At 61.5% G+C, this 57,671-nt stretch carries 54 protein-coding genes and 1 tRNA gene (1 of these 55 running past the window's edge); 22 read left to right on the top strand and 33 right to left on the bottom strand.

Translation table 11 applies throughout. The features are described 5' to 3' along the window. Positions 1–977 carry the 5' portion of a methyl-accepting chemotaxis protein gene (locus tag AB8A27_RS08005; RefSeq protein WP_441241459.1) on the bottom strand. 715 nt of this gene lie to the left of the window's left edge, so only the first 977 of its 1,692 coding nucleotides appear in the window; the start codon lies at positions 975–977; the stop codon falls past the left edge of the window. Positions 978–1,615: 638 nt separating this feature from the next. Here AB8A27_RS08005 and AB8A27_RS08000 point away from each other — a divergent pair. Genes AB8A27_RS08000 through AB8A27_RS07980 form a run of 5 tightly spaced genes read left to right on the top strand, consistent with a single transcriptional unit; the run spans position 1,616 to position 7,667 of the window. Next, on the top strand, positions 1,616–2,755 hold the full coding sequence (locus tag AB8A27_RS08000) for a thioesterase domain-containing protein (RefSeq protein WP_441241458.1): 1,140 nt from the start codon (positions 1,616–1,618) through the stop codon (positions 2,753–2,755). Next, positions 2,752–3,759, top strand: a complete 1,008-nt coding sequence (nadE, locus tag AB8A27_RS07995; protein ID WP_441241457.1) for an NAD(+) synthase — start codon at positions 2,752–2,754, stop codon at positions 3,757–3,759. The genes AB8A27_RS08000 and nadE overlap by 4 nt, the downstream gene beginning before the upstream one ends. Before the next feature lie 5 nt (positions 3,760–3,764). Next, positions 3,765–5,795, top strand: a complete 2,031-nt coding sequence (asnB, locus tag AB8A27_RS07990) for an asparagine synthase (glutamine-hydrolyzing) (protein ID WP_441241456.1) — start codon at positions 3,765–3,767, stop codon at positions 5,793–5,795. Continuing rightward, complete coding sequence (locus AB8A27_RS07985; protein WP_441241455.1) at positions 5,795–7,363, top strand: class I adenylate-forming enzyme family protein; 1,569 nt, start codon at positions 5,795–5,797, stop codon at positions 7,361–7,363. The genes asnB and AB8A27_RS07985 overlap by 1 nt, the downstream gene beginning before the upstream one ends. 37 nt (positions 7,364–7,400) lie before the next feature. Continuing rightward, positions 7,401–7,667 (top strand): acyl carrier protein, encoded by a 267-nt coding sequence (locus AB8A27_RS07980; RefSeq protein WP_441241454.1) that lies wholly within the window; start codon positions 7,401–7,403, stop codon positions 7,665–7,667. Positions 7,668–7,715: 48 nt separating this feature from the next. On the opposite strand, the gene AB8A27_RS07975 is transcribed toward AB8A27_RS07980, so the two are convergent. Then, the gene (locus AB8A27_RS07975; RefSeq protein ID WP_441241453.1) at positions 7,716–8,411 is read right to left on the bottom strand and encodes a N5-glutamine methyltransferase family protein; all 696 of its coding nucleotides are present in this window, start codon (positions 8,409–8,411) and stop codon (positions 7,716–7,718) included. Between the two features lie 292 nt (positions 8,412–8,703). On the opposite strand from AB8A27_RS07975, the gene AB8A27_RS07970 reads away from it, so the two are divergent. Beyond that, the gene (locus AB8A27_RS07970) at positions 8,704–9,504 is read left to right on the top strand and encodes a YdcF family protein (RefSeq protein WP_441241452.1); all 801 of its coding nucleotides are present in this window, start codon (positions 8,704–8,706) and stop codon (positions 9,502–9,504) included. A 193-nt stretch (positions 9,505–9,697) separates the two neighbouring features. Here AB8A27_RS07970 and AB8A27_RS07965 read toward each other — a convergent pair. From AB8A27_RS07965 to AB8A27_RS07925, 9 genes are all read right to left on the bottom strand, one after another. Continuing rightward, positions 9,698–9,771: transfer RNA gene (locus AB8A27_RS07965), tRNA-Gln, on the bottom strand. A 188-nt stretch (positions 9,772–9,959) separates the two neighbouring features. Next, on the bottom strand, positions 9,960–11,381 hold the full coding sequence (locus AB8A27_RS07960) for a cytosine permease (RefSeq protein ID WP_441241451.1): 1,422 nt from the start codon (positions 11,379–11,381) through the stop codon (positions 9,960–9,962). A gap of 72 nt (positions 11,382–11,453) precedes the next feature. Beyond that, the gene (locus AB8A27_RS07955) at positions 11,454–12,413 is read right to left on the bottom strand and encodes a catechol 2,3-dioxygenase (RefSeq protein WP_441241450.1); all 960 of its coding nucleotides are present in this window, start codon (positions 12,411–12,413) and stop codon (positions 11,454–11,456) included. Between the two features lie 34 nt (positions 12,414–12,447). Next, positions 12,448–13,296: an ABC transporter substrate-binding protein gene (locus AB8A27_RS07950; RefSeq protein ID WP_441241449.1), complete on the bottom strand. Its 849-nt coding sequence runs from the start codon at positions 13,294–13,296 to the stop codon at positions 12,448–12,450. A gap of 17 nt (positions 13,297–13,313) precedes the next feature. Next, positions 13,314–14,006, bottom strand: coding sequence for a 4-carboxy-4-hydroxy-2-oxoadipate aldolase/oxaloacetate decarboxylase (locus tag AB8A27_RS07945; protein WP_441241448.1), 693 nt, complete (start codon positions 14,004–14,006; stop codon positions 13,314–13,316). Beyond that, positions 14,003–14,725, bottom strand: coding sequence for a PIG-L deacetylase family protein (locus tag AB8A27_RS07940; RefSeq protein WP_089267177.1), 723 nt, complete (start codon positions 14,723–14,725; stop codon positions 14,003–14,005). Before AB8A27_RS07940 ends, AB8A27_RS07945 begins: the two co-directional genes overlap by 4 nt. A 17-nt stretch (positions 14,726–14,742) precedes the next feature. Then, positions 14,743–15,612, bottom strand: coding sequence for an amidohydrolase family protein (locus AB8A27_RS07935; RefSeq protein ID WP_441241447.1), 870 nt, complete (start codon positions 15,610–15,612; stop codon positions 14,743–14,745). Further along, positions 15,609–16,613 (bottom strand): Bug family tripartite tricarboxylate transporter substrate binding protein, encoded by a 1,005-nt coding sequence (locus AB8A27_RS07930; protein WP_441241446.1) that lies wholly within the window; start codon positions 16,611–16,613, stop codon positions 15,609–15,611. The genes AB8A27_RS07935 and AB8A27_RS07930 overlap by 4 nt, the downstream gene beginning before the upstream one ends. A 179-nt stretch (positions 16,614–16,792) precedes the next feature. After that, the gene (locus AB8A27_RS07925; protein ID WP_068730595.1) at positions 16,793–17,689 is read right to left on the bottom strand and encodes a LysR family transcriptional regulator; all 897 of its coding nucleotides are present in this window, start codon (positions 17,687–17,689) and stop codon (positions 16,793–16,795) included. Positions 17,690–17,994: 305 nt separating this feature from the next. On the opposite strand from AB8A27_RS07925, the gene AB8A27_RS07920 reads away from it, so the two are divergent. The 3 genes from AB8A27_RS07920 (at position 17,995) to AB8A27_RS07910 (ending at position 20,960) form a co-directional block, all read left to right on the top strand. After that, positions 17,995–19,755 carry an ATP-binding protein gene (locus AB8A27_RS07920; RefSeq protein WP_441241445.1) on the top strand — a complete coding sequence of 587 codons (1,761 nt, stop codon included), beginning with the start codon at positions 17,995–17,997 and terminating at the stop codon, positions 19,753–19,755. 90 nt (positions 19,756–19,845) lie between these two features. Beyond that, entirely contained in the window at positions 19,846–20,424 is a 579-nt protein-coding gene (locus AB8A27_RS07915) for a peroxidase-related enzyme (protein ID WP_116661008.1), read from the top strand. A gap of 26 nt (positions 20,425–20,450) precedes the next feature. Further along, positions 20,451–20,960, top strand: a complete 510-nt coding sequence (locus AB8A27_RS07910) for an MgtC/SapB family protein (protein ID WP_441241444.1) — start codon at positions 20,451–20,453, stop codon at positions 20,958–20,960. On the opposite strand, the gene AB8A27_RS07905 is transcribed toward AB8A27_RS07910, so the two are convergent. Further along, a complete protein-coding gene (locus AB8A27_RS07905; protein WP_441241443.1) occupies positions 20,921–21,547 on the bottom strand; it encodes a ParB-like protein in 627 nt (208 codons plus the stop codon). The genes AB8A27_RS07910 and AB8A27_RS07905 overlap by 40 nt on opposite strands. A gap of 177 nt (positions 21,548–21,724) precedes the next feature. On the opposite strand from AB8A27_RS07905, the gene AB8A27_RS07900 reads away from it, so the two are divergent. The 7 genes from AB8A27_RS07900 (at position 21,725) to AB8A27_RS07870 (ending at position 27,641) form a co-directional block, all read left to right on the top strand. Further along, the gene (locus AB8A27_RS07900) at positions 21,725–22,072 is read left to right on the top strand and encodes a hypothetical protein (protein ID WP_441241442.1); all 348 of its coding nucleotides are present in this window, start codon (positions 21,725–21,727) and stop codon (positions 22,070–22,072) included. A 189-nt stretch (positions 22,073–22,261) separates the two neighbouring features. Next, on the top strand, positions 22,262–22,543 hold the full coding sequence (locus AB8A27_RS07895; RefSeq protein WP_002711294.1) for an acyl carrier protein: 282 nt from the start codon (positions 22,262–22,264) through the stop codon (positions 22,541–22,543). A 9-nt stretch (positions 22,544–22,552) separates the two neighbouring features. After that, positions 22,553–23,026, top strand: coding sequence for a 3-hydroxyacyl-ACP dehydratase FabZ family protein (locus tag AB8A27_RS07890; protein WP_092151387.1), 474 nt, complete (start codon positions 22,553–22,555; stop codon positions 23,024–23,026). Continuing rightward, a complete protein-coding gene (locus AB8A27_RS07885) occupies positions 23,019–24,224 on the top strand; it encodes a beta-ketoacyl-ACP synthase (protein WP_441241441.1) in 1,206 nt (401 codons plus the stop codon). Before AB8A27_RS07890 ends, AB8A27_RS07885 begins: the two co-directional genes overlap by 8 nt. An 86-nt stretch (positions 24,225–24,310) precedes the next feature. Next, positions 24,311–25,591 (top strand): beta-ketoacyl-ACP synthase, encoded by a 1,281-nt coding sequence (locus AB8A27_RS07880; protein WP_441241440.1) that lies wholly within the window; start codon positions 24,311–24,313, stop codon positions 25,589–25,591. 92 nt (positions 25,592–25,683) lie between these two features. Next, positions 25,684–26,706: a zinc-binding dehydrogenase gene (locus AB8A27_RS07875; protein WP_441241439.1), complete on the top strand. Its 1,023-nt coding sequence runs from the start codon at positions 25,684–25,686 to the stop codon at positions 26,704–26,706. Beyond that, positions 26,706–27,641: a lipid A biosynthesis lauroyl acyltransferase gene (locus AB8A27_RS07870; RefSeq protein WP_441241438.1), complete on the top strand. Its 936-nt coding sequence runs from the start codon at positions 26,706–26,708 to the stop codon at positions 27,639–27,641. The genes AB8A27_RS07875 and AB8A27_RS07870 overlap by 1 nt, the downstream gene beginning before the upstream one ends. Before the next feature lie 16 nt (positions 27,642–27,657). On the opposite strand, the gene AB8A27_RS07865 is transcribed toward AB8A27_RS07870, so the two are convergent. From AB8A27_RS07865 to AB8A27_RS07810, 12 genes are all read right to left on the bottom strand, one after another. After that, a complete protein-coding gene (locus AB8A27_RS07865; protein ID WP_441241437.1) occupies positions 27,658–28,767 on the bottom strand; it encodes a polyamine ABC transporter substrate-binding protein in 1,110 nt (369 codons plus the stop codon). Positions 28,768–28,781: 14 nt separating this feature from the next. After that, complete coding sequence (locus tag AB8A27_RS07860) at positions 28,782–29,936, bottom strand: aminotransferase (RefSeq protein WP_092151398.1); 1,155 nt, start codon at positions 29,934–29,936, stop codon at positions 28,782–28,784. Between the two features lie 7 nt (positions 29,937–29,943). After that, entirely contained in the window at positions 29,944–30,276 is a 333-nt protein-coding gene (locus AB8A27_RS07855; RefSeq protein ID WP_441241436.1) for a rhodanese-like domain-containing protein, read from the bottom strand. 168 nt (positions 30,277–30,444) lie between these two features. Then, positions 30,445–32,367 (bottom strand): potassium transporter Kup, encoded by a 1,923-nt coding sequence (locus AB8A27_RS07850; RefSeq protein WP_441241435.1) that lies wholly within the window; start codon positions 32,365–32,367, stop codon positions 30,445–30,447. A 141-nt stretch (positions 32,368–32,508) separates the two neighbouring features. Beyond that, on the bottom strand, positions 32,509–34,410 hold the full coding sequence (locus AB8A27_RS07845; RefSeq protein WP_441241434.1) for a potassium transporter Kup: 1,902 nt from the start codon (positions 34,408–34,410) through the stop codon (positions 32,509–32,511). A gap of 171 nt (positions 34,411–34,581) precedes the next feature. Then, positions 34,582–35,406 (bottom strand): OmpA/MotB family protein, encoded by an 825-nt coding sequence (locus tag AB8A27_RS07840; RefSeq protein WP_092151407.1) that lies wholly within the window; start codon positions 35,404–35,406, stop codon positions 34,582–34,584. 29 nt (positions 35,407–35,435) lie between these two features. Continuing rightward, positions 35,436–36,209, bottom strand: a complete 774-nt coding sequence (locus AB8A27_RS07835; RefSeq protein ID WP_092151409.1) for a motility protein A — start codon at positions 36,207–36,209, stop codon at positions 35,436–35,438. Positions 36,210–36,422: 213 nt separating this feature from the next. Further along, positions 36,423–37,169: a class I SAM-dependent methyltransferase gene (locus tag AB8A27_RS07830; protein ID WP_441241433.1), complete on the bottom strand. Its 747-nt coding sequence runs from the start codon at positions 37,167–37,169 to the stop codon at positions 36,423–36,425. Between the two features lie 132 nt (positions 37,170–37,301). Next, a complete protein-coding gene (locus AB8A27_RS07825) occupies positions 37,302–38,021 on the bottom strand; it encodes an RraA family protein (RefSeq protein ID WP_092151413.1) in 720 nt (239 codons plus the stop codon). A gap of 157 nt (positions 38,022–38,178) precedes the next feature. Further along, the gene (pssA, locus tag AB8A27_RS07820; RefSeq protein ID WP_441244853.1) at positions 38,179–39,054 is read right to left on the bottom strand and encodes a CDP-diacylglycerol--serine O-phosphatidyltransferase; all 876 of its coding nucleotides are present in this window, start codon (positions 39,052–39,054) and stop codon (positions 38,179–38,181) included. Between the two features lie 80 nt (positions 39,055–39,134). Continuing rightward, positions 39,135–39,833, bottom strand: coding sequence for a phosphatidylserine decarboxylase (locus tag AB8A27_RS07815; RefSeq protein ID WP_068730577.1), 699 nt, complete (start codon positions 39,831–39,833; stop codon positions 39,135–39,137). Positions 39,834–39,884: 51 nt separating this feature from the next. Then, on the bottom strand, positions 39,885–41,840 hold the full coding sequence (locus AB8A27_RS07810; RefSeq protein WP_441241432.1) for an ABCB family ABC transporter ATP-binding protein/permease: 1,956 nt from the start codon (positions 41,838–41,840) through the stop codon (positions 39,885–39,887). A gap of 209 nt (positions 41,841–42,049) precedes the next feature. Between AB8A27_RS07810 and AB8A27_RS07805 the strand changes: the two genes are divergently transcribed. Further along, positions 42,050–42,655: a TIGR00730 family Rossman fold protein gene (locus AB8A27_RS07805; protein WP_092151626.1), complete on the top strand. Its 606-nt coding sequence runs from the start codon at positions 42,050–42,052 to the stop codon at positions 42,653–42,655. A gap of 6 nt (positions 42,656–42,661) precedes the next feature. Here the strand turns inward: AB8A27_RS07805 and AB8A27_RS07800 are convergent, their stop codons facing one another. The 3 genes from AB8A27_RS07800 to cysS all read right to left on the bottom strand — a co-directional run bounded on the left by AB8A27_RS07800 (position 42,662) and on the right by cysS (position 45,086). After that, a complete protein-coding gene (locus AB8A27_RS07800; RefSeq protein ID WP_441241431.1) occupies positions 42,662–43,054 on the bottom strand; it encodes a VOC family protein in 393 nt (130 codons plus the stop codon). Between the two features lie 27 nt (positions 43,055–43,081). Next, on the bottom strand, positions 43,082–43,576 hold the full coding sequence (locus AB8A27_RS07795; RefSeq protein WP_441244852.1) for a GNAT family N-acetyltransferase: 495 nt from the start codon (positions 43,574–43,576) through the stop codon (positions 43,082–43,084). 115 nt (positions 43,577–43,691) lie between these two features. Continuing rightward, entirely contained in the window at positions 43,692–45,086 is a 1,395-nt protein-coding gene (gene cysS / locus AB8A27_RS07790) for a cysteine--tRNA ligase (RefSeq protein WP_441241430.1), read from the bottom strand. 286 nt (positions 45,087–45,372) lie between these two features. On the opposite strand from cysS, the gene AB8A27_RS07785 reads away from it, so the two are divergent. The 3 genes from AB8A27_RS07785 to AB8A27_RS07775 all read left to right on the top strand — a co-directional run bounded on the left by AB8A27_RS07785 (position 45,373) and on the right by AB8A27_RS07775 (position 49,262). Next, positions 45,373–45,678, top strand: coding sequence for a hypothetical protein (locus AB8A27_RS07785; RefSeq protein WP_441241429.1), 306 nt, complete (start codon positions 45,373–45,375; stop codon positions 45,676–45,678). Between the two features lie 230 nt (positions 45,679–45,908). Beyond that, positions 45,909–47,096 (top strand): DUF2865 domain-containing protein, encoded by a 1,188-nt coding sequence (locus AB8A27_RS07780; RefSeq protein WP_441241428.1) that lies wholly within the window; start codon positions 45,909–45,911, stop codon positions 47,094–47,096. Between the two features lie 108 nt (positions 47,097–47,204). Then, positions 47,205–49,262, top strand: a complete 2,058-nt coding sequence (locus tag AB8A27_RS07775) for a DUF1217 domain-containing protein (protein WP_441241427.1) — start codon at positions 47,205–47,207, stop codon at positions 49,260–49,262. 55 nt (positions 49,263–49,317) lie between these two features. Here the strand turns inward: AB8A27_RS07775 and AB8A27_RS07770 are convergent, their stop codons facing one another. From AB8A27_RS07770 to AB8A27_RS07760, 3 genes are read right to left on the bottom strand one after another with little or no spacing between them, the layout of a single operon-like run. Then, complete coding sequence (locus AB8A27_RS07770; protein ID WP_441241426.1) at positions 49,318–51,069, bottom strand: NAD+ synthase; 1,752 nt, start codon at positions 51,067–51,069, stop codon at positions 49,318–49,320. 43 nt (positions 51,070–51,112) lie between these two features. Further along, positions 51,113–51,466, bottom strand: a complete 354-nt coding sequence (locus AB8A27_RS07765; RefSeq protein WP_441241425.1) for a diacylglycerol kinase — start codon at positions 51,464–51,466, stop codon at positions 51,113–51,115. A gap of 1 nt (position 51,467) precedes the next feature. Next, positions 51,468–52,856, bottom strand: coding sequence for a class II 3-deoxy-7-phosphoheptulonate synthase (locus AB8A27_RS07760; RefSeq protein WP_441241424.1), 1,389 nt, complete (start codon positions 52,854–52,856; stop codon positions 51,468–51,470). 176 nt (positions 52,857–53,032) lie between these two features. On the opposite strand from AB8A27_RS07760, the gene AB8A27_RS07755 reads away from it, so the two are divergent. After that, the gene (locus AB8A27_RS07755; protein ID WP_441241423.1) at positions 53,033–53,938 is read left to right on the top strand and encodes an alpha/beta hydrolase family protein; all 906 of its coding nucleotides are present in this window, start codon (positions 53,033–53,035) and stop codon (positions 53,936–53,938) included. On the opposite strand, the gene gor is transcribed toward AB8A27_RS07755, so the two are convergent. From gor to rpiA, 3 genes are read right to left on the bottom strand one after another with little or no spacing between them, the layout of a single operon-like run. After that, positions 53,939–55,324, bottom strand: a complete 1,386-nt coding sequence (gor, locus tag AB8A27_RS07750) for a glutathione-disulfide reductase (protein ID WP_441241422.1) — start codon at positions 55,322–55,324, stop codon at positions 53,939–53,941. Positions 55,325–55,377: 53 nt separating this feature from the next. Beyond that, positions 55,378–55,917: a DUF2059 domain-containing protein gene (locus tag AB8A27_RS07745; RefSeq protein WP_441241421.1), complete on the bottom strand. Its 540-nt coding sequence runs from the start codon at positions 55,915–55,917 to the stop codon at positions 55,378–55,380. A 23-nt stretch (positions 55,918–55,940) separates the two neighbouring features. Further along, entirely contained in the window at positions 55,941–56,639 is a 699-nt protein-coding gene (gene rpiA / locus AB8A27_RS07740; RefSeq protein WP_441241420.1) for a ribose-5-phosphate isomerase RpiA, read from the bottom strand. Positions 56,640–56,831: 192 nt separating this feature from the next. Here rpiA and AB8A27_RS07735 point away from each other — a divergent pair, with 192 nt between their 5' ends. Beyond that, on the top strand, positions 56,832–57,524 hold the full coding sequence (locus AB8A27_RS07735) for an HAD-IA family hydrolase (protein WP_441241419.1): 693 nt from the start codon (positions 56,832–56,834) through the stop codon (positions 57,522–57,524). Positions 57,525–57,671 lie beyond the last annotated feature (147 nt).

Raw genomic sequence — 57,671 nt, 5'->3', positions numbered from 1 at the left:
TGCGAACGTTCGGCGGTCGCGGTCAGCGTGCTGGCAGAGGCTTCCAGTTCGGTCGAAGCCGACGATACCGTCTCGACAATCTCGCCGATCATGGATTCGAATTCACGGGTGATGTTATCGACGCGGCGACCGCGCTCGATCTTGGCTTCCGCATCTGCCGCTGCGGCTTCATCGGCCGCGCGCTTATCGATCAGCGCCTGCTTGAAGATCTGCAACGCGTCTCCCATGGTACCGATTTCTGTCTTCATGCCCTGATGCGGCACGATGGCGGTGAGATCGCCCTGGCCCAATGCCTGCATCGGCTTGACGATCGATGCGATGCCGCTGGAGACGTCCCGCACGAGATAGATACCAATGCCGATACCGAGCACGGCCGAGACCACGAGGATCGCGACAACCATCATGAAAGCGGCATCGTAATTGGCGAGTGCGTCCGCACCGGCAGCGTCGGAGCCCTTGAGATTGAGCTCGATGTCCTTGTTGAGAAGCTCGTCGGCTTTCAACCCAATCGGATTCACGGTCTTCGTGTTCAACGCATTGGCTTCCTGCGGCATCTTGCCTGCGCTCTTGCGCGACAGATCCATCACCTCAAGCGTGCCCTTCTTGTAGGCGTCCCAGGCCTTGCCCCACTCCGCGTAGAGAGCGCGTTCTTCCGGCGAGGTGATCAGCTTCTCATATTTTGCGCGGATGGTCGCATTGCTCGTAACTACCGTGTCCAGGGTCTTTTCGTTCGCCAGCTTCTCTTCCAGAGTCTCGGACAGCATGTGCTGACGGATCACATTGCGATAGGTGATGACGCCGGAGCGCAAATCACCGAGCAGGCGAACGCTCGGCAGCCAGCTGGTCTGGATATCCACCGTATTGGCGTTGATCGCCTGCATCTTGCGAACCGCGATCAGGCCGAGACCCGTCATCGCCAGCAGCAGAAATGAAAGAACAATGGTGATCTTGGCGCGAATAGACAGGGTGGCGAGCATGACGAAGGGTCCCTCGGTTTTCGACCGTTGGTCCGCAATGTGCGGGGTGTCGTGGAAATGAAGCAGTCAGCAGAAGTGCAATGGCAGAACGGCGAACACGGGGTTCGATGACTTTCTCGTTATCAAGTCCCGTTCCTTCAATTTGTAGGTATTATGTAAACCGTTGGTAAAGGTGCGACATTCTGGCTGAGCAAAAATGAACCGCAGGTCTCTTTTTTCAATGCCTGTAATATCAGCCAGTTAGCAACAATCATCTGAAGTTGATGGCTGTTATTTCACTACTTGTGGGAGTATACTGACGCAGGGCAACAACGAGTTCGTGCCTCTGGGCAAAGCAGCGAATCATAATAACAATTATTGGTTCCAGCGCCCACATTGCGGACCTATAGTTTGTCCATCGCTCGACGCGAGCGCGACTGACGTGCTGGCTGAGAACTAGAATCTAGCCAATGCTCGCGTCGCTAATCAAAGACGATTGGCCGCAGTGCCTCTCAGTTGTGTCGGCGCACTGTGAACCGCTCAAGCCGCCGCGACATAATGGCACACCTTTGTCCCATCTGTCGGCAACGTCCTTCAAACGCAGGATGTCGAAATTTCCATGGCCGGCGATAACAAGCTTTAGGCTCGGCAGGTGACCTATGGCTCGGACTTATCTCCAACCAGAAGTGGTGGAACGACCGGCCGACCCGTTCGTCGACCAGAAGTTATGGCGCTCATGGGCGCAGGGACGCGAGCCGACGATCTTTCAAATCGTGCAGGATGCCCGGGCCACGAGTTTCAACACCCGCAACATGCCTGGAGCCTCGGAGGAAGCCGACGATTTATCCAGGCTGCGGCGGTGCATCCAGGACATCGAGAGCGCCACCGGGCTTGAGTTATCGATCGCACACTTCACACTCGATATGACAGCCGCGGAGATGGTCAAGGCGATCGTGTCCGGGAAGGCAACCGCCAAAGCCGCGGGCGTGCAAGCCGATATGCGTCCAATCGTGTTCCTGTTGCCGGGGTCCCTCGGTTACGGTCCGAGCATGGCCGCTTTTGCAGCGGGGCTTGGCAAGATCGCCCGGGTCATCCCGATCAAATACCCCGACCTCGCGAGCATCCTCGACGGAAACAGCACGGTCGCCTCCATGGCCGATGCCGCGATCGAGCAAATCCACCGAAGCCAACCTGTCGGACATGTTCGCCTTCTCGGCCATTCCCTTGGTGGTGTGGTGGCGTTCGAAGTTGCGGCGCGGCTGCTGGAGGCACGGCGGTCCATCAAGTTCCTGGGAATTCTCGATACAACGATCGTCAATGAGGGCCGCGATTATCGGGAGACGCTCGCCCGAACGTTGCGGCGGCTCCGCGCCAACCGCGTGAACATGTCGCGGATAGCCTGCCGAGCACTCGCGAAGGTGACGGCTTCAATCGGTCGCGAGGCCCTCCTTGCTCGGATGCTTCATCGCTATACGCGAGGGAAGTTCAACGCCACCAGCTTCCGAATTAGGCTTGAGCTACAAGAGGTGTTGCGGTCGCGAGCTTTCTACCAATGGCTGGCGTCGCCCAAGCCGGCTTTGCCGATCGGGGCTACACTGTTTCGCTGCAACCGGGATGCAGCGCCCCGCGCGCTCGGCTGGGATTGCGCCCTCGCGAGCCTGGACGTAATCCCCATCGCAGGCACGCATATCGAACTCGTCGTCGAGCCCTATCTCGCCACCAACCTCCCCTTGGTCGAGAGCGCCGTCGCGCAAACCTACACACCGGCCGAGTTTTGCAAGCGGGAAGCGCTGTCATGACCCTTGCTGCGCACATTCCGGCTGCGCGAGAGTTCAACAATAGCGTATTGGCGCTCGATCCCGCTGCCGAAGTCGAGAGGATTGTTCAGACGTTACGCCAGCAAGTCCTGGGCGTGTTGGGGCGCCGCGGCGCCGTCGTTGGTCTTTCCGGCGGCATCGACAGCTCCGTCGTCGCGGCATTGTGCGTGCGTGCATTCGGCAGTGACAAGGTCTTGGGCATCTTCATGCCCGAGCACCACTCCTCGGACGATTCACTGAGGCTCGGCCGCAGCTGGGCGGCGCAGCTTGGCATCGACACCGTGTTGGAAGACATATCGCCCGCCCTCGAGGGGCTCGGCGCCTATCGCCGGCAGATCGAGGCAATCCGGACCGTCGTTCCCGAATATGACGACGGCTGGAAATGCAAGCTGGTGCTACAGTCGGTTCTCGCGAGCAACGGTTTGAATATCACCCGTCTCACGGTTCAGAGCCGCGACGGCAGCACCCGCACCGTTCGTCTGTCGTCAAACGCCTATCTCCAGATCGTCGCCGCGACCAACTTCAAGCAGCGCGTCCGCAAGATGACGGAGTACTACCACGCCGACCGCCTCCGATACGCGGTCGCGGGCACACCGAACCGCCTCGAGCACGACCAGGGCTTTTTCGTCAAGCAGGGCGACGGAATCGCGGACGTGATGCCGATCGCCCATCTCTACAAGACGCAAGTCTATCAGCTCTCGGAATATCTCGAGGTCGAGGAGGAGATCCGGCGCAGGCCACCGACCACGGATACGTTCTCCATGCCGCAGAGCCAGGAGGAATTCTATTTTGCGCTGCCCTATCACCAGATGGATCTGTGCCTTTACGCAGTGAATCACGGGGTTCCGTCCGACGAGGTCGCAGACGTTACCGGACTGACAACAGCCCAGGTCGATTTGGTATTCAGGGACATTGACGCCAAGCGTCGTGCGACGCACTACCTCCACGCACGGCCCCTGCTCGTCACTCAAGTATTCGAGGACTGACCTGCATGTGCGGTGTCGCGGGCATAGTGTCAGTAAGCGCCGCGGCAGGGCCCCCCTCACGCCAAGCCTTGATGCGCATGCTCGGCACGCTGGCCCATCGCGGCCCTGACGAGCGAGGCCTGTACCGGGACCAACGCGCGGGACTGGCACATGCCCGCTTGTCCATCATCGACATTTCGAGCGGTCAGCAGCCTCTCGCGGATGCGAGTGGCACGACATGGATCGTGTTCAACGGCGAAATCTTCAACTACGTCGAGTTGCGTGAGAAGCTGGTCAGGCTTGGTTACAGGTTCCGGACCCGCAGCGACACGGAGGTCATCGTCAACGCCTATCGTGCCTGGGGCGTGGACGCCTTCGAACGGATGACCGGACAATGGGCGCTCGCGATCTGGGACTCGGTCGCCCGCCGTCTGGTGTTGGCGCGCGACCGCACCGGCATTTGCCCTTTGCACTTCTGCGAGCGCGACGGTCGACTGTATTTCGCCAGCGAAGTGAAAGCCATCTTCGCGGCGGATGCAGCGATTCCCCGCGCCTTCGATCCAGTCGGCATCGACCAGACATTTACTCTGTGGACCGTTGTGCCGCCGCAGAACGTGTTTCAGGGGATGAAGGAGCTCATCCCGGGACATTTCCGCATTTATGAAAACGGCGATGTTCGCGAGAAAGCGTTCTGGAAGCCGCGATATCCCGAATTGTCCAGTCCGCGCGACGACCAGTTTGCCGGTTCACTCGACGATGCCGTGACGCACGTGCGCAGCGCGCTCGAAGCCGCGACGTCGCTTCGAATGGTGCGCTCCGACGTAAGCGTCGGTAGCTATTTGTCCGGCGGGCTCGACAGTTCGCTTATTGCGGCGATGGGATGCCACTTTGCCGGCGAACGCTTCCAGACTTTCTCACTGCGTTTTGCTGACGCTGAATATGACGAGACCGAGTTCCAGCGATTGGCCGCCCGGGTCGCCGGTAGCGAGCACCATGAAGTGGTGGTTTCGCGCAGTGACATCGCCGAGATTTTTCCGCAGGTCATTTACCACACCGAGCGTCCGATCTTGAGAACGGCGCCGGCGCCGTTGTTCATGCTGTCGCGCCTGGTGCGCGCCTGCGGCGTCAAGGTTGTGCTGTCCGGCGAAGGCGCCGACGAAATGTTTGCCGGCTACGATCTGTTCCGCGAAGGAAAGGTCCGCCGTTTCTGGGGTCGGCAGCCCGCGTCGTCACGCCGCGCGCGACTGCTTGAGCGTCTCTACCCTTATCTCACACGCTCACCGGTCACGCAGCGAGCAATGGCCCGGCAGTTTTTTGGGCGCAATCTGTCGGAGCACGCCGCGCCGGGCTTTGCGCATGACACCCGCTGGCGAACGACCAGCGGCATCAAACGACTGTTTTCCAGCGACATGTGCGCGGAATCGGCGAAGCACGATGCGGTCTCCGACCTGATCGCCGGTCTGCCTCCGGAATTCAGGCAATGGAGCTCCCTTGCGCAGGATCAATATCTTGAAATCCAGACACTACTATCGGGATATCTCCTGTCCTCTCAGGGCGACCGAATGCTCATGGCTCATTCAGTTGAAGGACGCTTTCCCTTCCTCGACGAGGACGTGGTCGCGCTGGCGAATTCGCTGCCGCCCGCCTACAAGCTCCGCGTCCTTGACGAAAAGCACGTTCTGAAGCGCGTCGCACAACCGATCGTGCCGCCGGACATCATCGCCCGCAAGAAGCAGCCGTTCCGCGCGCCCGACGCTCTGTGTTTCGTTGGCCGCGATACGCCCGCCTATATCGACGACGCACTTTCAGAAACGGCTATTCGCGAAGCAAACGTCTTCGATCCCGACGCGGTTGCGCGCCTGCGGAACAAGTGCCGGACACAGGCCGCAACCGGCAACGGCAATCTCTCGAATTCCGACAACATGGCGATGGTCGGCGTTTTATCGACCCAGCTCCTCCACCAGCAATTCGTCGCGAGCCGTCCTGGTGGACGCCACGCTCTGGAGCTGACCGTTGATATCGATCGCGAGCACCGGGTTGAGGGGGCCCTTTCCTGATGCATGGTCCTGTTCCGCTCCTGCATGATTACCTCATTCACTCCGCCCGCCATCTCGGTGGAAAAGTGGCGCTGGTATGTGGCAAGCATCGCGTCACCTATGGCGAGCTTGAGGCGCGCTCCAACGCAATCGCCAACCACCTGGTCGCGAGCGGCGTCGAACGTGGCGATCGGGTGATTATCTTCGCCGACAACACTGTCGAGACCGTCGTCAGTTTCTGGGCCGTGCTGAAGGCGAATGCCGTGGTGTGCATCGTCAATCCGCTCACCAAACGCGACAAGCTTGGCTACCTGCTCAATGATTGCCAACCGGCGGCGCTCATCACCGACAAGCATCTCTTGCCGATATTCAAGGAGCCCACGCAGGCATGCCGATCATTGCGCCGGGTGATCGTTTCCGGGTCGATCGACGATGCCGAGCTGACCGAGCTACCCCATGCAATACGCTGGAGCGAGGCAGGCGCCGCCAGACACGACGCACCTCCGGCGCGCAGCTGCATCGATATCGATCTCGCGGCCATCGTCTACACCTCCGGATCATCGGGAGATCCCAAGGGCGTGATGCTGACGCACCGGAACATGCTGACCGCGTGCACGTCGATCGCCTCATATCTCGCGCTACGCGAAGACGAGGTCATTTTGAATGTCCTGCCGCTCGCCTTCGATTACGGCCTGTATCAAATGATCATGGCGTTTCGCATGGGGGCGCGGCTGGTCCTCGAACGGTCATTCGCTTTCCCCGCACAGATTCTCGGGCTTATCGCCGATGAGCGGGTAACCGGCCTGCCCGGCGTGCCGACGATCTTCTCGACGCTGTCGGGGCTCAAGTCGATCAGGGAGCACGATCTCTCGAGTATCCGCTATGTCACGAACACCGGAGCTGCACTGCCGATGAAGCACATTCGTCTGCTGCAGGATCTGTTCCCGGACGCGCGCATCTATTCCATGTACGGCCTCACTGAATGCAAGCGCTGCACCTTCCTCCCCCCGGGGGATATCGACCGAAAACCGTCGAGCGTAGGGATCGCCATTCCGAATACCGAGATGTGGATTGTCGACGAGCGCGACAGGCGTGTGGGCCCCGACGTGGTTGGCCAGCTTGTCATTCGCGGCGCGACGGTGATGCGAGGCTATTGGGGCAAGCCAGAGGCCACGGCCAGGAAACTCAAACCCGGTCCGCTGCCAGGCGAGCAGGTTCTGTACACCGGTGATTACTGCCGGATGGACGCGGAAGGCTATCTCTACTTCGTTGGCCGCAGCGACGAGATCATAAAGTCGCGAGGAGAGAAGATCGCCCCCAAGGAAGTGGAGAACGTGCTGATGGATATTGCGGGCGTGAGGGAAGCCGCGGTCATTGGCGTTCCCGATGAGCTCCTCGGGCAGGCGGTTAAAGCGTTTGTCGTTATCGAGCAGGATATATCACTGAGCGAGAAGCAGCTTCAGAAAGAGTGCCAGCAACGCCTCGAAAGCTTCATGGTGCCGAAGTGTATTGTGATTGTGCCCAGCCTGCCGCGAACGAACACAGAAAAACTCAACAAGAGAGCGCTGCACGAGTCGATTTCCGAATGACTGATCGTGATTTTTCTTTACGCATTGGAGTTGAAACATGCTGCTAGTCAGGGAACCACTCGAGACCTATCGAAGGCAAGTTCGCGATTTCCTGTTGTCGAACTTCTACGTCGCTGACGCTAACTCGCTTGAGGTCGACACATCGCTGCTCGACCAGGGCATCATCGACTCGACGGGAGTGCTCGAGGTCATCGGATTCATCGAGGAGACATTCGGCGTCACGGTCGAAGACAGCGAGCTCCTGCCTGAGAACCTCGATTCCATCGATGGAATTACACGCTTCGTCATGCTCAAGAAGAGCTGATGTTTTTCTGCAGTATCCGAACCGCCTCGCGAACACCGTCGCAGCGCTTCAGGTTTGTGTGCCCTTGCGGCATCCCTTAACGACGCGGCCTTCGCCCGCTTCATTCGTCACCACCCTGATGTTCTCATAGCTCTTGTTGCGCTCAAGGAGCGTTGTCACCTGCCGCTCTTGACCGGCGCCGACCTCGAACAGGAGGACGCCACCCGGCCGCAAATATCGGACTGCGTCCTTCGTCACCCGCATATGGATGCTAAGTCCGTAAGGACCGGCTGCGAATGCCTCACGTGGTTCGAGTTCGAGCAAAGGGGCCCGATCGCCTTTGAGCCGCGTTTCCGAAATATAGGGTGGGTTGCAGACGATCAGGTCGATGGTCCCATCCAGCGGCAGATCGGCAAAAGCGTCGAACAGATCGCCCTGGAACACCGACATGCGTTGCGTGAGTCCGTGATGGGCGACATTGCGACGTGCAACGGTGACACATCCATCGGTCAGATCGCTCGCCCAGACGCGTGCGTCGGGGATATTGAGAGCGATGGCGCATGCCAGATTGCCTGCGCCGCAGCACATGTCGATCACCCGTGGCTCCGCCACCTTTAGCTGACGCACAGCATCGACAGCGCTGGCGCAAAGCAATTCGGTTTCCGGCCGGGGGACGAGCGCACCGGGTGCGACCAGCAACTCTATTCCCATGAATTGAGTGCGCCCCTCATCGTAAGCTTTGGCGACGTCGATCACTTCGCTCATTGCGGTCACCCTGCCTGGACGTTGCATGATGACTGTTGCATGCGGCGCGATCCTGCGTCGGACAGAATCGCGCCCTGCCCTGTGGCAATGGCGGTAGTCACAACGAGGTAGATGCGCCGATAATGGCAATGCAGTTGTTTTCGGCAGCGCTCCTTACGCATTTCTCGATGCGACAGCCCAACGGCTGCATCGTTATCTGCGGCTATCCGGCGCCCTAACGATTCCTGGCAGTGGCTTCGTTGGCCGTTTGCTGCTATGGCGCTCTTGGTATCAACGAGGCTGAGGCCTTACGTTGTTTTTTATATTGTCCAAAACTCTTGGCAACGCGCTCGCGCCGATCAATTTCCTGATCGGCCTCGGTGTGCTCGGCGCGATCCTTTCGGCAACACGACTTTTTTCGCTCGGCCGCGGGCTTATGATCACAGCCGCCGTGCTGCTTGTGGTGGCCGCGTTTTCCCCGGCTGGAAGATTGCTGCTCTATCCGCTTGAATCGCGCTTCCCGCCCTGGGATCCGGGACAGCGTGCGCCTGACGGCGTCATCGTGCTCGGCGGCTCGATCGATGCCGATGTTTCACTTGCGCGCGACACGCCGGTCGTTCGTCGCTCGCCCGACCGCATCATCGCAGCCGCAGCGCTGGCGCGACAATATCCGAATGCACGCGTGGTGTTCACCGGCGGCAGTCCGAGACTGGTGTCGGATGCCAGGGAGGCCGATTACGCCGCCGCGCTCTTCGAAAGCCTTGGAGTCGACAGATCTCGGTTGATCATGGAGCGGCGATCGCGCAACACGCATGAGAACGCCGAATTCACCAAAGCGCTCGTGGCGCCGAAGCCGGGCGAGCGCTGGGTTCTGGTGACATCGGCGTTCCATATGCCGCGATCGATTGGCTTGTTTCGCAAAGCCGGATTTCCGGTCGAGGCCTATCCGGTCGACTGGCTGGTCGGCGGTCGGCGCAACGCATTTTCCTTCAGCACCCTCGCCCTTGACGGGCTGTCGCGGACCGACATCGCGATACGCGAATGGTTTGGGCTCATTGCCTATCGAGCCACAGGGCGGATCGACGACTTGCTGCCGGGCGCCGATCAACATTGATTCTTTTGGGCCCGAGATATGGCAAGCGGCAAATGCCGCAGGCCATCGGAAGCGAAAAACCAGTATGACCACGCCGCCGCAGGCAGTGACCGGACGCCATTCGAACCTCAAGCGGACCATTGTTGTGGACCAGCGGGGCTTTCGAAAAGGCTGCGGCCTAGAAGTCTTTGATCTGCGAAGGAAAACTCGAGTGTGGCTGGGGAACTAGGATTCGAACCTAGACAAACAGAGTCAGAGTCTGTTGTGCTACCGTTACACCATTCCCCAAAAGATTCAGACACTTAGGGGAAAAACCCGGTCTGGAATCGATTGGAACAGAGATGTCATCTCGTTCGGGCGGGTTCTAGCCCGTCAGCCGGACAAAGCGCAAGGCCTCTGGACGGAAATGACGGCTCATTGACATCACTGGCTATGGGCAGGCCCCGCAGAGCGCGGCCTGCCCGGTCGCCCCCGCCCTATTCACCCGGGCCGCCAACCGGAATGGCCATCGGCTCCGGCGCCAGACGCTTGCCCAGCGCCAGATAGACGCCACCGCCCACGACGATGCCCGCCAGCCAGCTCAGATCCGCGCCGCCGAGAAGGTTGATCGAGATCGGCCCCTGCAACGCAGGCACCAGGCCATCCTGGAACAGCCAGGTGGCGATCAGGCCGGCGAAGAATGCGATCATGCCGCTCCAGTTGATATCGCCATAGATGCTTGTCTCCGGCGACTTGTAGAGCTCGGCGATGTCGATCTGGCTTTTCCGCCTTACAAAGAAGTCGGCCATCACCACCCCGGCATAGGGGCTCATCCACATCAGCAGACTGATCAGCCAGTTGTCGAACGCCTTGGCGAAGGACGGCGCGAAGATGAAATACACCGTCACCGCATAGCCGGCGATGCCGACGATGAGTGCCAGTGCTGTGCGCGAGAAGCGGACACCCATGCTGAGCGCCGCCAGCGCCGACGAATAGACGTTGAGGATGTTGGTGGCGATCGGGCCATGCAGCACCAGCAGCAGCACGAGAATGCTGGCGATGCCGCCGAACACCGCCGACACCATCTTGGCCGGATCGGTGTCGAGCGTCACCGAGGCGATGGTGGCGCCGAGAATGGCCAGCCACACCGACGGCACGAACATGCCGACATAGCTGTACCAGAACACGGCCTTTGACGAGGTCGAACGCGGCACGAAGCGTGAATAGTCCGACGCCCAGGTGACCCACGAAATGCCCCAGCCGACGCCGACGGCGGTCATCAGCAGCGACAGCATCGCCAGATGCGGCCCTGGCGGCAGCGACGTGGTGTGGCTCCAGTTGACGACACCGGGCTGGCTCCAGGCCAGCACACTCATCAGCACCATGATCACCACCGTGACCGGCACGGTGTATTTCTCGAAGGTGCGGATCGCATAGAAACCATAGGTGCCGATCACCACCTGCGTCACCATCACGATGGTGATGACCACGAGATTGGCAAACCAGCTATCGGCGATGCCGAACTGGCCGAGGATGGCCATCGAGATCTTGACGGGAAAATACGTATTCACGCCGATCCAGCCGAGCGTCATCAGGAACATCAGGAGGCTCGGCAGATAGGCACCGCGGCGCCCGAAGGCCGAGCGCGCGAGTACCATCTGGTTGACGCCGGTTTTGTGGCCCATGACCGTGAAGGCGGCGAAGATCGCTGAGCCCGCCGCATTGCCGATGACGATGACCGCTATGGTCTCCCACAGACCAAGTTTGAGAATGATACCAAGCGCGCCAAGCGCCCAGTTCACCGGCGCGATATTGGCGCCGGCCCAGATCCACATCTGCTGCGGCCCGGTGGAATCCCGGTCGGCATCGGGGATCGGTTCGATACTGTGGATGTCTGCCCGCAACTCTGAATTTGTCATGTCGCCCTCGGTGTCAGAAACAGCCTGAGGACAACAAAGCAAGACGCGTACCAATCCGGGCAGAGCGGCTTGCTACTTGTGGGGCACCGGCGGGGTACCGTGGGTGTGGAATGACTCGATAGTCTTCAGCCCCCAGGCCTGCCCCTTCTTGCGCTCCTCCTCGGTCCAGACGATGGGCTTCCAGTCCGGCGCCAGGATCAGCCGTGCGCCGGCATTGGCGACTTCGATGCGGTTGCCGCCGGGCTCATAGACATAGAGGAAGAAGGTCTGCTGGATCGCATGCTTGTGCGGGCCGGTCTCGATGAAGACGCCGTTTTCCAGAAAGATATCGGCCGCGCGCAAAATATCCTCGCGGCTGTCCAGCGCGTAAGTGACGTGGTGGAAACGCCCCTTGGTGCCAGAGTGATCGCGCGAATAAGCGAAGTCGTAGCTCTTGTTGGACATGGTCATCCACATCGCGGCTTCAGTGCCGTCATTGAGCACGATCTGCTCGGTCAGCCGGAGCCCCATATACTGCTCGAAAAACTCGCGGTTGGCCTTGATATCGACAGCAAGGCAATTGAGGTGATCGAGCCGCCGCACATTGATGCCCCGCGCCGGATAGCGCTGCGCCTGATTTTTAAGCGCCGGCTTGAGCTCCGGCGGCGCCTCGTACCATTCGGTCTCGTAATAGAGTTCGACGATGTGACCGTCGGGGTCGCGGCAGCGAAATGCCGGCCCGTGGCCGAGATCGCCGTCCGTCCAGCCGATATCGTAACCTGAGCCCTTCAGCGCTGCGACACGACGCTCCAGCGCCTGCGGACTGCGCGCCCGCAGCGCCATATGCTCCATGCCTGAGGTGTTCGACGCCGTCAGCTTCAGCGAATAGCGCTCATAATCGTCCCAGCCGCGCAGATAGACGGAGTCTCCCTGCCGGCCGGACACCGTCATGCCCATGACGTCGACGAAGAACTTCTCGCTTTCGGCGGGCTTCGGCGTCAGCAATTCGAGATGACCGAGATGCGCGAGATCGAAAATGGGTTCGGGAAGCATGGGTGTCGTCCTTGGGCGAAGCGTTTTGATCAGATTAGCGCAGAGCGCGCGTCACATCATCGAATAGTTCATCGACACTGAACTTGCGCGGGATCAGTCCCTGCTGTGCGGAGTAGTCAATGATCAATTCCAGTGACCGATCCATCTCTTTCCTGCTGAACGCCGGCACCTCGCCCGTTGCAGCCGCCCTGCTCGCCTCCAGCATACGCTGCACTTCGCGCACGATGTCGGGCCGCGTATCGGACAATTGCTTGCTGACGACCACCATGTGGTTGATCGGCACCACGCCATGCCTGGCAAGCCAGGCTTTCTCTTCAGCGGCCACGTCGGGGAAGAGTTGCGCCACCCGTGGATCGTCGCTCTTCTCGCCGAGCACGGCATCCAGCTCGCCATCGAATAGCATCTGCATGATCGCCTTGCCGGCAGGCGCCCTGGTGGTGCTGTCGGCATATTCTGCGACATGCGGCTCCTCGAAGGTGATCCATTCGATCGCATCGAGATTGACGCCGTAGTCATTGGCGAGCATGCCGCGCAACCATGCACCGGTCGTCGTCGTAAACGATCGAATACCGACGCGCTTTCCTTCAAAATCCTTGGGTCCGGCAATGTCCACCGCCGGGTTCGTGACCGCGAAGCCGAATTGATGCCGTGCCATCATCACGCTTGGCAGCAGCACCATCGGCTTGTCGAAGCCCTTCGCCATCAGATAGGTGACAATAGCCATTTCGGCGACGTCGAAAGCCCCGTCGCGTACCATGGGCTTGAAGCCCTTGTTGGTGGGCTTGTAATCCGCGAAGTCCAGTTCGACGAGATCAGACGTGATGGCGCCAGATTTCAGCGCGGCCGTATGCGGGTGATCGCCAAGCAGAATACGGAGCCGCATCACAGCCTCCTTCCCGATCAGGCCTGATCGGGATCGTCGACGTAAACCAGCCCCGCTTTGGCGAGTGGTTCACGCATATTGTACATGTCGAGGCCGAGAATACCGGAAGCCAGCTTCTGCCGCTTGGCGTCTTCTTCGGCAAAACGCTTCTCGCCTTTCGCCGCAACCTCCGCAGCATCCTTGCGCGGGATCACCACGACGCCGTCCTCGTCGGCGACGACGACATCGCCGGGATTGACGAGCGCGCCGGCGCAGACCACCGGCACGTTCACCGCGCCGAGCGTCGCCTTGACCGTACCCTTCGCCGAGATCGCGCGTGACCAGACCGGAAAGCCCATCTCGCGCAGAGTCTTGATATCGCGGCATCCGGCATCGATGATCAGGCCAACGCCGCCACGTGCCTTCAGCGACGTCGCGAGGAGATCGCCGAACATGCCGTCGGTGTTATCAGTCGTGCAGGCCACCACCAGCATATCGCCGGGTTTGCACTGCTCGATGGCCACATGCAGCATCCAGTTATCGCCGGGCTGCGCCAGCACCGTCACCGCTGTGCCGGCGGCCTCCGCGCCGGCCCATACCGACCGCATATAGGTCTTCATCAGACCGAAGCGGCCATAGGCCTCATGCACCGTGGAGACGCCGAGTGCGCCAAGCCGCTGCACGACATCGGCATCCGCACGCTGAATATTCCTGACGACGACGGGTTTCATGCCAGTGTCTCCACAGTCATCGGGAACAGGCGCTGATAGGCTTCGCCATAGGTCATGGCCGCGCCGGTGTTGCGGCCGCCCTGCATGCCGCGCTGCAAGGCCACGCGCTCGTAATAGGCCCAGAGGTGCTTTTGCGCGGCGAGAATTTCGAACGTCTTGCGCTTGATGTCCCAGACCTCATCGATGTTGAGGATCACCTGCGGCTTGAAATTGCACATTTCCGGCTGGTGCGGCTCGAACAGAAACACCGGCGGCGCGGAGTAGCTGTACTCCGCCTCAGGCTTGTGCCCCATCGCCTGCGCGATAATGCGAGCCTCCTGTGCGGCTGCGGTCGCGGCGGGATGATCGACATTGTACGGATCTTCAAGGGAATGCGTCAGCACGAAGCTCGGATTGAGCTCCCGATAGATATCGATCAGACGTTCCTTGTGTGCTTCGGTCAGATGTAACGGATAGTCGCCGGCATCGAAAAACTCGATCTCGGCGCCGAGTGACGCCGCCGCGCGCTCGGCTTCGTCTTTCCGGCCGGCCTTGACCTTGTCGAGGGTCATGCCCGCCTGCTTCCAGGCGAATTGCGACTCGCCGCGCTCGCCATAAGCGAGGCAGACGATCTTGACGCGGTAGCCCTTCTTGGCATGCAGCGCGATAGCGCCGCCGGCGCGCCAGACGAAATCGCCGGGATGGGCGGAGACCACGAGGCCGGTCTTGGCTTTGGACATCGGACGTTTCCTGTCGCTTAGGTGTCGAATTCAAACAATCGTGCGGGATTGTCGACGAGAATCTTCTGCTGAATTTCGGCGTCCGGCGCGAAGAGCGGGATCAGATCGACGAGATCGCCGTCGTTCGGCATCGCCTTGACGTTGGGATGCGGCCAATCGGTGCCCCAGATCACACGATCCGGCGCGGTCTCGCAGATTGTCTTCGCGAACGGCACGGCATCGGTGAAGGGCGGCCCCAGCGAGGTCACGCGCTCGCAGCCGGAGACCTTCACCCAGCATTTTTCGTCGCGCTTCATGAGATCGATCAGCGTCTGGAACGGCTTCTGCTGCAGACCATCTGCCGCCTTCACGCGTCCCATGTGATCGATGGTGTAGATCACCGGCAGCTTTTCCAGCAGGTCGGCATATTCGGGCAGATCGACCGCATCGAAATGCAGATCGACGTGCCAGCCCATCGGCGCGATCATGTCGATGATGCGATGGAACACCTTCATGTCCGGCGTACCGCCGAGATGCCGTACGAAATTGAAGCGACAGCCGCGGAAACCACCTTCATGCAGTTCGCGCAGGTCCTTCTCCGTGATTGTGCCATCGATATTGGCGACCGCACGATAGCGCCCGCCGCTCACCGCAATGGCATCGAGCGCCACGCGGTTGTCGGTCCCATGCACGCTGGCATTGACGATAACGGCGCGACCGATGCCGAGCTTCTTGTGCAGTGCCTGAAAATCTTCCAGCGGCGCATCGGGCGGAATGTAGGAACCGACATAGGGATATTTGGCGCCGGGCCCGAAAATATGCGTATGCGCGTCGCAGGCCAGCGGCGGCAGCTTGAACTTCGGCACCTTGGTATGCGGATCGGGACCGGGGACAGTTGGTTTCGTCATTGTTTCGGAATTCCTGCCTTGTCGATCACGGCGGTCCATTTGGCGATATCGTCAACCAGCCGGACCTTCAGTTCCTCGGGCGAACTGGCTTTCGCCTCGATGCCGAGATCGAGCAGCTTCTGCTTCACATCGGGCATCGCCAGCACCTCGCGCAATCCCGCATTCAACCGCGCAATCGCTTCCGGCGGCGTGCCTGATGGCGCGAACAGCGCATTCCATGACACCACGTCATAGCCCTTCACACCGCCCTCGCTCACTGTCGGCACGTCTTTCAGGATCACCGAGCGAGCTTCGCCCGTGGTCCCGACGGGACGCATCTTGCCATCCTGCAGTGCGGATTTCATGCCGACATAGTTGTCGATCATCACATCGATGTCCTCGCGCAACAGCCCGACGATGACTTCCGGCGTTCCGCGATAGGGCACGATCTGGAAGTTGATCCCGGCGGTGGACTTCAGCAGTTCGGCCGACAGGTTCTGGGTGCTGCCCACACTGATGGTGCCGACATTCAATTTGCCTGGATTGTCGCGCGCAAACTTGATGACGTCGGCCAGCGTCTTGTGTTGCGAATTCGTATTGGTGCCGACGATGAAATCGAAGAAGCCGATGCTGGAGATCGGCGCAAAGTTCTTCACGGGATCGAATGGCAGGCTCTTGAACAGCGGCACGCTGACGGCGGTGCCATTACTGAGCAGCGCCAGCGTATAGCCATCCGGCTGCGACGACAGCACTGCGCGCGCCGCAACGACGCCGCCCGCGCCCGGCATGTTTTCGATCACCAGGCGCTGCCCGAGATTATCGCCGAGTTTCTCGGCCACGATGCGGATGGTGATGTCGGCAACACCGCCAGCCGCAAACGGCACGATCACGCGAATGGGCTTCGTCGGATAGCCGGACCGGGCCTGCGCCACAGGCACCGCGTTGGTGAGGAATATCGCACCGAGCGCAAAATGCGCGGCGCGCAGCAGATGCCTGAGCCTGGTCGGGAAGCGGAGCGTCATGATGGATTGAAGACGCCTGATGCGTCCACCCTTGCCGTTTTATGTCGGTACCCATGGCCGTCACGTCATCGCGACAGGGCTGGACCGTTCTGCTCCCGCAGTAGCCAATTCCGATATATGAAACAAATGAGAAATCTGGGATAATCGTGCAGTTTCCTGCATATATCCTGCCGAGCGGATTATCCCGCAGCCTGGAAGTATTTCCGGGTCAGATCGATCAGCGCCTGCGCCGGCTTGCTCACCGGCTGTCCGCGCTTGACGATGATGCCCACCGTCCGGCTGACACTGGGATTGCGCAGCGGCACGGCGACCAGTCCGGCAGTCCCCTGCGTCGCCACAGCAATGCTGGGCACCACGGCGATGCCGAGCTTTTCGAACACCATACCCACCGCCGTCTGCAGATGCTGCACCTCATAGCGCCAGTTCAGCTTGTCGCGGCGGTGGCCGAGCGCGTCGTCGATCAGGGCCCGGTTGCCGGCCTGCGGACTGATGCGGATCAGCGGCATATCCTCAAGATGCGACCAGGCCACGAACTTGCGTTGCGCAAAAGCATGATCCTTCGTGCACAACAGGACGAAGCGTTCCTTGATCAGCGGGGTGACAGCCAGATCCCATATATTGGTTGCGGTGATCGTGATGCCGAACTCCGCCTGGCCGGACTGCACCAGCGTGGCGATCTCGCTGGCTGAGTTATCGTGGATCTTGATCGAAATCCCCGGATGCACCGCGTTGAACTGCTTCAGCACCCGCGGCAGGTGATAGGCGGCGATGGTCGGCAGGCAGCCGAGCGCGATGTGCTCCTGCCGCTTGCGGCCCCGCGCCCGCAGCAGATCGATGGAATCCGACAGTTCGCCGATCATCCGCCGGGCGGTCGGCAGCAGTTCCAGCCCGGCCGGGGTCAGCGCCACCTGGCGCGTGGTGCGGGCCAGCAGCTGAAAGCCGAGATCCTCTTCCAGTTTCTTGATCCGGTGGCTTAGCGCCGTCTGTGACAGATTGAGGTGTGCGGCGGCGCGCGAAAAGCTGCCCCGCTCCGCGATGCTCAGAAACGCCTGCAGGCCGGGAAAATCGATGCGCATGAGAGGTCCGTGCACGGCCGAAGGCCACCGCGCTGAGATAACGCGGCGGCGACGAGCCGTGCAAGGTCAGAACGCCAGCCTGTGCAGACCTCGCGGGCTGGTTAAAACCGCGTAAAGCCGGGATCGCCAGCCGCGCGCGACAAGGTATCCAGTGCTGGCGTTTTGCGTTCCTGTGCGGAGCTAATTCCGCAATGCAAGTTTGACGAGCAGAGCTCACCAATAGCCCGCGGACGCGCCTTAACAATTTGTCCAGTCCCTGACCTGCATAGTCAGCCCAAACCGGGGCGTGAGACGCGAATTCATCAATGACCAGTTTAAACGCAGCGGCGTCGTTCGGGCGCATTATCTCAGTTCGCGGCTCGCTGGCCCGGGTCGGCCTGCTCGCCGTGAACCCGATGACGCCTTCCGAGATGCGCGGCACCGTCGGCCGCTTCGTCAGCATCCGTTGCGCCTCCTCGACCATCATCGCCATGATCACAGAGGTGTCCGCCGAGCACATGCATGTGTCGGACACGTATATCGCGAGCGCCTCGGTCGATCTGCTCGGCGAAATCATGGGGCACGGAGACAAGGCCAAGTTCCAGCGCGGCGTCACCAACTATCCCACGATCGACGACATCGTCGACCTGATCAGCAATCACGACCTGCGTACGGTCTATGCGCCGTCCGGCTCCGAGCAGATCAACGTGGGCACGCTCCAGCAGGACAAGTCGGTCGCCGCTTATGTCGACGTTGAGGAAATGCTGAGCAAGCACTTCGCGGTGCTCGGCTCCACCGGTGTCGGTAAATCCACTGGCGTGTCGTTGCTGCTCAATGAAATCCTGAAGTCGCGTCCGCATCTGCGCATCTTCCTGCTCGACGTGCATAACGAATATGGCCGCTGCTTCGGCGACAAGGCCTTGGTGCTGAATCCGCGCAATCTGAAACTGCCGTTCTGGCTGTTCAATTTCGAGGAAATCGTCGACGTTCTGTTCGCCGGTCGCCCCGGCGTGCCGGAAGAACTCGAAATCCTCTCGGAAGTGATCCCGATCGCCAAGGGCGTCTATACGCAATACCAGAATGCCGACCGCATTGGCCTCAAGCGCATCGATCCGAAGACCATCGGCTACACCGTCGATACGCCGGTGCCCTATCGCCTGGTCGATTTGATCTCGCTGATCGACGAACGCATGGGCAAGCTCGAGAACCGCTCGTCGCGCATCCAGTATCACAAGCTGATCTCGCGTATCGAAGCGGTGAAGAACGACCCGCGCTACGCCTTCATGTTCGACAATGCCAATGTCGGCGGTGACACCATGGCGGAAGTGATCAGCCATCTGTTCCGCCTGCCCGCCAACGGCAAGCCGATGACCATCATGCAGCTCGCCGGCTTCCCCGCGGAAGTCGTCGATAGCGTGGTGTCGGTGCTCTGTCGTATGGCATTCGATTTCGGCCTGTGGAGCGACGGCGCCTCACCGCTGCTGTTCGTCTGCGAGGAAGCGCATCGCTACGCCGCCGCCGACCGCAATATCGGCTTCGGACCGACCCGCAAGGCAGTGTCGCGCATCGCCAAGGAGGGCCGCAAATACGGCGTCTATCTCGGTCTCGTGACGCAGCGCCCGGCAGAACTCGACGCCACGATCATTTCCCAGTGCAACACGCTGTTTGCGATGCGCCTCGCCAACGAGCGCGATCAGGCCCTGCTGCGCTCCGCGGTGTCGGATGCCGCTGCCAACCTGCTGTCCTTCGTGCCGTCACTCGGCACCCGCGAAGTACTCGCCTTCGGTGAGGGCGTCGCTTTGCCGACCCGCCTTCGCTTCAAGGAAGTGCCGCCACATCAGCTGCCACGCTCCGAAGCGACCATCGCGACGGTGCCGTCGGTGGCTGCCGGTCACGACATGCATTTCGTCAGCGCCGTGCTGGAACGCTGGCGCGGCGCCACATCGCATCGCGATGTGCCGAACGATCCCGGCTTTACCGAGCGCCCGCTGGCGACGCCTGCCCGCAGCGTCGAAGCCCCGATGCTTCAGCCCTCGCTCGGCCTCGATCCGGATCGCTTCTCGCTACTCAAGAAACCGCTGCGCTGATCGCATTGGCTTGCATTGCCGCAAGCGCTTTGCGGTGACCGTATGATCGCCTATGTTTCCGTGAAACAGACACGTTCACGGGAACGCCAGATGACCCAGCCGATTGCGAAACGCTTTCCGACACCCGCCCTCGACAAGCTGCCCGAAGACATCCGCACGCGCATTATGGGCGTGCAGGAAAAGTCCGGCTTCGTGCCGAACGTGTTCCTGTCGCTGGCCTATCGCCCTGACGAATTCCGCGCCTTCTTCGCCTATCACGACGCGCTGATGGAAAAGGACAGCGGGCTGACCAAGGCCGAGCGTGAGATGATCGTGGTCGCGACGTCAGCCGCCAACCAGTGCCATTATTGCGTCATCGCGCATGGTGCGATCCTGCGCATTCGCGCCAAGAACCCGACCATCGCCGACCAGATCGCCGTCAACTACCGCAAGGCCGACATCACCCCGAAGCAGCGTGCGATGCTGGATTTCGCCATGAAAGTGAGCCGGTCCGCCGAGACGATCGGCGAGCAGGATTTTGCCGAGGTCTCCGGCCACGGCTTCAGCGACGACGATATCTGGGACATCACCGCGATCTCGGCCTTCTTCGCGCTGTCGAACCGAATGGCCAATGTCACCAACATGAAGCCGAACGACGAATTCTATATGATGGGCCGGCTGCCAAAGTAATGGCACGGGTTTAGAAGGATCTCGCATTGCTCGACTGGTCGGAGATTATCCTGCGTCTTGGCGTCGCCGCCCTGGTTGGCGGCGCCATCGGCCTCAACCGCGATCTGCACGGCAAGCCCGTCGGCGTGCGCACGCTGGGGCTGGTCAGCCTGGCCACCGCCATGATCGTGGTGCTGGCCGATCCGCTCGGCAAAGGCGGCTTCACGGATGCCGGGAGCCGGGTCGTCCAGGGCATACTCACAGGCGTCGGCTTTCTCGGTGCCGGCGTGATCTTCCATGCCGAGCGCCATTTCCGCGTCCGCGGCCTGACCAGCGCCGCCTGTGTCTGGCTGACCGCCTGTGTCGGCATCATGTGCGGCGCCGGCCACTGGCGCGTTGTCACCGTCTCGGTCGTGATCGCCTTCCTCGTGCTGCTGCTTGGCGGCAAGGTCGAACGCGCCCTGCACCGCGTCTTCGGCGGCAAGGGCGATCCGGACTCGATCCCGATGGATGCGCCTCAGTCGTCCGACGCCGGTCCGCACCAGCCGGGCAAATAGATCGCATCCTTGCTCTTGGCGATCGCCAGCGCCTTCTCCAATGCCTTGGCGAAATCGGCCTCGACCTCCTTGGTGGAGAGCCGGCTGCGAAACAGGTCCGCCCAGAGGAATTCGCTGAACGGCGTGGTGTCCTTGGCATAGCCGCCGGCACGGCGAATTTCGCCGGCCAGGCTGCGGAACGGATCGTTCTTCAGGCCCGTCACCGATTTAGGAATATCCTTGAACTGCCGTCGCTCGCCCTTAGCGTCATAGGGATAGGCCCAGCGGCGGTGATCGAGCACGCCCCAGAAGGCTTTCATATCGACCATCGTGAGATCCGCGATCACGGTGACGAGCACATCCTTCACGCCTTCGTCATGCAACGCACGTGCGAGATGATGGTGATCGACCACGTAGTGACGCTGATCCGGGCCGAGCACCACGGGGATCATGTGTTGGCCAAGCAGTTCTGCCTTTTTGCGCTCGGACTTGTGCGCGCGCCAGCGTTTGCGCTTCTCCTTCACCTCGCGCATGCCCACCGTCATCTGCGTTGGCCGCAGCGACAGGATCGGGACCGGGTGCAGTAACGGCTCACGTGTGTTCGGCATGTGGCCTCCTATCTATCCGACGTTTCATCGGAGCGAACTATGGCATGGCCGCCGCGCCGAGGCGGATCAGTTCCACGTCATTTCTGACGATTGCCGCATCTGTGCCATGCGGACTTTATCTGCGCGAAGCAGCCGCATCGTGCTACACTCCAGCATTGCATGCGCAGACCCACGACCATGAAGACCCAGCAGCCGATTATCAGAGAGGATGACGAGCACCGCGTGCTTCGTTTTGTGCCGCGCACCTCGGCGACGCTGCCACACCATCCCACCACTCCCGCCGACCAACCCCGCCGCCGCCAGACCACCGGCGCCAGCGACCTGTCCCGCTACCAACAGGCACAGGACGACCCCGACGACTTCCGTCACCGAATGCTGGCCAATAGCGCGGCCTTCGGCTTTACGGTGATCCTTGTGGGTGTCGGGATCTGGCTCGCGGTCAGCATCGCCGATCTCCGCAAAACCCAGGATTGCGTGTTGATGGGCCGCCGGGACTGCGCCCACATTGTTGCGCCGCACGGCTGAGGGCCCCCGCCGTCCCTTTCCACAGCCCACAGCGGCTGGTGAGCAGGCGCTCAACTGCATTGAACTGCCGCTCCCGCTCCGATATACGGGCAATCGACTCTATGCGGCGGACCGGGACTGTCCCGGGGCGAAGCCCTGTCTTTGCGCGCGCCGATCGAAAATTGTCTTCAATATATCAAAGGCTTAGTAATGTCCTCCACATTCGATCAGGTCGCTACAATCATCGCCGAGACTTGCGACATCCCCCGCGACACGATCACGCCGGAAAGCCACGCCATCGACGATCTGGGGATCGACAGCCTCGACTTCCTGGATATCGCTTTTGCGATCGACAAGGCGTTCGGGATCAAGCTGCCGCTGGAAAAATGGACCCAGGAGGTCAATGACGGCAAGGCGACCACCGAGCAGTATTTCGTCCTGAAGAACCTCAGCGCGCGCATCGACGAATTGGTCGCGGCCAAGGGCGCGTAACGCCCGGCCATGAACCTCGAATATTTTCACCTGATCGACCGTATCACCGACCTCAATGTGGCCGAACGGACGATCACGGTTGAAGCGAACGTCCCGGAAAAGAGCACCATCTTCGAGGGCCACTTCCCGGGCTACCCCTTGATGCCCGGCGTGCTGCTGATCGAGTCGATGGCGCAGACTTCGGGCTGGCTGCTGATCGCACTGATGAAATTCGAGCGCATGCCGTTCCTGGCTGCGGTGAAGGAAGCCAAGATGCGCACCTTCATCACACCCGGCACGAAGCTGGACATCAATGCCAGCGTGCTGCACGAGGGCGACGGCTTCTTCATGACCACGGTCAAGATCAAGGTCGATGGCAAGCTGACCTGCAACGCGCAGCTCACCTTCAAGACCGTTCCATTCCCTCATCCGGATCTGCGTGGACACATGGACATCGTGGCCAAGCGCATCGGATTTCCGCTACAGGCGATCACCAATGGCTGAAACCCGTCCTGTCGTTACCGAGCCGGTCGAAGCGTGGATCACCGGCATCGGCCTCGCATCCTCACTCGGCGAAGGCCCTGACGCGCATTGGGAAGCCCTCAACGCCAAACGCGTGAATGTCGACGAGACGAGCTTCGCGCCTTACGTCGTGCATCCGCTGTCGCCGCTGACCTATGACGCGCAGATCCCGAAGAAGGGCGATCAGCGCCAGATGGAAGCCTGGCAGCGCATCGGGACCTACGCCGCCGGCCTCGCACTCGACTCTGCCGGCGTGAAGGGCAACAAGGACATCCTGTCGAAGATGGACATGATCGTCGCCGCCGGTGGCGGGGAACGCGATCTGAACGTCGATTCCAGCATCCTGAACGCGGAAGCCTATGGCAGCGCGACGCCGAGCTATTTGAACGAGAAGCTGCTCAACGATCTTCGCCCCACACTCTTTCTCGCGCAGCTTTCCAACCTGCTCGCCGGCAATATCGCCATCGTGCATGGCGTCACCGGCTCGTCCCGAACCTTCATGGGCGAGGAAGCAGCCGGCGTCGATGCTGTCCGCATCGCGCTCGCGCGCATCGCGGACGGACAGAGCGACATCGCCCTTGTCGGCGCCGGTCACAACGGCGAGCGCAAGGACATGTTGCTGCTGTATGAATTCGACAATTTCAATCTGCGCGACAAGCATTCGTCAGTGTGGGACCGCAAGGACCATAGCGGGTTTGCACTGGGCTCCGGCGGTGCCTTCCTCGTCATCGAATCGAAGGCCCATGCGGAAGCGCGGGGCGCCAAGCCGTTCGCGCGGCTGAAGACCGTCATTGCCGATCGCGCCCGCCGCAAGGACGCCGGCGAAGTGACAGCTTCGCTCGACAAACTTTGGACCAATCTCGGTCCGCTGAAGCAGGACACCGCGATCATCACTGGCGCGACTGGTGCGGAGCCAGCGACCTCGGAAGAACTGAGCTTCCTCAAGAAGCACGCCGATGTCGCCGTGCGCGCCACGGGCACGACATTCGGCCATGCGGTCGAGACGCAGTTTCCGCTCGGCATCGGCCTTGCAGCCCTCGCGATCTCGCGCGGTGCGCTCTATCCGCCCAACGATTCTACCGGCGTCGAGATTGAAATGTCGAAGCCGCCTTCCCAGATTGTCGTGATCGGGACGGGTCACTGGCGCGGCGAAGGCATGGCGCTGGTTGAAGCCATTTAAAGTCTGAGCATGATCTTGTCCGAAGGCCGGTACGCTTTTCGGGATCATGCTCAAGTCAAGCGGCCCGCATGGGCGACGGAGAGAGCATGTCAGCAACGCGCGATAAATTCGGCCGACCGATCGTTGTCGTCACCGGCATGGGAGTCGCGACCTCGCTGGGCGCAGGCAAGGCTGACAACTGGGCCAAGCTCACCGCCGGCGAATCCGGCATCCGCACCATCACCCGCTTCCCCGTCGAGGGCATGAAGACCACGATGGCCGGCACCGTGGATTTCGTCGCCGTCGATCCGTTCTCCTCCACCGATCTCTCCGAGAAGCTCGGCGAGATGGTTGCCGAGGAAGCGATCGCGCAGGCCGGCATTGGCCGCAAGGGCGACTTCCCCGGCCCGCTGTTCCTTGCCGTTGCGCCCGTTGAGGTGGAATGGCCGCAGCGCCAGGCACTCGCCAAAGCCGCCGGTGCGAACACCGACATCAATTACGACACGCTGCTGCGCGCCGCCGGCTCCGGCGGTTTCACCGAGTATCACCGTCGCTTCCTGTTCGGCTCGGTCGCCGACAGCCTCGCTGACACATTCGGCACCAAGGGTTCGCCGATCTCGCTATCGACGGCCTGTGCATCGGGCGCGACCGCGATCCAGCTCGGTGTGGAGGCGATCCGCCGCGGCGAAGCGGATGCGGCGCTGTGCGTCGGCACCGACGGCTCGGTCAATCCGGAAGCATTGATCCGTTTCTCGCTGCTCTCGGCGCTGTCGACCAACAACGAGACGCCCGCCAAGGCATCCCGCCCGTTCGCCAAGAACCGCGAAGGCTTTGTGATGGCCGAAGGCGCCGGTGCGCTGGTGCTGGAGAGCCTGGAATCGGCGACCGCGCGTGGTGCGAAGATCCTCGGCGTCGTGGCCGGCTGCGGCGAGCTCGCGGATTCCTTCCACCGCACCCGCTCGAGCCCGGACGGCAAGCCGATCATCGGCTGTGTGAACAACGCGCTGATCGATGCCAGCATGACCGTCGACAAGATCGACTACATCAACGCCCACGGCACCGGCACGCCGGAAAACGACAAGATGGAGTATCTCGGGATTTCCACCGTGTTCGGTGAGCTCGCCAAGACCATTCCTGTCTCGTCCAACAAGTCCATGGTCGGGCACACCCTCTCCGCCGCGGGCGCGGTCGAAGCCGTGTTCTCGCTGCTGACCCTGGAACATCAGCGGATCCCGCCGACGATCAATTACGATGTTCCCGATCCGGCCATTCCGTTCGACGTGGTTCCCAATACCGCCCGCGACGCGAAGGTCACCGCCGTGATGTCGAATTCCTTCGGCTTTGGCGGCCAGAATGCCTCGCTGATCCTCACCGGCGAGCCCGTTTAGGGCTCCCTGCGCCCTTGGCCGGTTGACGCGCCAGCGTTAACCGGCGATAGCAAGCCACACAAATTCAACGCCTTACTCGGAGACACGGTGTCATGCGTGCGCTCAATCTTGCTGCTGAACGCGAGCTCATCACCGCCGACGTTCCCCCGCCCCCGCCCCCCGCAGCCGGCGAAGTGCAGATCCGCGTCAAGGCGGTCGGCCTCAACCATATCGACGTCTGGGGCTATCGCGGCATGGCCTTTGCCAAGCGCAAGCTGCCGATCACCATCGGCGCCGAAGCATCGGGCGAGATCGCCGCGGTCGGCGAAGGCGTGACCAATTTCAAGCCGGGCCAGAAGGTCGCCATGTATGGCGCACTGACCTGCGGCCACTGCAAGGCCTGCGCGGAGGGCCGTGATAATTTCTGCGAGAATGTCGGCGGCCTCTATGGCTTCCATATCGACGGTTTTGCGCGCGAGCTGATGAACATGCCGGCGCGGCTGGTGATCCCCGCGCCCGACAAGCTCTCGTTCCGCGACATTGCCTGCGCACCGATCGCGTTCTCCACCGTGCAGCACATGCTGTTCGATAACGCCAAGCTGCAGCCGGGTGAGACCATTCTCGTCCATGCCGGCGGCTCGGGCATCGGCACAGTCGCCATCATGATGGCGAAGAAGATCGGCTGCACCGTCATCACCACCGTGGGCGATGACAGCAAGTTCGAAGGCGTGAAGAAACTCGGCGCCGATTATGTGATCAATTATCGCAAGGATCGCTTCGAGGGCGAAACACGCAAGATCACCAAGAAGAAGGGCGTTGATGTCGTGTTCGAGCATGTCGGTGCCGACACCTTCAACGGCTCGCTCCTGGTAATGAAGCGCGGCGGCCGTCTGGTCACCTGCGGCTCGACCTCGGGTCCGAGCACGACCATCAATCTGATGCAGCTGTTCCAGCAGCAGTACCGCATCTTCGGTTCGTTCGGCGCCTCGATGCGCAACATCTCCGAAAGCCTCGACAAGATGGCCGACGGCATGCTGCCTGTGATCGACACCGAAGTGCCGCTGGATGACGTCGCCACCGCGCTGAAGCGGATGGAGACGCGTCAGGTGTTCGGCAAGATCATCGTCCACTTCTGATGCTCCGCCTGCTGCTTCGCACCAAGGCCCGCATTCGCGATGCCGTGAAGCCTGCAGGCGAAGCCGCTGTTGGCGCGCTGACCATCGGCATGCTACGCAGCACGCGCTATTTCGATCCAATCAAGACCGCCAATCTGTTTGGCCGGATTACCAAACGGATCGGGCCGCTGTTTCGCGAAGACAGGATCGCGCGGGCCAATCTCACCGCCGCCTTTCCCGAGAAATCGCCGGAAGAGATCGGGAAGATCTTGGCCGGCGTGTGGGACAATATGGGCCGCATCGGCGCCGAGTTCGCGCATCTCGACCGCATCTGGGATTACGACCCGGCGAATCCCGAGAAACCCTCCAATGTCGAATTCTCGAAGCGCACGGCCGAAATTTTCGATCAGCTGCGCGATGACGGCAAGCCTGCGCTGATCTTCGCCAGTCATCTCGGCAATTGGGAGATTCCCGCGCTTGCCGCGGTGGCGCACGGGCTCGATGCGGCGGTGCTATATCGGCCGCCGAACATCGCCGCCGCCGATCGTGCCATCAAGACGATCCGTGCTGTCAGCATGGGCAATCTGATTGCCGCGAGCCCTGAGGCGCCGGTGAAGCTCGCGCATGCGCTGAGTGACGGCCAGCACGTGGCGATGCTGGTGGATCAATGGTTTGGCAAAGGCGTCGAGGTGGATTTCTTCGGCCGCAAAACGCGCGCCAATCCGACGCTGGCGCGGCTGCTGCGTCAGGTCGATTGCCCGATCCACGGCGTCCGCGTCATCCGCCTGCCCGATCACCGTTTCCGGATCGAACTATCGGAAGAAGTGAAGCCTGCGCGCGATGCGAATGGCAAGGTCGACATTCAGGGCACCATGCAGGCGGTGACATCCGTGCTGGAAGGCTGGATCCGGGAATATCCGGAACAATGGCTGTGGCTCCATCGCCGGTGGCGGTGACGGCCGTCCCGGAGACTCACTTCCCCGTCTTCACTTTCGTCCAGAGACGGTTGATCACGCGCTGTGTGCCGGGATCGCGTGCGGTGATGACGAACAGCTTTTGCAGCATCACGTCGTCCGGATAGATCGTCTTGTCGTTCAAAATCTTCGGGTCGATCAGCTTCTGGCTGGCCAGATTGCCATTGGCATAACCGAGGAAATCGGAATTCTTCGCGGCGACATCCGGCCGGTAGAGGTAGTTGATCAGCTCATAGGCCTCATTGACGTTCTTCGCATCGGCCGGGATCGCGAAGTTGTCGAAGAACATCTGCGCGCCTTCCTTCGGCACTGCATAGCCGATCTCGACGCCGTTCTTCGCTTCCTCTGCCCGCGCGCGCGCCTGGATGATATCGCCGGACCAGCCAACCACGAGACAGATCTCGCCGGTCGCCAGCGCGCTCAGATATTCGGACGAGTGAAACTTGCGGACGTTGCCTCTGATTTTGCCGACAATATCTGCGGCCTTCTCCAGATCCGCCTGCTTGGTGGAATTCGGATCGAGGCCCAGCGCATTCAACGCCGCCGGCAGAATATCATCGGCGGAATCCAGCATATGGACGCCGCAATCCTTGAATTTTGCGAGGTTCTCCGGCTTGAAGACGATGTCCCAGCTATCGATCTTCGCATCGGGCCCGAGGATTTTTGCGACCTGCTTGACGTTGTAGCCGATGCCCGTGGTGCCCCACATGTAGTTTGCGGCAAACTGGTTGCCCGGATCGTAGATCGCGAGACGCTTCGTCACTTCCGGCCAGGCATTGGCGAGGTTCGGCAGTTTCGCCTTGTCGAGCTTCTGGAACACCTTTGCGGTGATCTGACGCTGCAGGAAATAGGCCGTCGGCACCACGACGTCGTAACCGGATTTGCCAGCGAGCAGCCGTGTCTCCAGCGTCTCATTGGCATCGAAGGTGTCATAGACGACCTTGATGCCGGTCTCTTTCGTGAACGCCTCCAGCACCCCGGGCGCCATATAGTTCGACCAGTTGTAGAAGTTGACGGTGCGCTCCGGTTTCTGGTCTTGCGCTTGCGTCTGCACGGGCAAGGACCACAGCAGCGCCGTGCCGACGACCCACGCGATCCCCTTGCCCATGCGTATCAACTCCCCTAGCGGCGATGAACCGCGTTATGCAGACGCTCCAGCGCCGTGTCGAGCGTTGCGTCGTTCTTGGCGAAACAGAAACGCACCACCGATGTGACCTTGTCCTGCTCGTAGAACGCCGACACCGGGATCGCCGCAACCTTGTAGTCGTAGACGAGACGCCGGCAGAATTCCTCGTCGGTCTCGTTCAGTCCCAGCGGTGACAGATCGACAGTGAGGAAGTACGTCCCCTGCGACTTGATCACGGGAAAGCCGATGCTCTCGAGACCGGCGGCGAGACGATCGCGGCTACGCGCGAGATCGTCTCGCATGGTCTTGAAGTAATCGTCGGGCTTGCCGAGACCGTAGGCGACGGCGACCTGCAGGTTCGGCGCCGTCGTGAAGGTGAGAAACTGATGCACCTTGGCGCAGACGCGCAAGAGATGCGGCGGCGCGCAAACGAAGCCGATCTTCCAGCCGGTCAGCGAGAAGATCTTGCCGGCGGAGCCCACCTTGATGGTGCGATCGCGCATGCCGGGAATGGTGATCAGCGGGATATGCTCGTGACCATCGAAGGTCACATGTTCCCAGACTTCGTCGCAGATCGCGATCGTATCGAATTCCTGGCAGAACTTCGCCAGCAGTTCGAGATCCTCGCGCGGCGATACCACAGCAGCCGGATTGAGTGGGCTGTTGAACAGCACGGCCTTAGTCTTGTGATTGAAGACCGCGCGCAGATCTTCTTCCGTGAGGCGCCAATGCGGCGGCTTCAGGCTGACCAGACGCGGAATGCCGCCGGCCTGCCGAATGATCGGCAGATAGGAATCATAGACCGGCTGGAAGCACACGACTTCGTCGCCGGGCTCGACCACCGCGAGGATCGACGAGGTCAGCGCCTCGGTGCCGCCGGAAGTCACCATCACCTCGGTCATCGGATCGAGCGAGAGCTTGTGCCAATGCTGGTAATGCGTGGCGATCGCCTGACGCAGCTCCGGGATGCCCATCATCGACGGATACTGGTTGTAGCCGTTCAGCACCGCGTCGGCGGCCGCCTGACGGATATCGTCGGGACCGGGATGATCGGGAAAGCCCTGCCCCAGATTGATGGCGTTGTGATCGCGCGCGAGCTGCGACATCGCCTCGAACACCGTGACGGGCAGCTCAGAGAAGATCTTGTTCATCGAGAGATCAGCCAGCCTTGGTCGGCAGGCCCGCAGCCTTCCATCCGAGAATGCCGCCGGCGAGATGCTTGTCATAGGCAAGGCCATCGGCCTGGGCTGCCAGCGAGGCAGTCACCGAGCGCTTGCCGGAGCGGCATGCAAAGACGATCTGCTTGCCGGCCGGATCGGGCAGATCGGCGCTGTCGAAGGTCGAGAGCGGGACCACCACGGCATCCGGATAGGCTTCCACGGCCACTTCGTTGGGCTCGCGGACATCGACCAGCAGATACTTGCCCTCAGCGATCCCCTTGGAGACTTCCTCGGGCGTCAAATCGTGAACGGTATGAGCTTCGCCTGCCACCAAAACCTCCTCGCGCTCCGGCTTCCGGAGCGAATAAGACGGGGCGGAAACGCCCCTGTTTTCGGGCGTCAAAGTCGCCTCTCGCGCGGCGAAAATCAAGCGTCGGAAGAGCTTATTGTCGGGCCTGATCTTGCCCGAAAACCGCTAGCCCACTTTTCAGGATCAGGCCTAGATAGTCACCTGCGTACCCACTTCGACCACCCGCCCCGTGGGGATCTGGAAATAGTCGGTTGCGTCATTGGCAGTGCGACTAAGCGCGATGAACAGATGATCCTGCCAGCGCGGCATGCCGGAATGCGCGGCCGGCTTCAGCGCCCTGCGCGACAGGAAGAACGACGTCGACATGATGTCGAACTGCCAGCCGGTCTTGCGCGCAATCGCCAAGGATTTCGGCACATTCGGCGATTCCATGAAACCGAAGCGGAGTGTGATCTTGGAGAAGGTCGCGCTGACCTCTTCCATCCGCACCCGCTCGCTCGGATCGATGCGCGGCGTCGGCGCCGTCTCGATGGTGAGAATAACGTTCTTCTCGTGAAGCACTTTGTAGTGTTTCAGACTATGCATCAGCGCCGTCGGCGCACTCTGCGGATCGCTGGTGAGAAACACAGCCGTGCCAGCCACGCGCTGTGGCGGCCGCTTCTCCAACATGGCAACCAGATCGGCCAGCGGAAATTCCAGCTTGCGCGACTTCTCGAACAGCAGGCGGCTGCCGCGCCGCCACGTATACATCAAGAGAATGATCGCGCCGCCCAGCACCAGCGGCACCCAGCCGCCGTCGAATACCTTCAGAAGGTTCGCGGTCAAAAACGTGACGTCGATCACCAGAAATGGTGCAATCAATGCCGCGGCCGCGATCGGCGACCACTTCCAGCCCCGCCAGATCACCACGAAGCCCATCATCGCGGTGACGACCATGGTGCCGGTGACCGAAATGCCATAGGCCGAGGCCAGCGAGCTCGACGACTTGAACAGCACGACGAGCACGATCACTGCGATGAACAGCAGCATGTTGACGCGCGGAATGTAGATCTGGCCGGAATGACTCTCGGACGTATGGCGGATCTCGAAGCGCGGCAGCAGGCCGAGCTGGATCGCCTGCTGAGTCAGCGAATAGGCACCGGTAATCACAGCCTGGCTGGCGATCACGGTCGCGGTTGCTGCGAGGATCACCATCGGGATCAGCGCCCAATCGGGAAACATCAGATAGAACGGATTTTCCAGCGCGGTCGGATCATGCATCACCAGCGCGGCCTGCCCGAAATAGTTGATAGCCAGCGACGGCAGTACCAAGAACAGCCAGGCCAGCTGGATCGGCTTTTTGCCGAAATGGCCCAGATCAGCATAGAGCGCTTCGGCACCCGTCACCGCGAGGAACACGGCGCCCAGCGTGACAAAAGCGATGATGCCGTGATGGAACATGAAATAGATCGCATGCACGGGATTGAGGGCCGCGAGCACTTCCGGATGTTTCACGATCTGCGGAATCGCCGCCACCGCGATCACGACGAACCATAGGCACATGATCGGTCCGAAAAACGTCGCGACCTTCGCGGTGCCGCGCGATTGGACGGCAAACAGCGCGACCAGAATCACGATGGTGATCGGCACGACGTAGGGATCGAACGCGGTGGTGACGAGTTTGACGCCCTCGATGGCCGAGAGCACCGACAGCGCCGGCGTAATCACGGCATCGCCATAGAACAGCGCCGCCGCGATGATGCCGAGCATCACGACCACCGTCCCGCTCGATCCTATCGCACGTTGCGCCAGTGCCATCAGGGCCAGCGGGCCGCCCTCGCCGTTGTTATCCGCGCGCAGCAGCAGCACGACATATTTGAGCGTCACGACGATGATCAGGGCCCACAGGATCAGCGAGAGGACGCCCAGGATCGCTTCATTGTCGATACCCGGCGCCTTGTGGCCCCCAGCCGCGATCAGCGCCTCACGGAGCGCGTAAAGCGGGCTGGTGCCGATATCGCCATAGACGACGCCGATACTGCCCATGACGAGGGAGCCAAAGCTGGCCGTGGAATGCCCATAGGAGGAGTCCGCCGGGGATGCCACGGCGGGAGAAGCGCTATCACTGGTCATGGAAACGGCCTCGACAACTTCTGGATGGCAAGTCCTTGAACGGCAAATCTCTGAACAGCGGGGCAGCGAGGCCGTTCCCGGCCCCGATGATCACACCCATTGTAGCGCAAATCCGGGAACCGGACATGACAAAAGGTGAGTTCAGATCGTCACCTGAGTACCGACCTCCACCACGCGTCCGGTGGGAATCTGGAAATAGTCGGTGGCGTCGTTCGCCGAACGGCTGAGCGCGATAAACAGATGGTCCTGCCACAGCGGCATGCCGGATTGCGCGGACGGCTTCAGCGAGCGCCGCGACACGAAGAACGACGTCGCCATGATGTCGAACTGCCAGCCGAGTTTGCGCGCGACGACCAGCGCCTTGGGGACGTTTGGCGATTCCATGAAGCCAAAACGCAGCTTCACCATCGAGAACTTGTCACTGATATTCTCCATGCGAACGCGTTCTGCCAGATCGACCTTCGGCGTCTGTGCAGTCTCGATGGTCAAGATCACATTGTGTTCGTGCAGAACCTTGTTGTGCTTCAGGTTATGCAGCAGCGCCGTCGGCACGAATTCGGGATCGCTGGTGAGAAACACCGCGGTGCCCTTCACGATATGCGGGGGGCGCTTTTCCAGGCTCTTGATGAGATCGCGCAACGGCACTTCGATACGGCGCGTCTTAGTGATCAGGATCGCCGCGCCGCGGCGCCAGGTCCAGATCATGCCGGCCATCAGCACGCCGAACAGCAGCGGCACCCAGGCGCCTTCCAGCAGTTTGAGGAGATTGGCGCTGAGGAAGGCCAGATCGACGAACACCAGCGGCGCGATGATCGCAGCGGCAGTGGCGGCCTTCCAGTTCCACAGCTTCCAGATCACCACAAAGCCCATGATGCCATCGGCGACCATGGTCGTGGAGACGGCGATGCCATAGGCGGAGGCCAGACCACTTGACGATTTGAACATCAGCACCAGCAGCAGCACGCCGATCAGCAACAGCCGGTTGACGCGCGGCAGATAAATCTGGCCGGCATGGGTCTCGGAGGTGAAGCGCACTTCGAAGCGCGGCAGCAGCCCGAGCTGCACCGCCTGACGCACGAGCGAATATGCGCCCGTGATGACGGCCTGGCTTGCGATCACGGTGGCGGCCGTCGCCAGCACGATCAGCGGCACCAGCATCCATTCCGGTGCCATCCGATAGAACGGGTTTTCTATCGCGGTTGGGTTGGACAGCACCAGCGCGCCCTGCCCGAAATAATTGATCATCAACGCCGGCAGCACAAAGAAGAACCAGCCGTATTGAATTGGCCTGCGGCCGAAATGGCCGAGATCCGCGTAGAGCGCCTCGCCGCCGGTGACGGCCAGGAAGACTGCGCCCAGGGTGACGAGGCCAATGGTGCCGTGGCTCAACATGAACTGTACGGCGTAATATGGATTGATCGCCTTCAGCACGGTCGGATCATCAGAGATGTGCGAAGCGCCCATCAGCGCCAGCGTCGTGAACCAGATGATCATCACCGGCCCGAAGGCGGATGCCACTTTGGCGGTGCCGATCCGCTGAACGGAAAACAGCACCACGAGAATCGCGACCGTAACCGGCACGACATAGGGCTCGAGCGCAGGCGCCTTGAGTTTCAGACCCTCCACCGCCGACAGCACCGAGATCGCCGGGGTGATCATGGAATCGCCAATGAACATCGACGCGCCGATCACGCCCAGTACCATCAGTGGCAAGCTCCGCCGGCCCAGGGCACGCTGGCCCAGCGCCATCAGCGACAGCGTCCCGCCCTCGCCATTGTTGTCGGCGCGCAGCAGGAACAGCACATATTTGGCGGTGACAACGATGAACAGCGCCCACAGGATCAGCGAGAGCACGCCGAGCACGATAACGGGCGTCACTGGCGCACCATGCGTCGCGCCGTGTACCGCCTCGCGGAACGCGTAAAGTGGCGAAGTTCCGATGTCGCCAAACACGACGCCGATGCTGCCGACTGTGAGCGACCAGAACCCGGTATGAACCGGAACTTCGATCGGTCCCTCGCCTGTTGTTTCCGAAACGGCCATTCTGCTCGTAACGCCTCTGGACAATCCGGACCCGGCTATGGCGCGCCGGGCAATGCCAGTCAACCGGGACACTAGCCTATCCTGCCGCAGATCGCTCATTTGGAGCGCGGCAAAAATCGGCATTGCCCAGCAAAAAAACAGGCTGGAGCCGTAAAAAAGGAATTGACTGTTTTACGGCTTGAGGTTTGGCGGCAGCGGCGGGTCTTCCCGCATCAGCGTAATGGTCACCCGCCGGTTGGCGGCCATGGTCGGATCATCGGGGAATAGCGGCTGGCTGTCCGCCTTGCCCGACACTGAGAAGATATGCGACGGCGGCAGGCCTTCCCGTTCTAGAATCTGCCGAACGACATTGGCGCGATCAGCCGAAAGATCGAATGCGTCGTATTCGCTGCGCGCCGGCACGAAGCCCGCGGCGGTGTGACCAACGATAGCCACACGCAGCGGCGTCGCCTTCAGCGGTCCAGCGAGTTTCTGCAGCAACAGACGGGTGCGCTCATAGGGAACCTTGGATCCGTCAGCAAACATCGAGCGGCCGTTCTGATCGATGATTTCCAGATTGAGGCCCTGCTTGGTTTCCTCGAACATGATGTTCTTGGAGATCTCGTTGATCTCCGGCATGTCCTGCAGCGCCTGCCGCAGTGACGCCGAGGCGAGCGCGAATTCGCGGTCCATCTTCAGCTTGGCGCCCGCCGGACGGCCACCCTTCTCGCTCGGACTGGTAACGTTGGACGCATCCTCCGGCGACACGTGATCCTTGTTCCTTGTCTGACCACGCGTCGGCAGACCGTCGGATTCGATCACACCGGAATAGCGCGCATCGGTCTGCACGCCGAAGGCTTCGCGAACCGAGCCGGCAACGATCTTGAGCTTGGCGCCATCAGGGCTGGAGAACGCCACCAGCATGACGAAGTAGCTGAGCAGCAGCGCCATCAGATCGGCGAAGGTCACGAACCAGCCATGGCCGCCGTGTGCTTCTCCGCGTTTTTTCTTCGCCATCGGACGTGCTCCGAGCCTCCCCCTGCGCGTTACGCGGGGACCGGCTCACTTTCGTCATGGCGGTGCTTCTCGGGCAGATAGGCCAACAGCATTTCGCGGACCAGCGCGGGGCTCTTGGAGTCGCGGATCATCAGGATGCCATCGATGATGAGCGTGCGGTTGGTTTCCTCGTCGAGCACCTTGACGTGCAGCTTGTCGGCAATGGGCAGACAGACCAGGTTGCCGACCACCGCGCCGTACAGCGTCGCCAGCAGCGCGACTGCCATGAACGGGCCGAGCTTGGACGGATCGGACATGTTCGAGAACATCTGCACCATGCCGAGCAGCGTGCCGATCATGCCGAAGGCCGGGGCGCAATCGCCGATGGCGCGATAGATCTTCGAACCTTCATCGAGATGCATGAGAAAGTTGTCGCGGTCGCGCTCGAGATTGTCGCGGATGAATTCGAGGTCGTAGCCGTCGGCAACGAAGCGGATGCCCTTGGCGAGGAATGCGTCATTGGTCTCGACTTTTTCGAGTCCGACAGGCCCCTGCTTTCTCGCGATCTCCGCGATGCGGGCGAGTTCGTCGACCAGATCACGCGCGTTCAGGCGGCTCAGCGTGAACGCAAATTTGGCGCCCAGTGGAATGCCATGAAGGATGGACGAAAGCGGAAAGCGGATCAGCGTGGCGGCGAACGAGCCGCCGAAAATGATGATGACGGCGTGGATGTCGTAGAACATCCCGAAACTGCCGCCCATGAGGATCAGGGTACACAGCACAATGATGCCAGCGACGAAACCGACGAGTGTTGTGATATCCATGTCAACTCCGACGCTATACACGTATCGAACGACGTCCGTCCTGGACGGCGGCACGCCTCGAGATCAGGCCGCGCGAAGGCACCTTAGCGATATTGCGATTAAGGACGCGTTACCGCTTCACGGTCCATTAATGATAGATTAATGACGCGCGAGCGCGCGTGGAACGATAAGGAGAGTTCGTTCAGCAGACAGATTGGGGACGATTGTGCGGCGTCAGGCAGCGCGCCGGACGACCACGAAGGTTCGTGATCCCGGCGCGTGGGTCGGGTCATCGAGAAACTCGATCGGCTTGAGGCCAGCGGCCACGCAGAACTCGGCGATCATGTTCTTCGGTAACGGCTTTGCACCACGCCACGACGTATCCGCCGTCAGCGGATCCTTGCCGAGCATCATTTTCAAGCGCTGGATGACCGGCGTCGGGACGAACTTGGCGATATGCCAGAGGATGGTCGGATACTCATGCGCCGTTCGGAAGTGGATGAGTCCAAGCGCGGATGGACGCAGGATGCGGGCCACCTCGACCAGATTCGCCTTCACGACGTCATGCGACGGCATGTGCTGAAAGACCTCATATGACCATACGAAATCCGCAGTTTCCGCCGCCAAGGGAAACACGACGCCATTGCCGGCGACGAAGTCGAGATTGCTGAACGTCGCTGCCGCCACCTTCGCCTTCTCCACCATGACGTCGGACACATCGATGCCGACAGCCCTGGTGAAACGCCGGCCAAGTGCCTGCGTGAAACGTCCGACACCGCAGCCGATATCGACCGCCGTTTTGCCGACGGGGTCCAGAGCGTATTTCGCGAGAACAGGATCAATCAGCAGCGTCGCGCGTTCGCGACCGAGTGCGAAGAATTTTTCGGGATCGTGATCCCACAGCTCGGTCTCTACGTAAAAGAACGGGTCACGATTTGCGCGCTCATTCCAGGCTTTCTTCATATCCTTGGTCTGAGGCAATACCGTCTCCAATGCCCGTCTTAACGGCGAAACGGGCAGTTAGCCCGAAGCCCTCCGGCCGCGCAAGCAACCGAAGGAGGTTCGGTATGATCGGCATCTAACCTTTATCGTTAGTCTTAATAGCCCCGGATTTCAGTGTATTTCCGACGAGCGCGCCATCGCCTCTTTCAGCTTCTCGAGCGTGAATGACGGACTGCGCGCGATATCGAGAATGGGCGTCTCGCGCCGCCCGCACAGCTCCGCCGCGTCCGGCAGCTTCGCGGCGACATCGAGCGGGATCACAACCGCGCCGTGCTGATCCGCATGGATCAGATCGTCCGAACGGACACTCATGCCGGCGACGCGCACTTCCTGACCGAACTCGCTCACATGCACATGCGCATGCGACGGACCGATCGTGCCGGCGAGCGCCTGGAAGTCCGGCGCCCATTGCGGGATATCCCTGATCGAGCCATCGGTGACCACACCGAGGCAACCGAGCGCCTTGTGCACGGCGCTGTTCACCTCGCCCCAGAACGCGCCATAGCCCGCGTCGGGCCCGTCGATATCCTGGATCACGCTGATGCGCGGACCGATGCCCGTGCCGACATATTCGTAGTAAGCGAGACGCCGCGCCTTCTGCTCCGCGGCAGGCAGGCCGGAGGCCATGGTCGCGCGAATGGTCGCGGTGCGCGCATAGCCGACGATGGGCGGCAGATTGGGAAACGGACAAACCAGCGGACGCGTGGTGTAGCCGATCAGCCGGCGCTCGGGTGCTACGATCTCCATCGCATTACAGATGGTCGGCGTGTCATAGCGGCCCAGCGCTTCCAGAACGGATGCGGGCAGCGGACCGATCGCGGAATTCGTCACGGCGTTCTCCTGTGTGTGATTATCGCATCCCGTCTTCGCGGGAGGTCGTCGTCGCTGAGAGACCTCGGATATAGCCGACTTCACTGCATGCCCAAAACGAAATGCAGCCGCCTTCGTCGTGGAAAGCGGCTGCATGAATTGTTCGCGAGATGGACAATCAGTTCAGGCGTGCGGGCCGATCGTCCGGTGCAATCTCAGGTGCACCCGGCGTATAGGGCGTCGATGCATGGGGCGCTGCCGGATCGACAGGGACCACCGGCTGCGCCGCCAGCGCGCGCTCCTGATCGCGATACGACTTCCAGCCAAGCGGCAGGCTCAGCAGATACATGATCGAGAGCGCCGACAGGATGTGCCAAGGATAGCCGATCAGCAGCGCGATGAAGAGCACGACGCCGACGAACACCGGCAGCACCAGCTCGCGCGGCACCCGCATATTCACGGCCTTGCCGGAGAACACCGGCAGCCGCGACACCATCAGGAAGCCGACCAGCAGCGTGTAGACGGTCGTCAGGACGGCCGGCGGCATCGGCATGCCCAGGAAGCCCAGATAGATCGGCAGCATCACGGTGAGCGCGCCCAGCGGCGCCGGCATGCCCGTGAAGAAGTTGGCCGCAAAGGCCGGCTTGTCCGGATCGTCCATGGTGGCGTTGAAACGCGCCAACCGCAGGCTGCCGGCGATGGCAAACACCATCGCGGCAATCCAGCCGGCATTGCTGAGATCGTGGAGCTGCCAGAAATACAGGATCAGGCCAGGCGCCACGCCGAAATTGACGAAGTCAGCCAGACTGTCGAGTTCGGCGCCGAATTTGGACTGGCCCTTGATCATGCGGGCGACACGGCCGTCGACGCCATCGAGCACGGCCGCGAACACGATGGCCGCCACCGCAAGTTCCATACGCCCTTCGGTGGACAGGCGGATCGCCGTCAGGCCGGCGCAGATCGCCAGCAGCGTGATCATGTTCGGCACCAGCATCCGGATCGGAATGGTCCGGAACCGGCGGCGGCGCGTCTCGGGAGACTGGTCAGAAGGCATTTGCATGGCGTGATCCTAGCAAATCCCACCCTGCTCCGCCATTGTGGCGACCTGCCGCCCAAAGCGGCAGGAAATCGGGGTTAATCGACGCGGTAAGTGCGGCCGCCGTCACCGATCCGGAAATCGGCCAGCACGGTCTCGCCGGCAATCGCCGTCTGACCCACGGCTACCAGCGCCTTACTTCCTTCCGGCAGGTAGATATCCAGCCGGGAGCCGAAACGGATCAGGCCAAAGCGCTCGCCGGCGCTCAGGGTCTGGCCCTCGCGCACGAAGGACACGATCCGGCGCGCCACAAGCCCGGCGATCTGCACCACGCCAATCCGGCCGCCGGGGGTCGAAATCACCAGCGAGTTGCGCTCATTGTCCTCGCTGGCCTTGTCCAGTTCGGCATTGATGAACTTGCCCGGCCGATAGGCGATGCGCTCGATCCGGCCAGCCACAGGACTGCGGTTCACATGGACGTTGAAGACGCTCATGAACACCGAGATCCGCAGCAGCGGCTGGTCGCCGAGGCCAAGTTCGGCCGGCGGCAGAACTGGTTGCACCATCGACACTTTCCCGTCGGCCGGCGACACCACCACGCCTTCGCGGGTCGGGGTCACGCGGACGGGGTCACGGAAGAACAGCGCACACCAGACCGTCAGGACCGTGCCGATCCATCCGAGCGGCGTCCAGATCCAGAACAGCACCAGGCTCGCCAGCGCAAAGGCGCCGATGAACGGATAGCCTTCCTTATGGATCGGCGGGATCTGGCCACGGATGGAATTTGCGATGGACATGGGTGCTTAAAACCTGGGTTCGGGCAGAATCTGGCCCTGCTTTAGCAGAGATTATTCCGCCGCGTCAGGCGTCATCAGCCGGTCGTCGTCGACCGGCGGCGGGGTCCGATTGGGGGCGACGGCATCGTCATCGATCTGGGCGAGCCGCTCGCGGGCCTCCTGGGCCTCGCGCTGCCGGTTCCACATGCTGGCATAGAGACCGCCGGCAGTCAGCAACTGGCCATGGGTGCCGCGCTCGGCGATCCGGCCCTGGTCGAGCACGATGATCTCGTCGGCACCGACGATGGTGGATAGCCGATGCGCGATCACCAGCGAGGTGCGGCCTCGCGAGACCTTCTCTAGCGCGTCCTGGATCTCCTGCTCGGTATGGCTATCGAGCGCCGACGTCGCTTCGTCGAGCAGCAAGATCGGCGGGCCCTTCAGCACGGTTCGCGCAATGGCCACGCGCTGCTTCTCGCCACCGGAGAGTTTCAGACCGCGCTCCCCCACTTCGGTCTCGTAGCCCTTCGGCGACATCCGGATGAACGGGTCGATCTGCGCCATGCGGGCAGCTTCCTCGACCTCTTCGTCCGTTGCGTCCCAGCGGCCGTAGCGGATGTTGTAGCGGATGGTGTCGTTGAACAGCACGGTGTCTTGCGGGACCATGCCGATGGACCGGCGCAACGAGGCCTGCGTGACCTCGCGGATGTTCTGGCCATCGACAGAGATCGTGCCACCGGACACATCATACAGCCGGAACAGCAGTCGCGAGATCGTCGACTTGCCGGCGCCCGACGGGCCGACGATGGCAACGGTCTTGCCGGCCGGCACCTCGAAGCTGAGCCCCTTCAGGATCGGCCGCTCCGGGTCATAGGCGAAACGCACATCGTCGAAGCGCACCGCGCCCGATGTCACGAGCAGCGGCTTTGCTCCCGGGATATCCTTTACTTCCGGATTGCGGTTCAGGACACCGAACATCTTCTCGATATCGATGATCGCCTGCTTGATCTCGCGATAGACCATGCCCATGAAATTCAGCGGCTGGTAGAGCTGGATCATCATGGCGTTGATCATGACGAAATCGCCCACCGTGTGGGTGCCGTTGCGCACGCCGACTGCGCACATCAGCATCGTCGATGTCAGACCGAGCGTGAAGATGATCGCCTGCCCGGTATTGAGCACAGCCAGCGACGTATAGGTCTTGACGCTGGCGCGTTCGAAACGCTCGACGGTCCTGTCATAGCGCTGGGCTTCGCGCGTTTCGGCGCTGAAATATTTGACCGTCTCATAGTTCAACAGCGAGTCGATTGCCTTGGTATTCGCCTCGGTATCGGACTCGTTCATGTTGCGGCGGATAGCAATGCGCCACTCGGTCGCCAGATACGTATAGTACATGTAGACGACCACGGTGATCGCTACGACCAGCACATAGCGCCAGTCGAACTGCCAGAGCAGCACGCCCATCACCAGCAACAGTTCGATGATGGTCGGCACCAGTTGCAGGATGACCATCCGAACAATGACTTCGATGCCTGCGCGGCCGCGTTCGAGCACGCGCGTCAGGCCGCCGGTCTTGCGCTCCAGATGAAAACGCAGCGACAGTTCGTGCATGTGGACGAAAGTCAGATAGGCCAGCTTGCGCACCGCATGCATCGCCACTTTGGCAAAGATGCCGTCGCGCCATTGCGTGAAGATCGCCATCAGCACGCGAACCGCGCCGTAGCTGACGGTCATGGCGACCGGCGATGCGATCAGCCATAGCGTCCAGTTCGAGGACTGGACGGGAGCCGTATCGGCGCCGGTGAGCGCGTCGATCGCCCATTTGAACGTGAACGGCACCGTCAGCGTAGCCGCCTTCGCGACCAGCAGCAGCAGCATCGACCAGACGACGCGCATCTTCAGGTCGTCGCGATCGCTTGGCCAGATATAGGGCCACAGATGCGCAAGCGTTCCGAACAGCGTGCCGCGTTCGATTGGGGCCGGATTGGGAGTTGTCTCGTCGTTCAGCGCGGGATCGGAATCAGACATGCACGGCGCCTGGAAGGAACGAAACGGCGGCCCGGGGCCGCCCTAAAATGAGGGTCAATTTCATTAGAATGCATATAGGCGCTTTGCCGGAACGTCGCACCCGTGTGGAGCATTCTTTTCCCTGTGGAGAGGTGTCCCGGGCAGGATTTTCCCGTATCGCGTTCATTCCGTGTCTTGACGGTGTTATCCCGCAGTGCCACATGGATTTGATGAGCACAATTAAAACGATCTGCGTCTATTGCGGCTCCGGCCCCGGTACCAATCCCAGTTTCGTCGAATCAGCCGTCACACTCGGCAAGATCATGGCCGAGCAAGGTATCGGTCTGGTCTATGGCGGCGGCTCCATCGGCCTGATGGGCGCGGTAGCCAAGTCCGTGCTGGACAATGGCGGACGGGTCACCGGCATCATCCCGGAATTCCTGACCAAGCGCGAAAACGCGCTGACCGCCGCCCAGGAACTGATCGTCACCCACGACATGCATGAGCGCAAACGGCTGATGTTCGAGCGGTCGGACGCCTTCGTCGCCCTGCCCGGCGGCATCGGCACGTTGGAAGAGCTGGTCGAACAGCTCACCTGGCAGCAGCTCGGCCGGCACTCGAAGCCGATCCTGATGGCCAATATCGATAACTTCTGGGAGCCGCTGCTCGAGCTGCTCAAGCATATGCGCTCGACCGCCTTCATCCGGCCGACACTGCCGCTGGACGTGCTGACGGCCGACCGTGCCGAAGACATCCTCCCCCGGCTCCGCACCGCCGCAGCGCTGGCCTCCGACGAAGCCAAGAAGCTGGCTCCGGACGTCGCGACGCGGCTCTGAGGCCCTTTACAAAGTGGTGACGTCGTCCTTCGGGAACGTCACCACTTCGATGCGATTGCCATCGGCATCGGCGATGAAAGTCGCGTAGTAGCGTACGCGATCATGCGGCCGAAGCGACGGCGTGCTTTCCGGCACGCCGCCAGCGGCCATGGCTGCCGCATAAAACGCATCCACTTCATCCGTCGTCCTCGCGCGCAGGCAAAGATGCACACCACTATCAGGTGATAGCGGCGCCATTCCCGCACGCAGATTCAGCCAGACTTCCGGATAGGTCTTGCCGAACCCGACCATCGCGGGACGTGTTACCAGTCGAGTCATGCCAAGCGGCGCGAAACTGCGCTCGTAGAAGGGCACTGCACGTTCGAGATTGCTGACCGCGATGGAGACGTGATCGATCATCAGTCTTCCTCCCCCGCCTTCTTCGATCTAGGCGGCCCCGGGTTCGCCCAGCGTCTTCTGCATCGTGGTGTTGGCAAGCCACTCATCATTGACAGGCACGCTGTTGCGCTGTGTCGGGATATACCCACGCTTTTTGAAGAAGGGCTCAGCGGTGTCGCTGGCATCCACGGTCAGTAGCTTGGCGCCGCGTGCACCAGCGAGCTTCTCGATCGCATCGATCAGCAGCGCTGCGACGCCCCGCAGCGCGGCATTCGGATGCACGTAAAGCAGGTCGATGTGGTTGGCCCCCTTCAGAGACGCAAAGCCGACCGGCACGCCGTCCAGCGTCGCAATCAGCGTGAGTTGCGATGCCAGCCGCTTGCCGAAGGCCACCTCGTCATCGGCCTTGCTCGCCCAGGCTTCCTGCTGCGCTTCGCTGTAATCGTCGCCGGTCAGTTCCGCGATGCTGGCCACGAAGATCGCAGCCGCAATCGCGGTGTCATCCGGCAGGAATGGCCGTAGTGCCGGTTTCGCCTCACCCATCGCGCTCACCAGAAATCCACCAGCTTCAGCGCCAGCGCGATCGCGCCGACGATCAGCGCCCATTTCAGCGCGATGTAATATTTCCAGTGCTTTGGAAACGGTGTGTCGGGTCGGCTCATCGCGCGATCTCCCAGGTGGTGCCTTCCTTCGAGTCCTTGATGACGACGCCCATGGCGGCAAGTTCGTCGCGGATACGATCGGACTCCCTGAAGTCCTTGCGGGCCCGCGCGGCTGTACGATCCGCAATCAAGCCGTCGACCTTTGCTGCATCGATCCCGCTGGCCTGTTGTTTGCGCCCATTCCATGCAGCAGCCGTTTCCGACAGGAAACCGAGCGCACGCAGCGATGCTGCAAACTGGCTGCGATCGCCGTCATCGCCTGCTGCAGCACTGTTGCGAAGACCATGCAGCGCCGCAACGGCCAGCGACGTATTCAAATCGTCGAACAGCGGCTCCATCACCTTGTCGGAGACATCGCCACCTGTTGCATCCGCTGCGACCGAGTACCAGTCATCGAGCGTCTTGGCACTCTCTTCCAAACCCTTCACAGTCCAGTCGATTGGTGAGCGATAGTGTGTCTTCAGCATGTTCAGGCGCAACACTTCGCCCGGCCAGTCATTCAGCAAGTCCCGGATGGTGAGGAAGTTGCCGAGGCTCTTCGACATCTTCTCGCCTTCAACCTGCAGGAAGCCGTTATGCATCCAGTAATTCGCCATGGCATGCGTACCGTGCGCGCAGCGCGACTGGGCGATTTCGTTTTCATGATGCGGGAAGATCAGGTCGAGACCACCGCCGTGAATATCGAAAGTGGTGCCAAGATAGGCCTCCGCCATCGCCGAGCATTCGATATGCCAGCCCGGACGGCCTCTGCCCCACGGGCTTTCCCAGCCGGGTTCATCCGCAGATGATTGCTTCCACAGCACGAAGTCGGTCGGATGTTTCTTGTGCGCATCGACGGCGACGCGCGCACCGGCCTGCTGGTCCTCGAGATTGCGCCGCGACAGCGCGCCGTAATCCGCCATCGACTGGGTGTCGAACAACACCTCGCCCGCAGCCTCATAGGCGTGGCCACGCGCGATCAATTCCCTGATCAGGGTCACCATGTCGGTCTTGCCGTCGGGGCGCGGCAACACGAAGTCCGTCGCGCGTGGCTGATAGGTCGGCGGCAGGCTGCCCAGCGCATGAACGTCGGTCTCGAACTGATTGAACGTGGTCTCGGTGACGCGGCGGATCGCCTCGTTCAGCGGCAGCCCGGGAAAGTCGCGCAGCGCGCGGTCGTTGATCTTGTCATCGAGGTCGGTGATGTTGCGGACATAGGTGACCTTGTCGGCGCCGTAGATGTGCCGGAGCAGCCGGTACAGCACGTCGAACACGATCACCGGGCGTGCATTGCCGATATGGGCGAAGTCGTAGACCGTCGGCCCGCAGACATACATCCGGACGTTGTCGGCATCGATCGGCGTAAAGACGCGCTTCTCGCGGGTCAGAGTGTCGTAAAGGCGCAGTTCCATGGATGTCCGTCCCTAGCGGCCGGGCGTCCGATTATCTCGTGTGAGAAAAGACGGCCTCAGCCAGCGAATCGCTAGCTCTTAATCTCGCGGCAAATGCCACAAATGGCGAGAGAACCGTTCATCGGGGCACCATGGGGCAACCCCAGGTGGCCCGTCAAGAGTGTGGAACCATGCCGTAAAGGGCTGATTTCGGCCTCAATCCGTCGCTACGCCGCCCATGGTTAATGATTATTAATCCTTGGGGCGTATCGGATGAGGGCGAATTTCCTCATTCATCTGGTGAGTTATGAAATCCATTTCAGTCGTTCTGACGGCGGCATTTGTTCTGGCCGCTTCCTCGGCCTTTGCCGATTCCCGCGTCTTCATCATCGCAAACCAGGCTGACGGCTACGGCATCGACCAGTGCCTCGCCCGCGGCGAAAAGTGCGGCGCGCATGCCGCAGCCTCCTATTGCAAATCGCGCGCCTTCGACCATGCCGTGGCCTATCGCCGCGTCGATCCCGATGAAGTGACCGGCTCGGTCCCGACGTCGGGCAGCGCCTGCCATCACGGCAAATGCGATGAATTCGTCGCAATTACCTGCCAGCGCTGACATCCCCCGGCTTGCGACTTTCTTGCGTCTCGCTTGCAGCCACAGTGAGGCCCCGGAAACGACGTGACCCTGCCGCGAGAAGCAGCTATGGAAAGCGGCGTTCGCCGCCGCATTTTCATCGCGGGCGTCTGGCAACGTCGGCGAGAGGTTGGCGGCGGTATCGACGCGCGATGCCGCACCGCCCCGCTTGTTTCTGTCTCGCTCGCTTCTGACTCGCGCATTGGCCGGATATGTCTGACACTGTGACTGCTTCCCTTTCTCGCTGGGCTTTCGTTGGTGCCGCACTGGTTGGTGCGCTGTCGCTGGGCACTCCTGCATCGGCGCAGAACGGACCGCCCCCGGGCTATCCCGCGCAGCAGGTCTATCCGCCCAGCCAGGCGCAGCAGCAGGGCTCTGCCAATCCGATGTGCGGACGCCTCGAAGCGCAGCTTGCGACCATCGATCGCGGCAACGGCCTCGATCCCGCGCGCGCCGAGCAGCTTCGCCGCTATGAGGACGCCGCGTCCAAGCAGCAGAGCGAGCTCGACCGCGTCTCGGCGCAGGCCAAGCGGATGGGCTGCGACAGTTCCGGCTTCTTCTCGCTGTTCAATGGCCAGTCGCAGCAATGCGGCCCGGTCAACAATCAGATCCAGCAGATGCGCGGTAATCTGGATCAGATCACCAGCAATCTCGAACGTCTGCGCGTCGGCACGCCCGGCAGTTCGGACCGTGATACCCAGCGTCGTTCGGTGCTCCTGGCTCTCGCGCAGAACAATTGCGGCCCGCAATACGCCGCCGCTGCGCAGCGCGCCGCGCCGCAGAATTCAGGCCCCGGCGGTTTCCTGAGCAACCTGTTCGGCAACAACGAGCCAAGCCCCGGCGCGCCGCCGATGGACGGCAACATGAGCCCTGTGCCATCGGGCACCTATCGCACCGTCTGTGTGCGCACCTGCGACGGCTTCTATTTCCCGATCTCGTTCGCGACGATCCCGGCGCGCTTCGGCGATGACGAGCGGACCTGCAAGAATCTCTGCCCGGCCTCCGACGCCAACCTGTTCACCTATCGCAATCCCGGCGAGGACATGAACTCGGCCGTCTCGGTTTCGGGGCAGCCCTATTCGTCCTCGCCGAACGCTTTCAAGTATCGCACCGAATTCAACCCGTCGTGCTCATGCAAGGCGCAGGGCCAGACCTGGTCCGAAGCGTTGAAGAATGTCGACGACAAATCGGCAGCGGAGAATGGCGACATCATCGTCACCGAGGAACGCGCCAAGCGGATGTCGCAGCCGCAGACCAAGGGCACACCCGCCGCATTGAAGAAGGGCGCAGCACCGGAAACGCCTGCAGCTGCAGCCCCTGCGCAACCGGCGACGCCGTCCACGCCTGGCCAGATCCGCACGGTCGGTCCGCAATTCCTGCCGAACAACGCGCCGCGGTAGGCCCCATGACGTCGCCCAGCCAGGCAGGGCGACGAGCGCACGGCCCCTGCGACCAGCTTCGGACAACCTCCGAACAGTAAGCTCACGGGAAACCGTGAGGGTGTTCGGATGGTCTCGACTTATCTCAACTATAATATCGTTTCCCGCAATCTCACCCAATCGCTGACGCGGGTATCGCAACAAGCCACCGTCTCCCGGGATACGACCTATTACAAAGAGAACATCGGCAAGGTGAAAACCGTCGATGATCTCCTGAATGACTATCGGCTCTATACTTATGCAACGACGGCCTATGGTCTGGAGGACATGGCCTATGCCAAGGCCTTCCTGCGCAAGGTGCTGGAAAGCGATCTCTCTGACGCCAATAGTTTTGCCAACAAGCTGAGCGACAAACGCTACCGGGATTTCGCAGCGGCCTTCGCCTTCGGGACCACCACCAGCAGCAGCAACACCGCCCAGTCCGAGAACCAGGCCGACGACATGATCGGTCTGTACACGGCCGTAGCGCAGCGCGGGGTTGATGCCATCGACGCGAACAAGAACTACTACAATCTCACGATCGGAAAGATCACCAACGTCAATGGCCTGCTCGCCGACGACAAGCTGCGCGATTATGTTTTCTCGGCCTTCGGCATCGACAAGAATAGCTGGTCCCACGACACGATCAGCCAGGTACTGAGCAGCGATCCGTCCGATCCGAACAGCTATGTCAATTCCGTTTGGGTGTCGCAGAAGAGCGACATCAATGCGAATATCGCCAAGGCCCAGGCAGCCATGCTCGATGCTGCCAGCAAGATCGACACATACATGGCGGCATTGAAACAGCCGGGCGCCGATATGGCCGATCTGCGCCAGAAGATCGAACTGGAGCGCGCGCGCGGATCGATGAATGAGGTCAGCATCCTCAGCTATAGGGATGCGCTCGAGACCATCGACAGCTATGTGGCGCTTGCCGGCGCTTTCGAATTCTCGTCCGACGGCACATTGCCCACCGGAACGTCCGCCCAGACAGCCGCGCAGCTAAGCGATACCCATGCCAAATATATCAACAGCCAGGGCGCGACCTATCTCGCAGCGGACGAAAAGTACGCGGCATCGCTGATCAAGCAGTATCGCGCCGGCCTCGCCAAGGTGACCACAGTCGATGCCTTTCTCAAGACGCCAACCGTCTATAATTTTGCTCTGAAATCATTTGGCCTCGATCCCGAAGAGGTTTCGCCGACAATCATCAAGAACGTGCTCAAGAGTGATCCGGACGATCCGAAGAGTTACGTGAACAAGCTGCACGACGACCGATACGTGCAGCTCGCTCGGGCATTCAATTTCGACAGCAGCGGCAATATCACGACGCCCGTGGTGGCGCAGGACGCGGCTGAAGTCACCCAGGTGATGAAGGACTACATCATCGCCAAGACACGCTTCACGAAGGACGAGGAACAGGCCGAGCTGCGCAAGGCGGCCGACAAGGACGCGGTCTACTATCAGAAGAACATCGCCAATATCGAGAGCGTGAAGGATCTGCTTGCCGACAGGAAGCTCATCGACATCGCGCTCGTCGCCAAGGACCTCGACCCCGCCAAGGTGACCACCGCCGATCTGCGCAAGATGTTCGATTCCGACCTGAATGACCCGAAGAGCTTCGTCAACACGCAGAAGGATCCGCGTTTCGCGGAGCTGGTGGCCTCGTTCAATTTCGCCGACGACGGCGAGATCGCGCGGCTACCGAAATTCGGGCCGCAGACCCGCGACCAGTTCATGGAAACCCAACACAAATATCTGCAGCAGACGCTGGAGACGCAGCAGGGCGAAAGCAATCCCGGCGTGCGGCTCGCCCTCTACTTCGAGCGCAAGGCGCCGAGCATCACCTCGGCCTATGACCTGCTTGCAGACAAGGCGCTGTCGGAAGTGTTCCGCACCATCTTCAGCCTGCCGGATGAGGTCGGCGCGATGGACATCGATCGGCAGGCCAAGGTGGTGGAGAAACACCTCAATCTGAAGGACCTCGCCGATCCCGCCAAGCTGGCCAAACTGCTGAACCGTTTCTCGGCGCTGTATGACATCAAGAACAGCACCAGCGCCGCATCTTCCCCCCTCGTCACCCTGTTTCAGGGCGGTGGCCGCCTGAGCGACTCGACCTTTGCGGCAGTGGCCAAAACGGCGCGGTGACGGGATCACGCGCTGATACGCGACGAGGCTGTAGGGCGTCATTCGCCCTACAACCTCATTCAAAAGCTTCGCTGATGCCCTTGCCAGGCCGCGTGACAAGGTCTTCGTCCGGCTTCGGCAATGGATTGGCCAGATCGCGAAACTTGTTGGTGATCGGATAGCGGCGATCCCTGCCAAAGTTCTTCCGCGTCACTTTCACGCCCGGTGCCGCCTGTCGGCGCTTGTATTCGGCGATGTTGAGCAGCCGATCGATGCGCGTCACGACGTCCTTCTCAAAGCCGGCCGCGACGATCTCCGACAGCGGTTCCTCGCGCTCGACGAGGCGTTCAAGAATGCTGTCGAGGATATCGTAAGGAGGTAGCGAGTCCTGATCGGTCTGGTTCTCGCGCAGTTCCGCGGTCGGCGGTCGCACGATGATATTGACCGGGATCACCTCGCCATCGGGGCCGAGCGCGCCTTCGGGTTTCCAAGAATTGCGCAGGGTCGAGATGCGGAACACCTGGGTCTTGTAGAGATCCTTGATGGGATTGAAGCCGCCATTCATGTCGCCATACAGCGTGGCATAACCGACCGACATTTCCGACTTGTTGCCGGTGGTGACAACCATGGCGCCGGTCTTGTTGGAAACCGCCATCAACAGCGTGCCGCGGGTACGCGCCTGAAGATTCTCTTCGGTGATATCGCGTTCGAGACCCTTGAACGTGTTAGCTAGAATCTTCTCGAAACCGTTCACGGCGTCGGCAATCGGCAGAATCTCGTAGCGGAAGCCGAGCGCCTTCGCGAGCTTGTCGGCATCGTCGAGCGACACCTGCGCGGTGTAGCGGAATGGCAGCATGATCCCACGCACGCGGTCGGCGCCAAGCGCATCCACGGCAATCGCGGCGCAGAGCGCAGAGTCGATACCGCCGGAGATGCCCATCAGCACGCCGGGGAAGCCGTTCTTGTTGACGTAATCGCGCAGGCCGAGCACGCAGGCGGCATAATCACCCTCGTCGCCTTCCGGCACTGGTGCGATCGGCCCCTTGCAGCGCCAGTGGCCCTCAATCTTCTCGAAGGTCAGCGTCGTGATGCTCTCGGCGAAGGACGGCAATTGCGCACCGAGCGAGCGGTCGGCATTGAGCACAAAGCTCGCGCCGTCGAACACCAGTTCGTCTTGGCCGCCGACCTGATTGAGATAGACCATCGGCAGATGGCTCTCGGTGACGCGGGCGACCTGCACCGACAAGCGCAGATCCGTCTTGCCGCGGGCATAGGGCGAACCGTTCGGAACGATCAGTATTTCAGCACCGGTCTCGGTCAGCGTCTCGACCACGTCCTCGTAATCGGCCGACTCCTCCATCCAGGTATCTTCGCAAATCGGCACACCGACGCGTAGGCCGCGGATGGTAACGGGTCCCGAGACCGAGCCGCGCGCAAAGACGCGCTTCTCGTCGAACACGCCGTAATTCGGCAGATTGACCTTGTAGCGGATTGCCGCAATGCGACCGGCGTCGAGCAGCGCGCAGGCATTGTAGAGCTTGCCGCCATCGACCCAGGGCGAGCCGATCAGCACGGCCGGTCCGCCATCCGCGGTCTCGCGGGCGAGCTCCTCGACGGCCGCGCGGCAGGCCGCCTGAAAGGCCGGTTTCAGCACCAGATCTTCCGGTGGGTAGCCGGCGATGAACAATTCAGGAAACACGATCAGCGTCGCGCCGTCGGCCTTGGCCTGCGCCCGCGCGGCGCGCGCCTTGGCGGCATTGCCGGTGATGTCACCGACAATGGGATTGAGCTGGGCGAGCGTGACGGTGAAGCGAGTCAATTCTGTCATGGAAACATCCAATCCTACCGGCCCACCCTACGCAACTGCGGGATTAGAAGATGCCTATGCGCTCACCGAGCGCATACAGCCAAGTCATGCCGGCGATCACCAGCGCGACGCCGACGGCCGCCGAGCCCATGTCCTTCACACGCCCGATCTGCGGATCGTGGTCGGTGGTGAGCCGGTCGGCGAGCTTCTCGATAGCGGTGTTGAGGAGTTCGACGGTGAGCAACAGCAGAACCACCGCCACCAGCTCGAGCCGGCGCACTGCAGTGGTACCGACAAGAAATGACAGCGGCACCGCGAGGAGTAGCGCAAACAGCTCCTCGCGAATGGCCTGTTCCGATCGCGTCGCGAAGGTCAGGCCATTCCAGGTGTTGATGGTGGCCCGCCAGAGGCGCGACAAGTCAGAGACCCGATGCCACCGGCAGCGGCTCCGCCCTGTCGACGCGGGACGTCTTCAGCAGTTCGGCGATCAGAAACGCCATGTCGATGGACTGCTCGGCGTTCAGACGCGGATCACAGACCGTGTGATAGCGGTCATTGAGGTCCTCGTCGGTGATCGCGCGGGCGCCGCCGGTGCATTCGGTGACGTTCTGGCCGGTCATCTCCAGATGCACGCCGCCGGCATGGGTGCCTTCGGCCGCATGAATCTGGAAGAACGACTTCACCTCGGAGAGGATGCGGTCGAACGGGCGGGTCTTGTAGCCTGAGTTCGACGTGATCGTGTTGCCGTGCATCGGATCGCACGACCACACCACCGAGCGCCCTTCCTTCTGCACCGCACGGATGAAGCCCGGCAGATGCTCGCCGATCTTCTCGTGGCCGAAGCGGTTGATTAGCGTCAGGCGGCCGGGCTCGTTGTCCGGATTGAGGACGTCGATCAACTTCAGCAGTTCGTCCGGCTTCAGCGACGGGCCGCACTTCAGGCCGATCGGGTTCTTGATGCCGCGGAAATATTCCACGTGGGCGTGATCGAGCTGCCGCGTACGGTCGCCGATCCAGATCATGTGGCCGGAGGTCGCGTACCAATCGCCCGTCGTGGAATCGACGCGCGTGAAGGCCTGCTCGTAACCGAGCAACAGCGCTTCATGGCTGGTGTAGAAATCCGTCGAGCGCAGCTCCGGATGGCTTTCCAGATTGAGGCCGCAGGCGCGCATGAAGTTCAGCGCGTCCGAGATGCGGTCGGCCAGTTCCTTGTAACGGCGCGACTGCTGCGAATCCTTCAGGAAGCCGAGCATCCACTGATGCACGCTGCCGAGATTGGCGAAGCCGCCCGATGCGAAGGCGCGCAGCAGGTTCAGCGTCGCCGCCGACTGGCGATAAGCCATCAGCTGGCGCTGCGGATCGGGCACGCGGGATTCCGCCGTGAAGGCGATGTCATTGATGATGTCGCCGCGATAGCTCGGCAGCTCGACGCCGCCCAGCTTCTCCATCGGCGACGATCGCGGCTTGGCGAACTGGCCGGCGATACGGCCAACCTTCACCACCGGCAGCGCGCCGGCATAGGTCAGCACCACCGACATCTGCAGGAAGGCGCGGAAGAAATCGCGGATATTGTTGGCGCCGTGTTCGGCAAAGCTCTCGGCGCAATCGCCGCCCTGCAGGAGGAAAGCCTCACCCTTGGCCACGCGGGCGAGCTGCTTCTTCAGATTGCGGGCCTCACCCGCAAAAACCAGCGGCGGAAACGTAGCAAGCTGTGCCTCGACATCGCCAAGGGCCTTCTGATCCGGGTATTCCGGCATTTGCAGCACGGGCTTGCCGCGCCAGCTATCGGGCGTCCACCGCTCGGACATGAAAATCACTCCTGAAAACCGCGCTTTATGGCTGCGGAGGCCGCGTTATACACAGCACAGATGGGGATCGCCAGTTCGAAATCCACATTGCGCCCCAAGCCCTTGCAGCCAAAGCCGAATTCGCATTTGCTAGGCTGAGGTAAGGGTCTTGTGGGACACCATGGGAGAAAATTGCGGTGTCGGAGGCTGCACTGGACGACGCTTTTGCCGATGACATTACCTTCCAGGCGACCGACGGCTATTCGTTGGGCGCGACGCTGTACCTGCCCCGTGGCGCCCGAACCCACGCGGTCCTGATCAATTCGGCCACCGCCGTTCCCCGCAAGATCTACAGGGGCTTCGCCAGCTACCTCGCTAGCCGCGGCTGCGCCGTACTGACCTATGACTATCGCGGTACCGGGGATTCGCGGCCCAAGGCCGATCCCCTGTCCGGCCGCTCGAACGCGCTCGTCGGTTTCAAGGCATCCATGACCGATTGGGCTGCGCTCGATGTCACCGCCGCGGTGAACTGGATGCGCGAGCGCTACAAGACGGTGCCACTTGCCTTTGTCGGTCACTCCTTCGGCGGTCAGGCGCTCGGCCTGATCCCCAACAATTCCGAAGTGTCGCGCGCCCTACTCATCGCGGCACAGGCCGGCACCTGGCGGCTGATGACGCCGCCGGAGGGCTACCGCATCTACGCACTCATGAAATTTGTCGGCGCGCCGCTGGCGCGCTTCATCGGCTATGCGCCCGGCAGGATCGGGCTCGGCTACGATCTGCCACGCGACGTGTTTCTGGAATGGGCCCAATGGGTGACCAGCGACCGCTATTTCTTCGACGACAGCAAGCTCAGGGCCCTCGTGAATTTTCCGCGCTATCGCGGCGAGATGCGGGCCTTGAGCTTTTCGGACGATCCATGGGCCACACGCGCCGCCGTCGAAATGCTCTGCGCGGGCTTCACGTCAATCAAGGCCGAAATCGACAGCATCCGCCCTATCGAAGCCGGCTCGAAGAAGATCGGGCACTTCGGATTCTTCCGGCCAGAACACCGCGACACGCTGTGGCGCGGTGCCGCCGAATGGATCCAGATGCAAGACTGACTATTCCGCGGCTTCGCGCACGTAGCGCGCGGTCGGCGTGCGCATCGTCACCAGTTCCTCAGCCGCACTCGGATGCACGGCCACCGTGGCATCGAAGTCAGCCTTGGTGGCCTTCAGCTTCACGCAAATGCCCAGCACCTGGATGAGTTCGGCCGCTTCCGGTCCAACGATGTGGCAACCGACCACGATATCGGTCGCGCCATCGACCACCAGCTTCATCAGCACGCGGCTTTCGCTGCCGGAAATGGTCGATTTGATCGACCGAAAATTCGTCTTGTAGATATCGACGTGGCTGAAGGTGGCGCGGGCTTCCGTCTCAGTCATGCCGACCGTGCCAACTTCCGGCTGGGTGAACACCGCGGTCGGGATATTGCTGTGATCGACCTTCACTGTTTTCTTGCCAAACACCGTATCGGCAAAGGCGTGGCCTTCGCGGATCGCCACCGGAGTGAGGTTGACGCGATTGGTGACGTCACCGACCGCGTAGATATGCGGCACATTGGTCTGCGAGAATTCATTGACGATGATGCCGCCATGGGCGGGCTTGAGCGCAACGCCCGCCTTCTCGAGGCCGAGATTGGCGGTGTTCGGATTGCGCCCGATCGCAAACAACACCTGATCGGACGCGATGCTTGCGCCGCTGGACAGATGCGTCGTGAATTCGTGCCGGTGCTTCTCGACCCTGGTCACCGTGCAGCCGGTGAGGATGGTGATGCCATCCTTCTCCATCTCGCTGCGAACATGCGCCCGCACGTCCTCATCGAAGCCACGCAGGATGTTGTCACCGCGATAGACCACCGTCACGTCGGAGCCCAATCCTGCAAAGATGCAGGCGAATTCGAGCGCGATATAACCGCCGCCCTGGATCACGATGCGCCTCGGCAGTTCGGGCAGATGAAACACCTCGTTGGAGGAGATCACATGCTCGATGCCGGGAATGGCAGGCCCATGATTAGGCGCGCCGCCCGTGGCGATCAGGATATGCTTGGCGCGAACCGTCTCGCCGGTGCCGAGCCGCAGCGTGTGCGGATCCTCGAACACCGCGCGGGTCTTGACCGTGGTGGCTCCGGTCTTCTCCACATTGGACTGATAGATGCCTTCGAGCCGGGCGATCTCCTTGTCCTTGTTGGCGATGAAGGTCGACCAGTCGAATGTTGCCGTCGGAATGGTCCATCCAAAGCCGGCGGCATCGTCGATCTCGCGCTGGACGTGCGAGGCATAGACCATCAGCTTCTTCGGTACGCAGCCGCGGATCACGCAGGTGCCGCCGAAGCGATATTCCTCGGCCACCATGACCTTCGCGCCGTAACCGGCAGCGATACGGGCGGCGCGCACGCCGCCTGAACCGCCACCAATGACAAACAGATCGACGTCGATATCAGCCATGATCGCTCCGAACTGCGGACCGAGGCCCGGGATGACGGGCCTCAGCTTGCGCCCTAGATTTCCTTGCCACGCTTGCGCATTTCAGCGCGGAACAGGCCGTTGACCTGCTCCGAAAACTGCTGCGCCCACTGCTGCATATAGGTCATGCTGGCGGAAATCGACTGGGGCTCCTGCACCAGAAGTTTCTGGCCGAGCGGCGACTTGTAGAAGGTCGCAAGATCTTTCAACTCCGCCTCGGTGAAGTCGCTGGCATAGATCTTCGCCATCTGCTCGGTGATCTCCTTGTCGCGCCCGGCCATCGTCTGCGCGATGGTGATGGCGACCTCGTTGAGATCCTTCTGATAGTTCAGATTGCTCTGCAGCAGCGAATCCTTGACGCGCTGAACCATGTTCGGCACGGCGTTAGCGTACATCGCACTGGCGTTCTTCATCGCCAGAATTTCCTTCGCGTAACCGATCGCGGCAGGCGACGCCGGCTTGATCGGCCGGGCCTGCCCTTCCGGAGTCGCCTGCTGCGCGGAGACCGGCAGCGCGATCACTGCAACGCTGAGCGCGAGACCAGCGGACAGCAGCATGTGCGAGAGCTTCTTCATTCCAATTCTCCTTGATTGCGCCGTTACGGGCGCTCGAAAACGCGAATTCCCTGCGATCCTGCCAGCATGGCGGTGCTAGCCAGACCGATAAACAAACCGTGCTCGACCACACCCGGAATGGCGCCGAGCAGGCCAGCCAGGCGGGGCGCATCGGTGATGGTCCCGAGCCGGGCGTCGATGATCCAGTGGCCACCATCGGTGACGAAAGCATGACCGTCCTTGCCGCTGCGAATGGCCATTTCGCCAGACAGGCCGCACTTGGCGAACACATCGGTAATCGCGCGGCGCGTGGCCGACAGGCCGAACGGGATCACTTCCACGGGCAGCGGGAAACGGCCTAGGGTCGGCACCCATTTGGAATCGTCGGCGATGACAATCATGCGATCGGATGCCGCCGCCACGATCTTCTCGCGCAACAATGCGCCGCCGCCGCCCTTGATGAGATTGAGCGCCGGATCGACTTCGTCCGCACCGTCCACCGTGAGATCGAGCCGATCGACCTCGTCGAGTGTGGTCAGCGGCACGCCGCAACGTTCGGCATCGGCCCGTGTGGCTTCGGATGTCGGAACGCCAATGACCTTGAGACCGCCCGCCACGCGCTCACCCAGCAGTTCGACAAAATGCTTCGCCGTCGATCCTGTGCCGAGCCCGAGCTTCATGCCGTCACGGACGTGTTCGAGTGCCTTTGCGGCAGCCTGTCGTTTCAGCTCGTCCATGGTCATCGGCGCGGCGGTCCTTGCAGTTCAAAAAACGGTCCCGCGGACGGGATGCGCCGCATATCTAGCGACGTTTGGCGGCAAGGAACAGGGCGAAGGACGTGCATTCCCGGGGAATGCAGGCCTGCATTCCCCGGGAATGCCAGATCGCATCCGGGACCCCTTGCGGTATCGGCCGATGACCGGTAGCGATCCCATATGATCGATGCTCCCCCCGCTCCCCTCGTCGTTTTCGACCTCGACGGCACCCTCGTCGATACCGCCCCCGACCTCATCAGCGCGCTGAATCACGTGCTCCATCAGGAGGGGCTGGCCCCCGTCCCGCTGGAATCCGCGCGGAAAATGATCGGCCAGGGCGCGCGGCGCCTGATCGAACGTGGGCTGGAGCTCGAAGGGCGCGAAATGAGCCCGGATGAGGTCACACGCCTGACCCACAACTTCATCGATTATTACGCAGAGCATATCGCCGACGCGTCCCGGCCTTTCGAGGGCCTGATCGCGGCGCTCGACGATATGGCCGAGCGTGGTTACCGCTTCGCGGTCTGCACCAACAAGCTGGAATGGCTGTCGAAGCTGCTGCTCGAAAAGCTGGAGCTGACCAACCGATTCGCGGCGATCTGCGGCGCCGACACGTTCGGCGTCTCGAAGCCAGATCCGGTCATCCTGCAGCAAACGGTAGCGCGTGCCGGTGGCGCGATGTCGTCCGTTGTCATGGTCGGCGATGCAGGCCCCGATGTCGGTGTGGCGCGGCGGGCCAATGTCCCGGTGATCGGCGTTACATTTGGCTATACCGATGTCCCGATTATCGAGCTCAAGCCCGACATCGTGATCGACCATTTCCGCGATCTACCAGCGAATGTCGACTGCCTGTTGCTCCGACGCCCCGCCTAGCCTGTTCACATAATTGAGTTTCTCAGGTTGTCGGGCAATTTCGTTAACCATCAATTAACTATAAGCGGCCTGCGTGTTGCGTCATATGTACGACGCTCCTATGGTTGTCCGGGGATGGCGGCTAGCCGCAAAACGTGACGGATATAC

The organism is Tardiphaga sp. 768_D3_N2_1 (assembly GCF_052076105.1).
Taxonomy (GTDB): Bacteria; Pseudomonadota; Alphaproteobacteria; order Rhizobiales; family Xanthobacteraceae; genus Tardiphaga.
Note: the sequence above shows the minus strand (reverse complement) of the source record. Positions and strands in the feature narration are given on the sequence as shown.

Coding starts and splice junctions, on each gene's coding strand:
- rpiA (WP_441241420.1), bottom strand. CDS start 56,639: ATGACCATGGACGAGCTGAAACGACAGGCTGCCGCAAAGGCACTCGAA.
- AB8A27_RS07925 (WP_068730595.1), bottom strand. CDS start 17,689: ATGCGCATCGATTTTCCCGGCCTGCAGGCGTTTCTGAGCATCGCGGAG.
- AB8A27_RS07920 (WP_441241445.1), top strand. CDS start 17,995: ATGACCAGTTTAAACGCAGCGGCGTCGTTCGGGCGCATTATCTCAGTT.
- AB8A27_RS07890 (WP_092151387.1), top strand. CDS start 22,553: ATGAACCTCGAATATTTTCACCTGATCGACCGTATCACCGACCTCAAT.
- AB8A27_RS07975 (WP_441241453.1), bottom strand. CDS start 8,411: ATGAGCGAAGTGATCGACGTCGCCAAAGCTTACGATGAGGGGCGCACT.
- AB8A27_RS07735 (WP_441241419.1), top strand. CDS start 56,832: ATGATCGATGCTCCCCCCGCTCCCCTCGTCGTTTTCGACCTCGACGGC.
- nadE (WP_441241457.1), top strand. CDS start 2,752: ATGACCCTTGCTGCGCACATTCCGGCTGCGCGAGAGTTCAACAATAGC.
- AB8A27_RS07880 (WP_441241440.1), top strand. CDS start 24,311: ATGTCAGCAACGCGCGATAAATTCGGCCGACCGATCGTTGTCGTCACC.
- AB8A27_RS07795 (WP_441244852.1), bottom strand. CDS start 43,576: ATGGGTGAGGCGAAACCGGCACTACGGCCATTCCTGCCGGATGACACC.
- AB8A27_RS07810 (WP_441241432.1), bottom strand. CDS start 41,840: ATGTCTGATTCCGATCCCGCGCTGAACGACGAGACAACTCCCAATCCG.
- AB8A27_RS07845 (WP_441241434.1), bottom strand. CDS start 34,410: ATGGCCGTTTCGGAAACAACAGGCGAGGGACCGATCGAAGTTCCGGTT.
- AB8A27_RS07940 (WP_089267177.1), bottom strand. CDS start 14,725: ATGTCCAAAGCCAAGACCGGCCTCGTGGTCTCCGCCCATCCCGGCGAT.
- AB8A27_RS07950 (WP_441241449.1), bottom strand. CDS start 13,296: ATGCGGCTCCGTATTCTGCTTGGCGATCACCCGCATACGGCCGCGCTG.
- AB8A27_RS07870 (WP_441241438.1), top strand. CDS start 26,706: ATGCTCCGCCTGCTGCTTCGCACCAAGGCCCGCATTCGCGATGCCGTG.
- AB8A27_RS07865 (WP_441241437.1), bottom strand. CDS start 28,767: ATGGGCAAGGGGATCGCGTGGGTCGTCGGCACGGCGCTGCTGTGGTCC.
- AB8A27_RS07860 (WP_092151398.1), bottom strand. CDS start 29,936: ATGAACAAGATCTTCTCTGAGCTGCCCGTCACGGTGTTCGAGGCGATG.
- AB8A27_RS07945 (WP_441241448.1), bottom strand. CDS start 14,006: ATGAAACCCGTCGTCGTCAGGAATATTCAGCGTGCGGATGCCGATGTC.
- AB8A27_RS07805 (WP_092151626.1), top strand. CDS start 42,050: ATGAGCACAATTAAAACGATCTGCGTCTATTGCGGCTCCGGCCCCGGT.
- AB8A27_RS07770 (WP_441241426.1), bottom strand. CDS start 51,069: ATGACAGAATTGACTCGCTTCACCGTCACGCTCGCCCAGCTCAATCCC.
- AB8A27_RS07885 (WP_441241441.1), top strand. CDS start 23,019: ATGGCTGAAACCCGTCCTGTCGTTACCGAGCCGGTCGAAGCGTGGATC.
- asnB (WP_441241456.1), top strand. CDS start 3,765: ATGTGCGGTGTCGCGGGCATAGTGTCAGTAAGCGCCGCGGCAGGGCCC.
- AB8A27_RS07800 (WP_441241431.1), bottom strand. CDS start 43,054: ATGATCGATCACGTCTCCATCGCGGTCAGCAATCTCGAACGTGCAGTG.
- AB8A27_RS07815 (WP_068730577.1), bottom strand. CDS start 39,833: ATGTCCATCGCAAATTCCATCCGTGGCCAGATCCCGCCGATCCATAAG.
- AB8A27_RS07985 (WP_441241455.1), top strand. CDS start 5,795: ATGCATGGTCCTGTTCCGCTCCTGCATGATTACCTCATTCACTCCGCC.
- AB8A27_RS07745 (WP_441241421.1), bottom strand. CDS start 55,917: ATGAAGAAGCTCTCGCACATGCTGCTGTCCGCTGGTCTCGCGCTCAGC.
- AB8A27_RS07760 (WP_441241424.1), bottom strand. CDS start 52,856: ATGTCCGAGCGGTGGACGCCCGATAGCTGGCGCGGCAAGCCCGTGCTG.
- pssA (WP_441244853.1), bottom strand. CDS start 39,054: ATGCCTTCTGACCAGTCTCCCGAGACGCGCCGCCGCCGGTTCCGGACC.
- AB8A27_RS07875 (WP_441241439.1), top strand. CDS start 25,684: ATGCGTGCGCTCAATCTTGCTGCTGAACGCGAGCTCATCACCGCCGAC.
- AB8A27_RS08000 (WP_441241458.1), top strand. CDS start 1,616: ATGGCTCGGACTTATCTCCAACCAGAAGTGGTGGAACGACCGGCCGAC.
- AB8A27_RS07895 (WP_002711294.1), top strand. CDS start 22,262: ATGTCCTCCACATTCGATCAGGTCGCTACAATCATCGCCGAGACTTGC.
- gor (WP_441241422.1), bottom strand. CDS start 55,324: ATGGCTGATATCGACGTCGATCTGTTTGTCATTGGTGGCGGTTCAGGC.
- AB8A27_RS07930 (WP_441241446.1), bottom strand. CDS start 16,613: ATGACGCTCCGCTTCCCGACCAGGCTCAGGCATCTGCTGCGCGCCGCG.
- AB8A27_RS07900 (WP_441241442.1), top strand. CDS start 21,725: ATGAAGACCCAGCAGCCGATTATCAGAGAGGATGACGAGCACCGCGTG.
- AB8A27_RS07960 (WP_441241451.1), bottom strand. CDS start 11,381: ATGACAAATTCAGAGTTGCGGGCAGACATCCACAGTATCGAACCGATC.
- AB8A27_RS07835 (WP_092151409.1), bottom strand. CDS start 36,209: ATGGATATCACAACACTCGTCGGTTTCGTCGCTGGCATCATTGTGCTG.
- cysS (WP_441241430.1), bottom strand. CDS start 45,086: ATGGAACTGCGCCTTTACGACACTCTGACCCGCGAGAAGCGCGTCTTT.
- AB8A27_RS07955 (WP_441241450.1), bottom strand. CDS start 12,413: ATGCTTCCCGAACCCATTTTCGATCTCGCGCATCTCGGTCATCTCGAA.
- AB8A27_RS07840 (WP_092151407.1), bottom strand. CDS start 35,406: ATGGCGAAGAAAAAACGCGGAGAAGCACACGGCGGCCATGGCTGGTTC.
- AB8A27_RS07850 (WP_441241435.1), bottom strand. CDS start 32,367: ATGACCAGTGATAGCGCTTCTCCCGCCGTGGCATCCCCGGCGGACTCC.
- AB8A27_RS07935 (WP_441241447.1), bottom strand. CDS start 15,612: ATGACGAAACCAACTGTCCCCGGTCCCGATCCGCATACCAAGGTGCCG.
- AB8A27_RS07980 (WP_441241454.1), top strand. CDS start 7,401: ATGCTGCTAGTCAGGGAACCACTCGAGACCTATCGAAGGCAAGTTCGC.
- AB8A27_RS07905 (WP_441241443.1), bottom strand. CDS start 21,547: ATGCCGAACACACGTGAGCCGTTACTGCACCCGGTCCCGATCCTGTCG.
- AB8A27_RS07915 (WP_116661008.1), top strand. CDS start 19,846: ATGACCCAGCCGATTGCGAAACGCTTTCCGACACCCGCCCTCGACAAG.
- AB8A27_RS07785 (WP_441241429.1), top strand. CDS start 45,373: ATGAAATCCATTTCAGTCGTTCTGACGGCGGCATTTGTTCTGGCCGCT.
- AB8A27_RS07775 (WP_441241427.1), top strand. CDS start 47,205: ATGGTCTCGACTTATCTCAACTATAATATCGTTTCCCGCAATCTCACC.
- AB8A27_RS07780 (WP_441241428.1), top strand. CDS start 45,909: ATGTCTGACACTGTGACTGCTTCCCTTTCTCGCTGGGCTTTCGTTGGT.